Origin of the sequence: Streptomyces axinellae (genome assembly GCF_039532135.1) — a bacterium.
Lineage (GTDB): Bacteria > Actinomycetota > Actinomycetes > Streptomycetales > Streptomycetaceae > Streptomyces > Streptomyces axinellae.
Genome location: NZ_BAAARJ010000025.1, coordinates 1 through 55,720, shown reverse-complemented (window position 1 = coordinate 55,720; position 55,720 = coordinate 1). Strand labels below are relative to the sequence as shown.

General features: G+C 71.4%; 51 protein-coding genes and 4 pseudogenes. 25 read left to right on the top strand and 30 right to left on the bottom strand.

The window, feature by feature from the left end:
* Positions 1-55 precede the first annotated feature (55 nt).
* Positions 56-1,429 carry an MFS transporter gene (locus ABD339_RS29660; protein WP_344570230.1) on the top strand — a complete coding sequence of 458 codons (1,374 nt, stop codon included), beginning with the start codon at positions 56-58 and terminating at the stop codon, positions 1,427-1,429.
* 131 nt (positions 1,430-1,560) lie between these two features.
* The gene (locus tag ABD339_RS29655; protein ID WP_344570229.1) at positions 1,561-2,847 is read left to right on the top strand and encodes an acyl-CoA thioesterase/BAAT N-terminal domain-containing protein; all 1,287 of its coding nucleotides are present in this window, start codon (positions 1,561-1,563) and stop codon (positions 2,845-2,847) included.
* Positions 2,848-2,949: 102 nt separating this feature from the next.
* On the opposite strand, the gene ABD339_RS29650 is transcribed toward ABD339_RS29655, so the two are convergent.
* Positions 2,950-4,428, bottom strand: a complete 1,479-nt coding sequence (locus ABD339_RS29650) for a metallophosphoesterase (protein WP_344570228.1) — start codon at positions 4,426-4,428, stop codon at positions 2,950-2,952.
* A gap of 37 nt (positions 4,429-4,465) precedes the next feature.
* Positions 4,466-4,702: an SCO4848 family membrane protein gene (locus ABD339_RS29645; protein ID WP_425576138.1), complete on the bottom strand. Its 237-nt coding sequence runs from the start codon at positions 4,700-4,702 to the stop codon at positions 4,466-4,468.
* A 319-nt stretch (positions 4,703-5,021) separates the two neighbouring features.
* On the opposite strand from ABD339_RS29645, the gene ABD339_RS29640 reads away from it, so the two are divergent.
* Entirely contained in the window at positions 5,022-6,233 is a 1,212-nt protein-coding gene (locus tag ABD339_RS29640) for a D-alanyl-D-alanine carboxypeptidase family protein (RefSeq protein ID WP_344570226.1), read from the top strand.
* Here the strand turns inward: ABD339_RS29640 and ABD339_RS29635 are convergent.
* From ABD339_RS29635 to trpS, 3 genes and pseudogenes are all read right to left on the bottom strand, one after another.
* On the bottom strand, positions 6,142-7,116 hold the full coding sequence (locus ABD339_RS29635; RefSeq protein WP_344570225.1) for a YihY/virulence factor BrkB family protein: 975 nt from the start codon (positions 7,114-7,116) through the stop codon (positions 6,142-6,144). The two genes, ABD339_RS29640 and ABD339_RS29635, sit on opposite strands and share 92 nt — an antisense overlap.
* A gap of 441 nt (positions 7,117-7,557) precedes the next feature.
* Positions 7,558-8,109 (bottom strand): annotated as a pseudogene (locus ABD339_RS29630) (2'-5' RNA ligase family protein); the annotation flags it as partial.
* Positions 8,110-8,251: 142 nt separating this feature from the next.
* Entirely contained in the window at positions 8,252-9,265 is a 1,014-nt protein-coding gene (gene trpS / locus ABD339_RS29625; protein WP_344570224.1) for a tryptophan--tRNA ligase, read from the bottom strand.
* Positions 9,266-9,722: 457 nt separating this feature from the next.
* On the opposite strand from trpS, the gene rocD reads away from it, so the two are divergent.
* The gene (gene rocD, locus ABD339_RS29620; RefSeq protein WP_344570223.1) at positions 9,723-10,961 is read left to right on the top strand and encodes an ornithine--oxo-acid transaminase; all 1,239 of its coding nucleotides are present in this window, start codon (positions 9,723-9,725) and stop codon (positions 10,959-10,961) included.
* A gap of 323 nt (positions 10,962-11,284) precedes the next feature.
* The gene (locus ABD339_RS29615; RefSeq protein ID WP_344570222.1) at positions 11,285-11,983 is read left to right on the top strand and encodes a hypothetical protein; all 699 of its coding nucleotides are present in this window, start codon (positions 11,285-11,287) and stop codon (positions 11,981-11,983) included.
* A gap of 96 nt (positions 11,984-12,079) precedes the next feature.
* On the opposite strand, the gene ABD339_RS29610 is transcribed toward ABD339_RS29615, so the two are convergent.
* Positions 12,080-12,415 (bottom strand): hypothetical protein, encoded by a 336-nt coding sequence (locus ABD339_RS29610; protein WP_344570221.1) that lies wholly within the window; start codon positions 12,413-12,415, stop codon positions 12,080-12,082.
* Between the two features lie 139 nt (positions 12,416-12,554).
* On the opposite strand from ABD339_RS29610, the gene ABD339_RS29605 reads away from it, so the two are divergent.
* The 5 genes from ABD339_RS29605 to ABD339_RS29585 all read left to right on the top strand — a co-directional run bounded on the left by ABD339_RS29605 (position 12,555) and on the right by ABD339_RS29585 (position 16,046).
* A complete protein-coding gene (locus tag ABD339_RS29605; RefSeq protein WP_344570220.1) occupies positions 12,555-13,346 on the top strand; it encodes a helix-turn-helix domain-containing protein in 792 nt (263 codons plus the stop codon).
* 57 nt (positions 13,347-13,403) lie between these two features.
* Entirely contained in the window at positions 13,404-14,021 is a 618-nt protein-coding gene (locus tag ABD339_RS29600; protein WP_344570219.1) for a TetR/AcrR family transcriptional regulator, read from the top strand.
* A 60-nt stretch (positions 14,022-14,081) separates the two neighbouring features.
* On the top strand, positions 14,082-14,642 hold the full coding sequence (locus ABD339_RS29595) for an SRPBCC family protein (RefSeq protein WP_344570218.1): 561 nt from the start codon (positions 14,082-14,084) through the stop codon (positions 14,640-14,642).
* A gap of 131 nt (positions 14,643-14,773) precedes the next feature.
* Positions 14,774-15,280 (top strand): glycine-rich domain-containing protein, encoded by a 507-nt coding sequence (locus ABD339_RS29590; RefSeq protein WP_344570217.1) that lies wholly within the window; start codon positions 14,774-14,776, stop codon positions 15,278-15,280.
* 508 nt (positions 15,281-15,788) lie between these two features.
* Positions 15,789-16,046 (top strand): hypothetical protein, encoded by a 258-nt coding sequence (locus tag ABD339_RS29585; protein WP_344570216.1) that lies wholly within the window; start codon positions 15,789-15,791, stop codon positions 16,044-16,046.
* Positions 16,047-16,425: 379 nt separating this feature from the next.
* On the opposite strand, the gene ABD339_RS29580 is transcribed toward ABD339_RS29585, so the two are convergent.
* Together ABD339_RS29580 and ABD339_RS29575 are read right to left on the bottom strand one after the other, a co-directional pair.
* Positions 16,426-17,385, bottom strand: coding sequence for a D-2-hydroxyacid dehydrogenase family protein (locus ABD339_RS29580; protein ID WP_344570215.1), 960 nt, complete (start codon positions 17,383-17,385; stop codon positions 16,426-16,428).
* A gap of 107 nt (positions 17,386-17,492) precedes the next feature.
* Positions 17,493-19,106 (bottom strand): aminotransferase-like domain-containing protein, encoded by a 1,614-nt coding sequence (locus tag ABD339_RS29575; RefSeq protein ID WP_344570214.1) that lies wholly within the window; start codon positions 19,104-19,106, stop codon positions 17,493-17,495.
* A 46-nt stretch (positions 19,107-19,152) separates the two neighbouring features.
* On the opposite strand from ABD339_RS29575, the gene ABD339_RS29570 reads away from it, so the two are divergent.
* On the top strand, positions 19,153-19,623 hold the full coding sequence (locus ABD339_RS29570; RefSeq protein WP_425576137.1) for a carboxymuconolactone decarboxylase family protein: 471 nt from the start codon (positions 19,153-19,155) through the stop codon (positions 19,621-19,623).
* Positions 19,624-19,704: 81 nt separating this feature from the next.
* Here ABD339_RS29570 and ABD339_RS29565 read toward each other — a convergent pair whose 3' ends face one another.
* From ABD339_RS29565 to ABD339_RS29535, 7 genes are all read right to left on the bottom strand, one after another.
* Positions 19,705-20,826 (bottom strand): CopD family protein, encoded by a 1,122-nt coding sequence (locus ABD339_RS29565; protein WP_344570213.1) that lies wholly within the window; start codon positions 20,824-20,826, stop codon positions 19,705-19,707.
* Positions 20,827-20,859: 33 nt separating this feature from the next.
* Positions 20,860-21,813, bottom strand: coding sequence for a glycine betaine ABC transporter substrate-binding protein (locus ABD339_RS29560; protein ID WP_344570212.1), 954 nt, complete (start codon positions 21,811-21,813; stop codon positions 20,860-20,862).
* A 238-nt stretch (positions 21,814-22,051) separates the two neighbouring features.
* Entirely contained in the window at positions 22,052-23,014 is a 963-nt protein-coding gene (locus ABD339_RS29555) for a glycine betaine ABC transporter substrate-binding protein (protein WP_344570211.1), read from the bottom strand.
* Between the two features lie 144 nt (positions 23,015-23,158).
* On the bottom strand, positions 23,159-25,207 hold the full coding sequence (locus tag ABD339_RS29550; RefSeq protein ID WP_344570210.1) for an ABC transporter permease: 2,049 nt from the start codon (positions 25,205-25,207) through the stop codon (positions 23,159-23,161).
* An 88-nt stretch (positions 25,208-25,295) separates the two neighbouring features.
* On the bottom strand, positions 25,296-26,597 hold the full coding sequence (locus ABD339_RS29545) for a quaternary amine ABC transporter ATP-binding protein (RefSeq protein WP_344570209.1): 1,302 nt from the start codon (positions 26,595-26,597) through the stop codon (positions 25,296-25,298).
* A complete protein-coding gene (locus ABD339_RS29540; RefSeq protein WP_344570250.1) occupies positions 26,597-28,159 on the bottom strand; it encodes a GMC family oxidoreductase in 1,563 nt (520 codons plus the stop codon). The genes ABD339_RS29545 and ABD339_RS29540 overlap by 1 nt, the downstream gene beginning before the upstream one ends.
* A gap of 352 nt (positions 28,160-28,511) precedes the next feature.
* Positions 28,512-30,041, bottom strand: coding sequence for an aldehyde dehydrogenase family protein (locus ABD339_RS29535; RefSeq protein ID WP_425576136.1), 1,530 nt, complete (start codon positions 30,039-30,041; stop codon positions 28,512-28,514).
* A 260-nt stretch (positions 30,042-30,301) separates the two neighbouring features.
* On the opposite strand from ABD339_RS29535, the gene ABD339_RS29530 reads away from it, so the two are divergent.
* On the top strand, positions 30,302-31,111 hold the full coding sequence (locus ABD339_RS29530; protein WP_344570208.1) for a hypothetical protein: 810 nt from the start codon (positions 30,302-30,304) through the stop codon (positions 31,109-31,111).
* An 83-nt stretch (positions 31,112-31,194) separates the two neighbouring features.
* Here ABD339_RS29530 and ABD339_RS29525 read toward each other — a convergent pair whose 3' ends face one another.
* A complete protein-coding gene (locus ABD339_RS29525) occupies positions 31,195-31,581 on the bottom strand; it encodes a hypothetical protein (RefSeq protein WP_344570207.1) in 387 nt (128 codons plus the stop codon).
* 226 nt (positions 31,582-31,807) lie between these two features.
* On the opposite strand from ABD339_RS29525, the gene ABD339_RS29520 reads away from it, so the two are divergent.
* From ABD339_RS29520 to ABD339_RS29505, 4 genes are all read left to right on the top strand, one after another.
* Positions 31,808-32,602, top strand: coding sequence for a helix-turn-helix domain-containing protein (locus ABD339_RS29520; protein WP_344570206.1), 795 nt, complete (start codon positions 31,808-31,810; stop codon positions 32,600-32,602).
* Positions 32,595-32,813, top strand: coding sequence for a DUF397 domain-containing protein (locus ABD339_RS29515; RefSeq protein ID WP_344570205.1), 219 nt, complete (start codon positions 32,595-32,597; stop codon positions 32,811-32,813). Before ABD339_RS29520 ends, ABD339_RS29515 begins: the two co-directional genes overlap by 8 nt.
* Positions 32,814-32,866: 53 nt before the next feature.
* Positions 32,867-33,085 carry a DUF397 domain-containing protein gene (locus tag ABD339_RS29510; RefSeq protein ID WP_344570204.1) on the top strand — a complete coding sequence of 73 codons (219 nt, stop codon included), beginning with the start codon at positions 32,867-32,869 and terminating at the stop codon, positions 33,083-33,085.
* A 222-nt stretch (positions 33,086-33,307) separates the two neighbouring features.
* Entirely contained in the window at positions 33,308-33,553 is a 246-nt protein-coding gene (locus tag ABD339_RS29505) for a hypothetical protein (protein ID WP_344570203.1), read from the top strand.
* Positions 33,554-33,716: 163 nt separating this feature from the next.
* Here the strand turns inward: ABD339_RS29505 and ABD339_RS29500 are convergent, their stop codons facing one another.
* Positions 33,717-34,784 carry a transcriptional regulator gene (locus ABD339_RS29500; RefSeq protein ID WP_344570202.1) on the bottom strand — a complete coding sequence of 356 codons (1,068 nt, stop codon included), beginning with the start codon at positions 34,782-34,784 and terminating at the stop codon, positions 33,717-33,719.
* Positions 34,785-35,035: 251 nt separating this feature from the next.
* Between ABD339_RS29500 and ABD339_RS29495 the strand changes: the two genes are divergently transcribed.
* The gene (locus ABD339_RS29495) at positions 35,036-36,241 is read left to right on the top strand and encodes an MFS transporter (RefSeq protein ID WP_344570201.1); all 1,206 of its coding nucleotides are present in this window, start codon (positions 35,036-35,038) and stop codon (positions 36,239-36,241) included.
* 170 nt (positions 36,242-36,411) lie between these two features.
* On the opposite strand, the gene ABD339_RS29490 is transcribed toward ABD339_RS29495, so the two are convergent.
* From ABD339_RS29490 to ABD339_RS29475, 4 genes are all read right to left on the bottom strand, one after another.
* Positions 36,412-37,410 carry a malate dehydrogenase gene (locus tag ABD339_RS29490; protein WP_344570200.1) on the bottom strand — a complete coding sequence of 333 codons (999 nt, stop codon included), beginning with the start codon at positions 37,408-37,410 and terminating at the stop codon, positions 36,412-36,414.
* A gap of 203 nt (positions 37,411-37,613) precedes the next feature.
* Positions 37,614-39,197: a helix-turn-helix domain-containing protein gene (locus tag ABD339_RS29485; RefSeq protein ID WP_344570199.1), complete on the bottom strand. Its 1,584-nt coding sequence runs from the start codon at positions 39,195-39,197 to the stop codon at positions 37,614-37,616.
* 336 nt (positions 39,198-39,533) lie between these two features.
* Positions 39,534-39,947: a DUF3017 domain-containing protein gene (locus ABD339_RS29480; protein ID WP_425576135.1), complete on the bottom strand. Its 414-nt coding sequence runs from the start codon at positions 39,945-39,947 to the stop codon at positions 39,534-39,536.
* A gap of 180 nt (positions 39,948-40,127) precedes the next feature.
* Complete coding sequence (locus ABD339_RS29475; RefSeq protein ID WP_344570197.1) at positions 40,128-40,982, bottom strand: bifunctional methylenetetrahydrofolate dehydrogenase/methenyltetrahydrofolate cyclohydrolase; 855 nt, start codon at positions 40,980-40,982, stop codon at positions 40,128-40,130.
* 290 nt (positions 40,983-41,272) lie between these two features.
* Between ABD339_RS29475 and ABD339_RS29470 the strand changes: the two genes are divergently transcribed.
* Positions 41,273-42,163, top strand: a complete 891-nt coding sequence (locus ABD339_RS29470) for a hypothetical protein (RefSeq protein ID WP_425576134.1) — start codon at positions 41,273-41,275, stop codon at positions 42,161-42,163.
* Positions 42,164-42,444: 281 nt separating this feature from the next.
* Positions 42,445-43,089 (top strand): hypothetical protein, encoded by a 645-nt coding sequence (locus ABD339_RS29465; RefSeq protein ID WP_344570196.1) that lies wholly within the window; start codon positions 42,445-42,447, stop codon positions 43,087-43,089.
* 97 nt (positions 43,090-43,186) lie between these two features.
* Here the strand turns inward: ABD339_RS29465 and purH are convergent, their stop codons facing one another.
* The gene (gene purH / locus ABD339_RS29460; RefSeq protein WP_344570247.1) at positions 43,187-44,767 is read right to left on the bottom strand and encodes a bifunctional phosphoribosylaminoimidazolecarboxamide formyltransferase/IMP cyclohydrolase; all 1,581 of its coding nucleotides are present in this window, start codon (positions 44,765-44,767) and stop codon (positions 43,187-43,189) included.
* 10 nt (positions 44,768-44,777) lie between these two features.
* Positions 44,778-45,437 carry a phosphoribosylglycinamide formyltransferase gene (gene purN / locus ABD339_RS29455; protein ID WP_344570195.1) on the bottom strand — a complete coding sequence of 220 codons (660 nt, stop codon included), beginning with the start codon at positions 45,435-45,437 and terminating at the stop codon, positions 44,778-44,780.
* A 284-nt stretch (positions 45,438-45,721) separates the two neighbouring features.
* On the opposite strand from purN, the gene ABD339_RS29450 reads away from it, so the two are divergent.
* The 5 genes from ABD339_RS29450 to ABD339_RS29430 all read left to right on the top strand — a co-directional run bounded on the left by ABD339_RS29450 (position 45,722) and on the right by ABD339_RS29430 (position 49,756).
* Positions 45,722-46,762: a hypothetical protein gene (locus ABD339_RS29450; protein WP_344570194.1), complete on the top strand. Its 1,041-nt coding sequence runs from the start codon at positions 45,722-45,724 to the stop codon at positions 46,760-46,762.
* 51 nt (positions 46,763-46,813) lie between these two features.
* Positions 46,814-47,743 (top strand): TniB family NTP-binding protein, encoded by a 930-nt coding sequence (locus ABD339_RS29445; protein ID WP_344570193.1) that lies wholly within the window; start codon positions 46,814-46,816, stop codon positions 47,741-47,743.
* Positions 47,740-48,708: a hypothetical protein gene (locus tag ABD339_RS29440; RefSeq protein WP_344570192.1), complete on the top strand. Its 969-nt coding sequence runs from the start codon at positions 47,740-47,742 to the stop codon at positions 48,706-48,708. The genes ABD339_RS29445 and ABD339_RS29440 overlap by 4 nt, the downstream gene beginning before the upstream one ends.
* Positions 48,709-48,932: 224 nt before the next feature.
* Positions 48,933-49,232, top strand: coding sequence for a hypothetical protein (locus tag ABD339_RS29435; protein ID WP_344570191.1), 300 nt, complete (start codon positions 48,933-48,935; stop codon positions 49,230-49,232).
* A 335-nt stretch (positions 49,233-49,567) separates the two neighbouring features.
* Entirely contained in the window at positions 49,568-49,756 is a 189-nt protein-coding gene (locus ABD339_RS29430) for a hypothetical protein (RefSeq protein WP_344570190.1), read from the top strand.
* A gap of 102 nt (positions 49,757-49,858) precedes the next feature.
* Here ABD339_RS29430 and ABD339_RS29425 read toward each other — a convergent pair whose 3' ends face one another.
* The 4 genes from ABD339_RS29425 to ABD339_RS29410 all read right to left on the bottom strand — a co-directional run bounded on the left by ABD339_RS29425 (position 49,859) and on the right by ABD339_RS29410 (position 51,459).
* A complete protein-coding gene (locus ABD339_RS29425; protein WP_344570189.1) occupies positions 49,859-50,455 on the bottom strand; it encodes a hypothetical protein in 597 nt (198 codons plus the stop codon).
* Between the two features lie 69 nt (positions 50,456-50,524).
* Positions 50,525-50,908, bottom strand: coding sequence for a hypothetical protein (locus ABD339_RS29420; protein ID WP_344570188.1), 384 nt, complete (start codon positions 50,906-50,908; stop codon positions 50,525-50,527).
* A gap of 195 nt (positions 50,909-51,103) precedes the next feature.
* Positions 51,104-51,304, bottom strand: coding sequence for a DciA family protein (locus tag ABD339_RS29415; protein WP_344570187.1), 201 nt, complete (start codon positions 51,302-51,304; stop codon positions 51,104-51,106).
* Positions 51,301-51,459 carry a hypothetical protein gene (locus ABD339_RS29410; RefSeq protein WP_344570186.1) on the bottom strand — a complete coding sequence of 53 codons (159 nt, stop codon included), beginning with the start codon at positions 51,457-51,459 and terminating at the stop codon, positions 51,301-51,303. The genes ABD339_RS29415 and ABD339_RS29410 overlap by 4 nt, the downstream gene beginning before the upstream one ends.
* 222 nt (positions 51,460-51,681) lie before the next feature.
* On the opposite strand from ABD339_RS29410, the gene ABD339_RS33910 reads away from it, so the two are divergent.
* Positions 51,682-52,905, top strand: a complete 1,224-nt coding sequence (locus ABD339_RS33910; protein ID WP_425576133.1) for a scabin-related ADP-ribosyltransferase — start codon at positions 51,682-51,684, stop codon at positions 52,903-52,905.
* A 171-nt stretch (positions 52,906-53,076) separates the two neighbouring features.
* On the opposite strand, the pseudogene ABD339_RS29405 reads toward ABD339_RS33910, so the two are convergent.
* From ABD339_RS29405 to ABD339_RS29395, 3 pseudogenes are all read right to left on the bottom strand, one after another.
* Positions 53,077-53,353, bottom strand: a pseudogene (locus ABD339_RS29405) (transposase); the annotation flags it as partial.
* Between the two features lie 215 nt (positions 53,354-53,568).
* Positions 53,569-54,495: pseudogene (locus tag ABD339_RS29400) on the bottom strand (IS3 family transposase); the annotation flags it as partial.
* Between the two features lie 148 nt (positions 54,496-54,643).
* Positions 54,644-55,583: pseudogene (locus ABD339_RS29395) on the bottom strand (IS701 family transposase); the annotation flags it as partial.
* Between the last annotated feature and the right edge of the window lie 137 nt (positions 55,584-55,720).

The following is a 55,720-nucleotide window of genomic DNA, read 5'->3' as shown; positions in this document are numbered from 1 at the left end:
ACGCCCGCAGCGATATCCGCCGCCGGACCGGACGGGTGTACGTACGGTCACGTGCATGGCCCATCCCTCAGGGCAGCGGCTCTCCCGCCACCATCCGCTGCGCCGGCGTGACTTCCGGCTGCTGTTCGCGGGGCGCGCCTTCTCCCTCGTCGGCGACGCCGCCTTGCCCGCCGCGCTGGCGCTGGCCGTGCTGCGGGCGACGGGCTCCACTTCGGCGCTCGCGCTCGTCCTCGGCTGCGCGATGGTGCCCAAGCTGCTGCTCCTGCCGGTCGGCGGGGTGATCGCCGACCGGTTCCGGGCCCGTACGGTCGCGCTGAGCACCGATGTGGTGCGGTGCGCGGCCCAGTTGTCCGCCGGGCTCCAACTGCTGGGCGGCGCACCGTCGCTGACGCTGATCTGCCTCGCCGAAGTGGTGGGCGGCGCGGCGTCCGCGTTCGCCATGCCCTGCCTGTTCCCGCTGGTCGCCGGCACCGTCCCGGCCGCGGGGCGGCAGCGCGCCAACGCGCTGATGGCCACGGCGGAGAGCGCGAGCCGGCTCGCGGGGCCCGCGCTGGCCGGTGTCCTCGTCTACGCCGCCGGGCCGGGCTGGGCCTTCCTGCTGGACGCGGCCACCTTCGCGGCCAGCGCGGCGCTGCTGGCGCTGGTGCGGGTCGGCCATGTGCCGCTGCCCCGGCGCTCGTTCCGCGCCGACCTGGCCGAAGGCTGGTCGCAGGTGCGCAGCCGCGCCTGGTACTGGCCCAGCCTGCTCGCGCACGCCGTCAGCAACCTGTGCGTCAGTGTGCTGCTCGTGCTCGGACCCGGGGTCGCCGTGCGGGAGTTGGGCGGCGAGGGTGTGTGGGTGGCCGTCGCCCAGGCGGGCGCGGTCGGCCTCCTGGTCGGCAACCTGGCGGCCTCGCGGGTGCGTCCCCGGCGGCCGGTGCTGGTCGCGAACCTGCTGTGTGTGGGGTTCGCGCTGCCGCTGGCGGCGTTCGCGGCGGCGCCCGGCGCGGGGTACGCGATCGCCGCCCAGGGGGTGGCGATGGCGGGGCTCGGCTTCCTCAACCCCGTGTGGCAGACGACCGTGCAGGACGCGGTGCCCGCCACCGCGCTGGCCCGGGTCACCTCCTACGACTGGCTCCTGTCGCTGGGCGCCATGCCGCTGGGCTACGCCCTGGCCCCGCTCGCCGCCCAGGCATGGTCCCCCGCCGTGCCCCTGGGGGCCGCCGCGCTGCTGGTGGCCGCCGCCGGGCTGGCCGCGGCGCTGATCGGGCCCGTTCGCCGCTTCGAGCGACCGCCCGCGGCGGAACCGGCCCCCGGACCCGGGTCGGATTCCGAGCCCGAGTCCGAGCCCAGCCCCGGCCGGGGCCGCGAGCCTGAGCCCGGACCCGGGAAGGAGCCCGGCCTCGGGAAGGAGGCGGGGGCCGGCGAGGAGGCGGGGGCCGGGGCCTGAGCAGGCGCGGCGGTCGGCGCGCCAGGGCCGGGACCGCGCCCGTCCCGTGCCTGTCGCGTGCATGCCCCGTGCCTGGCGCACCATCGCCCCGGGCTTCGAGGTCACGGACGGGCGGGTCGTATCGTGCGGGGATGGGACGTTGGGGAATGGCGCGGGCCACGGCCGTGGGGATCGTGGCGGCGCTCGCGATGAGCGGCTGTGCCGACGGCGGCAAGGACGACGGCGGGTCGAAGCCCGTGGCGAAACACGGGGCGCGGCTGACGGCGGAACCCACCACCGCACCCGCGGACGAGCACGTCGGGGCCAGACTGTCCGGGCTGGGCTCCCGCACGCGCGTGGTCGTCGAGGCGCGGGCCACCGACCGGGGCGGGCACCCCTGGACGGCGGAGCTGACGCGTACGGCGGACCGCGGGGGCCGGGTCGATCTGACGAAGGACACGGCGGGACTGCTGTCCGGGCTGCGGCCGACCGGCGGGGCCGCGGCGAAGCTGCGCGGTTCGGGCACCACGTTCTCGTACCACCCGGGCCCGCCCGGCACCCAGCGCTCCTACAAGGTGCGGCTCACCGCCACCGCGCTCAGCGGAAAGTACAAGGGCAGGCGGCTGGCGGCCCGTACCCTCACCCGCGAGTGGCTCACCAAGGGCACCACGCACCGCGAGCTGACCGTCAAAAAGGACAAGGTGGCCGGCGACCTCTACCTCCCCGCGAAGGGTTCCGCTTCCGGCTCCGGTTCCGGTTCCGGTTCCGGCCGCGAGAAGGCACCCGTGCTGGTGTTCGGCGGCTCCGAGGGCGGCAACGCGGGCACCTACACGGCGGCGCTGCTCGCCTCGCACGGGCATCCGGCGATGTCGGTCTGCTACTTCCGCTGCGGGTCCGGTTCGGGCCGCCCGAACGCCATCGACATGATCGACCTGGACTACTTCACCCACGCGGGCCGCATCCTGCGCGCGCAGGACGGCGCCGATCCGTCCCGGCTGACGGTGCTGGGCAACTCGCGCGGCAGCGAGGCGGCCCAACTCCTGGGCCAGCGCCGCCCGTCGGTCTTCCGGAACGTGGTGGCGTACGCGCCGTCGTCCAAGGTCAACGGCCCCTACCGCGGCGGCACGGTCGCCTGGGCCGACCACGGCAAACCCATCCCGACCGGCCCGATCCCGCTGAACCACGTGCGCGGCACGGTCCTGGCGGTGGCGGGCGGCAACGACAAGATGTGGGGCTCGGCGGCCTCCGCGCGGGACATGGCGGCACGCGGCGCGAAGAAGCTGGTGTATCCGGACGCGGGCCACCACGTGAACTGGTTCCCCCTCGGCCAGCCCGGCGAGGAGGGTGGCCGCAACGGCGCGGTGTCCGCGACCGCCAAGGCCGACCAGGCGGCCCGCGCCGACTCCTGGCCCGAGGTCCGGAAGCTGCTCGAACGGTAGCCCTCCGGGAGCGGGCCGCCGGAAGGGGGAATGGGGGGCGCGGGGGCGGCGAGTGGGGGCGCGGGAGTGCCCACTGTGTCCGAGTCGGCCGCGCGCAGCGCCTCAGCTCTGCTTGCTGGCCAGGTGGACGAGGGTGACGTCGGATTCGGCGCCCACGCGTACCGGCGGGCCCCAGGCCCCCGCGCCGCGGGTGACGTAGAGCTGGGTGTCGCCGTAGCGCTCCAGACCGGCGACGGTCGGGTTGGCCAGCTCGGCGAGATAGGGGCCCGGCCACAGCTGGCCGCCGTGGGTGTGGCCGGAGAGCTGGAGGTCCACGTCGTGGTCGACGGCCTCGTGGATCATCACGGGCTGATGCGCCATCAGGACGGCGGCCCGGGAGGTGTCGCGGTCGCCGAGCGCCTTGCGGTAGTCGGGGCCCTCGCCCTGCTCCTCGCCCGCGATGTCGTTGACCCCGGCGAGGTCGAAGCCGGGCAGCTCGCGGCGCGCGTTCTCCAGCGGGTGCACGTTCAGCTCGCGCAGGTGCGCGACCCATTCGTCCGCGTTCCCGAAGTACTCGTGGTTGCCGGTGACGAAGTACGCGCCGTGCCGGGAGCGCAGCTGCCGTAGCGGTTCGGCGGCCGGGCCGAGGTCGGCGACGCTGCCGTCCACCAGGTCGCCGACGATGGTGACGAGGTCGGGCTGGGCGCGGTTGATGGTGTCCACGATGCGCTGGGTGTGGGCCTTGCCGAGGATCGGGCCGAGGTGGATGTCGCTGACGACCGCGATGCGGTATCCGTGCGCACGGCGGCCCAGCTTGGCCAGCGGCACGGTGATGTTCTTGAGGGTGGGCCCGTTCAGCACGCTGTAGGCCCCGGCGGCGGTGGTGCCCAGCCCGGCGGCTCCGGCGGCGGTGGCCAGCGTGCGCGCGAGGAAGACCCGGCGGCTGGGGGCGGGACGGCCGGGCGGGGTGGTGCGGGACGCCTCTCCGGCGGACGGGGCTGCTGATGCGGGCGCCGGGGGCGCCGGCGCGGTGACGGCTCCGCCGCCGGCCGGTGCGGGCTCCCCCGCCGGTACGGCGCTCCCGGCGGCTGTCGCGGGGGTCTCACCGGCCGGGGCGGCGGATGCGCCCACCGCTTCCGGCTCCGGTTCCGCTTCCGGCTCCGGCTTCGGCTTCGCCTCCGGCTTCGGTTCCGTACGCGCGGGCTTCGCCGGGCTCCCTGACCGCGCCGCCGAAAGGGCCGGGGCCGGGGCGGGGCCGCGCCGGGATGCCGCCCGCGGCCGGCCCCACGCCGTGCACCGCAGCACGAAGCGGATCAGCTCGGCGGCCAGCAGGGCCAGGGTCAGGTAGAGGACGCAGGCCAGCCACAGGTATCCGGGCCATGCCAGCGCCTGCTGGAGGGCGAAGGGCGCGCCGGAGCGGCTGGTCAGCAGTGTCGCGAAGGTGGTGGCGGGCAGCAGTACGGCGAGCGCCGTGCCCAGGCGGCGCCACCGGCTCCGGGGCCGGGACACGTCGCGCACGAAGCGGCGCCACATGTACAGGTGCGAGCCCGCCAGCACGCCGAGCGCGATCACCGCGACGGCTATGAACAGCACAACCCCCATGAAAGGGTTCCTCCCCCTCGCTCTTCGCGGCCGGCGGTCAGTTCCGCCGGGACGCCCGCAGCCCCCTGATGCCGATCAGACCGATCGCCGATCCCAGCAGGAACGAGGTGATGGCCAGCAGCAGATGGATCCAAAAATAACCCGTCGGATCTCCGGCATCGTCGAACGCCAGCCCGCTGCTGTCTTTCCAGAGATTTTTGACAAACGTGATCCAGACGAACCAGGACCAGACGCCGAAAGCCAGGAGGAACCAGGACACAGGCCGCGACAGCACGAGGCCCCTGGGACGGCCGGGCGCCGTATCGGGGGTGGTCTCGGCGGGGCCCTCTGTGGTGTCTTGCATGCCTTCAGTATGGTCCGGGCGCCCGCACAGACAGGAGGCGGGGCTTCCGGGCGACGTGCGGCGGACCCGGGGGGAGTCGGTGGCGGGCGGTGGTTCCCCAAGAGGAACCAACGGTTCCCCCGTCAGGCCCTTGTGAAGCCCCCAAGTGGAGGGCCTCAGGTGCCACATCCCGTGGATGGGCCTGTACGTTCGCAGGGTGCCCAATTCTTCGCATTATTCAGACCGGTTCCGGGCTCCGCGCCGGGCCCGCATGCTTGCCGGCCTCGCCTGCGCCTCCCTCGCACTCCCGCTGCTGGGTGCCCCCAGCGCGCAGGCCGACGACAAGAACCCCAGCGGCAAGGCCAATGAGCCCCGGCCGCCCGCCCAGATGTCCACGGTCGGCGGATCACAACTCGGCCGCCCCGGTACGCAGGTCAGCCTGAAGGCGGGGGCGCCCAAGCTGCCCCCGAAGCTGACGGCGCGCTCCTGGATCGTCTCCGACGCCGAGTCGGGGGACGTGCTGGCCTCGCACAACGCGCACTGGCGGCTGCCGCCCGCCAGCACACTGAAGATGCTCTTCGCCGACACAGTGCTGCCCAAGCTGCCCAAGACCCGCACCCACAAGGTCCTGGCCTCCGACATGGCGGGCATGGGCGAGGGCAGCAGCCTGGTCGGCGTCCAGGCGGGCGAGAAGTACACCGTGCGCGACCTGTGGCTCGGCGTCTTCCTGCGCTCGGGCAACGACGCGGTCCACGTGCTGGCGGCCATGAACGGCGGCAAGCCCAGGACCGTGACGGAGATGAACGAGCACGCGCGCGCCCTGCACGCCGACGACACCCAGGTGGTCAGCCCGGACGGCTACGACCACAAGGGCCAGGTCTCCTCCGCCTACGACCTGTCGCTGTTCGCCCGCTCCGGGATGCAGAAGGAGGACTTCCGCAAGTACGCCGCCACGGCCACCGCGGACTTCCCCGGCGCGACCGGCAAGAAGGGCAAGCGGGAGAGCTTCCAGATCCAGAACACCAACCGTCTGCTGACCGGCGACGTCGGCATCGACCCCTACCCGGGCATCGCCGGGGTCAAGAACGGTTCGACGACCAACGCGGGCAACACCTTCACGGGCGTCGCCCAGCGCGGCAACCGCGTCCTGCTCGTCACCGTCATGCACCCGGAGGCGACAGTCCCGCACGGCGTCTACAAGGAGACGGCCGAGCTGCTGGACTGGGGCTTCGCCGCGGACGGCAAGGTCGCCCCGGTGGGCAAGCTGGTCGCCCCGGGCAGCCCGGAGGGCGGCGCCGCACACGGCAAGGGCCAGGCGGGCGGCGCCTCCGACGCGAAGGCCGCCGGGCACGCCGACAAACCCTCCGGCGGGATCGGGGTCGCCCTCGGCATCACTGCCGGTGCCCTGGTGCTCCTGGCTCTGGTGGCGTACGCGGTGCATCGTCGCTGGCCGGTTCCGGTGGGGCGGCGTCGCCGTCGATGAGGTCCTTGACCGGCTGTGCGTCCGGGTCCTCGCCGGGGGGCGGGGCCGTGGCCGTCCAGGCGGCGCAGTAGAGCAGCAGCCGGGTCATGAAGCTGATCCACAGCAGCAGGGCGATGGGCACACCGAAGGCGCCGTAGATGTTCTTGGCGGCTACCCGCTGGAGGTAGCCGCCGAGCAGCAGCTTCAGCAGTTCGAAGCCGACGGCGCCCTGGAGGCAGGCGGCGAGCGTGGCCCGGTGCGGGGGCCGTACGCGCGGCAGGAGCGTGAGGACGTACCAGAGCAGGACGAAGTCGGCGCACAGTCCCGCCGCGTAGCCGGCGCCGCGCAGCAGCACCGTGCCCACGCCGCCCTCGGCGAGCCCGATCCGCTCCGCGACCCAGGTGACGGCGGTGATCGCGAAGGCCGAGCCGCCGAAGGAGATCATCCCGAGGAGGCCCAGGCCGAGCAGGATGGCCAGGTCGGTGCCGCGGCGGAGGAGGAAATTGCCCGGGTCCTCCTCCAGGTCCCACATCGAGCGCAGGCTCTCGCGCAGCGTCCCCACCCAGTTCGCCCCGGTGAGCAGCAGCGCGGCACCGGCGATGCCCCCGACCGCACCCGCGTGGTCCACCAGTGACCGGATGTCGAGCTGGTCGGCGATGCCCGGGACCTGCTGGGCCAGCGTGTGCTGGAGCTTTCTCATCTGATCGGGTGTCAGCAGCGTGGCGCCGATGGCGGCGCCCACGGCGAGCATCGGGAACAGCGCGAGGAAGCTGGAGTAGGTGATGGCGGCCATCGGCCGGGACCACTTGCGCTCGTCGAGGTGTGTGTAGACGCGCCACAGGCGCGTGGTGAAGAACCACGCGATCCACGGCCCGACAAGCGGCAGCCTGGCCAGTCTGTCCATGTGTGCCACCTGCCCCGACGCCGCCTTCCCAGCCCCCGCGACCCTACGGCGTGGCGGCGCCCCGGGCCGTGAGGGGCCCTACAGCGTGGCGGGCGGCCGGGAGACGGGGCGGCGCTGCGCCGGGGGGCGGCAGGCGGCGGGCAGGGCGAACGGGACGGGCGCCGAGGCGGCATCCGAGGACGTCGCGGCACCCGAGGCGGTGGCAGGGCCCGCGGGCGCGGCGTCCGGCGGGGCGGCGGCTCCGGGGACGGGAATGCCGGAGGCCGCGGGGGTGCCGGCGGCCGCGGGGGTGCCGGCGGCGGTGGGGAGGCCGGGGGCCACGGGGGCGCAGGGGGCCATGGCGCTGCTCGGGACCACAGCGGTCACCGGGGCGCCCGCACCGGCGGCCACGTCCGCACCCCCGTCCATCCGCACGTCAGCGTCCGCGGCCACGTCCACGCCAGTGCCAGTGCCACTGTCCACGTCCGCGAAGGAGAACTCCCGGCGCAGCCGCCACACCGCGTCCTCGCCCTGTTCGTAGAGCGCGAAGCCCGAGGCGGTCCACGCGCACTCGAAGTCCGCCAGTTCGGCGAAGGCCCGGTCCATCGCGGACTCGTCGATGCCGTGGGCGACCGTCACATGCGGGTGGTACGGGAACTGCAACTCGCGCACCAGCGGTCCCTCGGCGCCGCGCACCCGCTCCTGGAGCCAGGAGCAGGCCGAGCCGCCCTCCGCGACCCGTACGAACACCACGGGCGAGAGCGGCCGGAAGGTGCCGGTGCCCGACAGCCGTACCGGGAAGGAGCGCCCGCCGCGCGCGACCCGCGCCAGATGGGCCTCGATCGCGGGGCGCGCGTGGGCGGGGACCTCGGTGGGGGGCAGCAGCGTGATGTGGGTGGGGATGCCATGGGCGGCCGTGTCGCCGAAGGAGACCCGCCGGTCCTGGAGCAGTGTGCCGTACGGCTCCGGGACGGCGAGCGATACGCCGAGGGTGACGACCGCTCCGGTGCCCATGTGCTCTCCCTTCCCGCGCCTGCTGACCGCTGCTCTGCCGCTGCTTCGCTGCTCTGCTCTACTCTGCTGTGCTCTGCCGGTCCTGCTGCCTGTGTGCTGCGTGTGCGCCGTCTGCTGCTGCCCCGTCCGGTCCGGCCGGTGCTCAGCGCGGCCCGGGTACGAAGCCCACCTTGTCGTAGACCGTCTTCAGCGTCTCGGACGCGAGGGTCCTGGCCTTCTCCGCACCCTTGATCAGGATCGTGTCCAAGGCGGCGGGGTCGGCCAGATACTCCTGCGTACGGGAGCGGAAGGGCGTCACCCAGTCGGTGACGATCTCGGCGAGATCGGTCTTGAGCGCACCGTAGCCCTTGCCCGCGTACTTCTCTTCCAGTTCCGTGATTCCGGTGCCGGTGAGCGTGGCGTAGATCGTCAACAGGTTGCTGACGCCGGGCTTCTTGTCGGCGTCGAAGCGGATGACGGTGTCCGTGTCGGTGACCGCGCTCTTGATCTTCTTGGCGGTCGTCTTCGGCTCGTCCAGCAGCTCGATGATGCCCTTCGGCGTGGAGGCCGACTTGCTCATCTTGACCGTCGGGTCCTGGAGGTCGTAGATCTTCGCGGTCTCCTTGAGGATGTACGGATCGGGGACCGGGAAGGTGTCGCCGTAGCGGCTGTTGAAGCGCTCCGCGATGTTGCGCGTCAGCTCCAGGTGCTGGCGCTGATCCTCGCCGACGGGGACCTGGTGGGCCTGGTAGACGAGGATGTCGGCGACCATCAGCGCCGGGTAGGTGAACAGGCCGACCGTGGTCTGGTCGGTGCCCTGCTTGGCCGACTTGTCCTTGAACTGCGTCATGCGCGCGGCCTCGCCGAAGCCGGTGAGGCACTCCACGACCCAGCTCAGCTGGGTGTGCTCGGGCACATGGCTCTGGAGGAAGACCGTGCAGCGCTCGGGGTCGAGGCCCGCGGCGAGCAGCTGCGCCGCGGCCATCCGGGAGTTGTCCCGCAGCTCCGCCGGGTCCTTGGGGATCGTGATCGCGTGCAGGTCGACGACCATGTAGAAGGCGTCGTGCGTCTCCTGGAGCGCCACCCACTGGCGTACCGCGCCGAGGTAGTTGCCGAGGTGGAACGAACCGGCGGTGGGCTGGATCCCGGACAGCACGCGAAGACGATCGTTGGCCATGAACCTTATTGTCTCAGGTCCCCCCAGCCGCCTGAGACCCGATTCCGGGTGAGCTGCCGCACGGGCGCGCGGGCCGCGCGGGGAGGACGCGGGGGCCGCCGGGGCCCGTGCGGATCACGCGGGGCCCGCGCCGGGGCGCGGGGTACCGCACGACAGCCGTACGGCACGGCGTAGGCGGCTCGGCGAAGCGCCGTACGCGGCTCGGCGAAGCGGTGCCGACCGGGTGCCGACCGGGTGCGGGGCGGGGTCGGCGGGGCTCGGGCGGAGGGGCTTGCGCGGGTTCGACGGGGTCCGCCGGGAGGGCCCGTGCGAGGGCGAGTGGGGGGGGCGGGCACGGCGGGGCCGCACTGCCGCCTCCGGCGCTTATTTTCTGCATACATCGGACAGCGGACGATAGAAATGTGCCGCCCCAACAGGGCAGGCACGCCGGTATGCAAGAGGAAACGGAGACACCGTGATGTCCACCTCGACCGCCCCCGCGGCAGGCGCCGCGCGCGCTTCGGATGAGCTGATCGCCGCCGCGGACGCGCACAGCGCGCACAACTACCACCCGCTGCCCGTCGTCGTCGCCTCCGCCGAGGGCGCGTGGGTGACCGACGCCGAGGGACGCCGCTACCTCGACATGCTGGCCGGTTACTCGGCGCTGAACTTCGGACACCGCAACCCGCGCCTGATCGAGGCCGCCAAGGCGCAGCTCGACCGGGTCACGCTGACCTCTCGGGCCTTCCACCACGACCGCTTCGCCGAGTTCGCCACCCGGCTGGCGGCGCTGTGCGGCATGGAGATGGTCCTGCCGATGAACACCGGCGCCGAGGCGGTGGAGACCGCCGTCAAGACGGCCCGCAAGTGGGGCTACCAGGTCAAGGGCGTACCGGAAGGCCGCGCCAAGATCGTCGTCGCGGCCGGCAACTTCCACGGCCGTACGACCACGATCATCAGCTTCTCCACCGACGAGGAGGCCCGCGCCGACTTCGGCCCCTACACCCCCGGCTTCGAAATCGTGCCGTACGGCGATCTCGCGGCGCTGGCGGAGGCGGTGGACGAGACCACTGTCGCGGTGCTGCTGGAGCCGATCCAGGGCGAGGCCGGTGTCCTGGTGCCGCCGGACGGCTACCTGGCGGGCGTGCGGGAGCTGACCCGGGAGCGCGGGGTGCTGTTCATCGCCGACGAGATCCAGTCCGGCCTGGGCCGCACCGGTGAGACCTTCGCCTGCGAGCACGAGGGTGTCGTGCCCGACATGTACGTGCTGGGCAAGGCGCTGGGCGGCGGCGTGGTGCCGGTCTCCGCCGTCGTCTCCTCACGCGAGGTGCTCGGCGTCTACCGCCCCGGCGAGCACGGCTCCACCTTCGGCGGCAATCCGCTGGCCTGCGCCGTCGCGCTGGAGGTCATCGACATGCTGGAGAGCGGCGAATACCAGCGGCGGGCCCGCGAGCTGGGCACCCACCTCCACCACGAGCTGGGCCTGCTGCCGTCCGGCGCGGTGCGCGAGGTGCGCGGGCGGGGCCTGTGGGCCGGTGTGGACATCGACCCGGCACTGGGCACCGGCCGGGAGATCTCCGAGTCCCTGATGGCGCGCGGCGTCCTGGTCAAGGACACCCACGGCTCGACGATCCGGATCGCCCCGCCGCTGGTGATCACCAAGGAGGACCTCGACTGGGGTCTGACCCAGCTCCGGGATTCCCTGACCCGCGGCTGACCCGTCCCGGCCTCGGCCTCGGCCTCGGCCTTCCAGGGGGAACCTCTGGGAGGCCCGGCCGTCCCCGATGCCGCTGGGAACGCAACGAACGCGACCTTCCGCTTCCATCGACTTCGGCCCGCCGCCCGGTCGGGCTGTGACCGCACAGACCCGGCGGGCCGGTCCCCGCCCCCCGGCGGCGACTTGTGCGCGCGACCGGGGCGAGTGAACTCCCTCCGGTCCGGTTCCGTTGTCCCGCTCGACAGTTCCGGGCGGGGAGGCAGGACCCTCGCCCGGCTTCCGCCGTCGGGACTGTCTTCTGTTCCCGATCAGGAGGAGAGCACATGCCGGACCGAGACCCCATAAGTGAAGCAGCCGGTGAAGTGGCGTGGTTCCTCTCGGGGATCAAAAACCGGGGCGCCCGCAAGGTCGTGAACCACCAACTACGTAAGTCCAACGCCGGACTTGACACCGCGTGGAAGGAGTTGCGCGAGTGGCGGAAGGAGGGGGAAAGGATACGGGCGAACAAGAGCAACAACAGCCCGGAGGAGTGGGACCGCCTGTGGCAGAAGCATGAGGAAAGGGGACAGCAGGCATTCGAACGGGAGAATGGAGCGAGGCAGGCGTACCGGGATGAGTGGGCACAGGTATGGGAACGAATGGGAAAGCTGAGGGCCCCCAGCGTTCTGGCAGAGCAGATGAAAGCGGTGCGAAGGATCTCCGGGACGCGACGGGCGAATCTGCTGGAAGCGGTACGCGCCCGGTATCCGGATGAACCGTCCCTACTGGAGCGTGCGGGCGCGATCACACCGCAGAGCTCCCTCGGCGCGCAGTCCTCCGCTTACGCCCTTCCGGTGCCCGACGCCGTCAAGCACATCGCCGCCGCCATCCGTTCGACGTCTCCCACCGGCGCGGCCCGGGCATCAACGCAGACGGCGGCGGCCGGCCCCTCCAGCCGGCCCTCCCTTGAGTGGCAGGGGCCCTGGAACTCGACGAGCAGGAGCAGGAGCAGGAGCAGCGGCAGGAGCAGCGGCAGGAGCTGACGCCCCCCGAGGGAGGACACAGGCCGGTGGCCTCGGACGCGACGAGCGCGCGCCGAACCGGGGCCGCGGGCCGGGGGTCATCCGGGTGGTGACCGGCTACGCGCCATCGGGGTCGAGCAGCCCGAGCCGTTGCCCCCTGCTCTCGGCGACGCGGATGACGCTCCCGAACGCGCGCACGGCCGTGCCCAGCGTGAGCCGCAGCGCGAGCGGCCCGGCGGCCGGGTTCGCCAGAACGTCCTCGGCCTCCGCCAATACATCCCATCCGTCCGCCACTTGGCACGCCTCGACGGTGTCCGCGATCGCCGAGACGGGACCACCGCCGCCCTCCGCGCACAGCGGCACGTAGCAGGGTTTTCCCGTGTCGGACGTCCATGGCAGCAGCCGCATGTCGCTGCGCTGATACGTGTTCGTGCCGGTGGTCACATGGGTCACATCGTGCTCCTTCTCGCCGGAGCCACCATCGTGGAACCCAGTGCGGGCCGCGCGCGACGACACAGAAGGTGTCCGAGAGACACCACGCAGGACGTCAAACCGGTGTCATTGACGGGTGCTCACGTCTAGCGTGGGAGTCATGACGACAGCGCAACCCGTCCCCAACAACACGCTGCGCGCCGTGCGCATCGGACTGCGGCTCAGCCAGGACGACTTCGCCAAGGAGCTACGGAAGGCCGGCGACGAGGCCGGGGAGCCGAACGACGCCAGCAAGCGGCTGGTCCAGCGCTGGGAGGCCGGGGTCAGCCGCACACCGAGGCAGGTGTACGCGCGAGCCCTGGAGCGGGTCACCGGGCATCCGGTGGAGGCGCTCGGGTTCGCTCTGCCCATGCCCGGGGTGCACATACGGGATGACGGCCGGGGCGGACACGACCTGGAGCCCGGCCCCGACGGCGTCGGCGCCCCGCTGCCGGGCGTCGGTGCAGCGCATGCCGCTGCGGCGGGCCGGCCCCCGCAGCGGTACGGAGGCGTCTGGCTGAGCCGCTACGAGTACTTCAGCTCGGGGCGCGACAGCACGTTCACCGGGGCCCACCACCTGGTGCTCGTCCAGCACGGGAACCGGCTCACCGGCCAGTCCCTGCCCGGTGCCTCGGCCAATCCGGACTCGCCGCTCGCTCTCGACCTGAGCGTCGAGGGAAACGTGGTCACCGGCACCTGGACAGAACGGACGGCCCCGGACGGCTACTACGCCGGGGCCCGCTACCACGGCGCCGTACAGCTGCTGGTCGAACCCACGGGGCGCAGGATGACCGGCAAGTGGCTCGGGTTCGGCAAGGACTTCGACGTGAACACCGGGCCGTGGGAGCTGGTCTTCCTGGACGGCTCAACAGGCAAGGCGGCGCTGGAGCGCTACAGCAACCCGCCCCGGTGAGCGAAGCCCACCATCACGCGCACGGCGCACCGCCGTGCGCGTGGTAGCACTGTGGGCATGACGCGCAAGGCCACGGAACGGGCCGGGTATCACCATGGGGACCTCCCCGCCGCTCTGGTGGAGGCGGCGATCGAGCTGTTGGACGAGCGCGGGATGGAGCGGGTGACCGTACGGGAGGTCGCGCGCCGGGCCGGGGTGTCGCCGGGGGCGCCGTTCCGGCACTTCGCGGACCGGCAGGCGCTGATGACGGCGGTCGCCGACCGCGTACTCGCCGAGTTCGAGGAGTGGCAGACCGGGCAGCTCACGGACGTCGAGGGCTCGTTGATGTACGCGCTGGGGCTGGGCTTCGTACGGTTCGCGATCCGTCACCCGCACCGCTTCGAGCTGGTCAAGAGCCGGGTCTTCAGCCGCAGTCGGCCCACCGAACTGCACCAGCGGCTCTCGGACATCGAGCAGGGGCTGACGGATGTCATCGTCGCCGACCAGGAGTCCGGTGTGCTGCGGCCGGGTGATCCGGCGGCGGTGGGGCTGGCGGGGCAGGTCGTGGTCTACGGGCTCTCCCAGATGATCCTCGACGGGTATCTGCCGCCGGAGAAGGCGGAGGAGCTGGCCGCGCAGGTCCTGGAGACCTTCGGCGCCGGTATCGCCAACGCGCGTGATTCCTCGGGGCGTTGACCTCTTGACCCTCTTTCCTCGGCTGATGTAATCATTGATTACATCAGCCGAGGAGGCCCGATGCCCGTACCGCGTGCGCCGCGTACGTTCCGCGCACCCGGGGCACCCCGTGTGCCCCGCGCACCCCGTGTGCCCCGGTTTCCGGATCCGGCGGCCACCGGAACCGTGGCCGTCGAGGCGACTCCCGCCGACGCGTACCGCGTCGTGAGCGATCCGGCCGTCATGGCGCGCCTGGCCGAAGAGGTCCAGCGTGCCCGCTGGCTGGGCGGGGCCACCGCCGCCACCGTGGGCGCCCGCTTCCGCGGCCACAACCGCAACGGCCCGCGCCGCTGGTCCACCACCTGCCGCGTCACCGACGCCGAACCGGGCCGCCGCTTCGCCTTCGAGGTGACGGCGCCGCTGGGCATCCCCATCTCCCGCTGGCAGTACGACATCGAGCCGGCCGCCCACGGCTGCACCGTGACCGAGACCAACTGGCTGCGCGTACCGCTGTGGTTCATCCCGGCGGCCGTCACCCTCACCGGGGTCCACGACCGCGTCGGCGCCAACAGCGCGCACATCGCCGCCACGCTGGGCCGGCTGAAGGGGTATCTGGAGGCGTCGGCGGGCGCCGGGCGCTGACCGGGGCCGCGCGGGCAGTGGCCCCGGGCGCCGGGCCCCGAGAAGACTCCCGCCACGGCCGGATCAATCCTGGCAGGTCGAACGGCCGAGGCGGGCGCCAGTAACAGCACACCAGGAAGGAAGACCCGCACATGGAAGATGTACGCGGCTTGCTCACTCCTGACGCGGCCAGGGGAGTCGTCGCAACGGTCATGGACAACAACCCCGGCATGGACGAGCCTACGGCCCGGCGGGTCGTGGACGAAGCCCTGAGGTTCGTCGTGACCGCCGCGACGTTCCCCACAGCGACCGTCAGGCCCTCACCCCTGGTGGACGAGGGCTGGCACGCGCTGATCCTGCACACGGCGGTCTACGCCCGACTGTGCGCGCGGCTCGGTCAGTTCGTACACCACTACCCCGATGCGCCCGACGCCGACGACGCCGCTCACGCCGACCCGGACGCGCACCTGGGGACCGTGGCCCTGATCGAAGAGGCCGGCCTCAGCGCCGACAAGGAACTGTGGGCTCCCCCGAAGGGGGACCTGGTACCGGCGGGCGGCAAGTGCCGCCGCCGTAGTTCCTGTTCGGGCGGTGGCTGCACCACGTCGTCCTGTAGCTCCTCGTGCGGGTCCTCCTGCGGAGGGGGCGGCGGCGACTGACCCCTCCGGGGTCGCCGGGGGCGGCGGGGCGGCGGCGTGCAGGGGGGCCGCCGCCCCGTCCCGTTTGTGCGGTGGTGCGGTGGCGCGCTCGCGCGCCCGCGGTGGTGCGGATGCGGGCGGCATTACCTCCCGTAACCGCGCAGCGCGATCAACTCTTCTGGATAATTACGTGGAATCAGGCATCCCCCCACAAGTCAGCATTCCCCGGCGCCCAACTCCCGCCACTTGTCAGCGCCCTGTAACAAATCCCCGGAGTAATTTGGCCGGGCCGCCGCCCGCGTGCTTGGCTGCGAAGACGCGTTCGAGCCGATCCTCGACGCAGACCACGGCTTTTTCCGCGGTGACATATTCGGTCGCGGAAGAAGCGGTGCGGGTATTGTCCCCTGGTCTTTCCGCTTGTCAGCCGGCCGCGACCACCGGTGCGGCGGAACGGGCCCACATTCCCGCCCGCGGAATACGGCGGACACTTTCGGGTATTCGCCACGCACGAAAGCAAGGGAGCAGCAGAATGCGCAAGTTCAAGCGCGCCGCGATTGTCGGTGCCGGTCTCCTCGCCTTCTCCGGCCTGGGCGTCGGAGCCGCCCAGGCTCTGCCCGACCCCGGCCAGTACATGGTGGGTGACACGTACAAGGAGCCCACCAAGGCCGCGTGCGAGGCGGACGGCAACTCGTGGGAGGGCGTCGGCGACTTCTCGTGCCTCGGCCCCAACGATGACGGCTCCTACACGCTCCGCATCGACTCGATCGACCCGCCGCCGCACGGCTGATGAGGGCCTGACCGCCCCGGCCCGACGGAAGCGAGCCCGCCCCGCCGGCCCGGCGGCACCGGACCACACAACGGCGCCCCCGACTCCTCTCCCGGAGCCGGGGGCGCCGTTGTCGGCGCCGGGGCCAAGGGACGACGCGGCGTACACCGCCGCTGCCGCGGCCGAGCGCGTGACCACACCCGTGACATCGACCCCGGCGTCCGCCAGGTCACGCGAAGTTGGCTTCTTCCCCGGCGGCCCGCTGAAGCCGGGCCGGCTCCCCGGCCAGGGCCGGCGCCGTCTCCGTAATCGTCCGTGGCCTCGGCCTGCCGGGCGAGGTCCTCCATCCGGCGCGCGATGCCCAGCCGCTCGGCGGCGCTCGGCCGGTTCGCGGGGAGGGTCAGGGGAGGCGGCGGGTGGGGGTGGTGTGGAGCCAGGCTTGGATGTTTTCCACCGCCTGGGTGTAGTAGGTGCGGTAGTTGTCCTCGGTGACGTAGCCGAGGTGCGGGGTGGCCAGGAGGCGGGGGGCCGTGCGGAAGGGGTGGGCGGGGGGCAGGGGTTCCTGGTCGAAGACATCGACCGCGGCGCCCGCGATCGTGCCCGCGTGCAGGGCCGCCAGGAGGGCGTCCTGATCGACGATGGCGGCGCGGGAGGTGTTGACCAGGTATGCGCTCGGCTTCATCGCGGCCAGCTCGTCCGCGCCGAGCAGGCCGCGGGTGCGGTCGCTGAGGGCGAGGTGGACGGAGACGAAATCGGCGGTCTCCAGCAGTTCGCGCAGGGAGGCGGCGCGCTCGGCGCCGGCCTCCTCGGCGCGCTCCTGGGTGAGGTTCTGGCTCCAGGCCAGCACCTGCATGCCGAAGGCGGGGGCGATACGGGCCATCCGGCCGCCGAGCTTGCCGAGTCCGAGCAGGCCGAGGCGGCGCCCGTTGAGGTCGGTGCCGACGGTGCTCTGCCAAGGGCCGCCCGCGCGCAGCGCCCGGTTCTCCGTCACGAGGCCCCGGGCCAGTCCCAGGATCAGGGCCCAGGCCAGCTCGACCGGCGGCGTCTGTGTGCTGGCTGTGCCGCACACGGTCACGCCGTGCGCCTCGGCGGCGGCGTAGTCGATCACCGTGTTGCGCATGCCGGAGGCGATCAGCAGCTTGAGCCTGGGCAGGCGGGCGAAGAGCGAGGCGGGGAAGGCCAGGCGCTCTCTGAGCGTGACGGCGATGTCGAAGTCGGCGAGCAGCGCGGCGAGTTCGTCCTCGGAGGCGGGGTGTTCGGCGAAGCTGACGACTTCCACCTCGCCCGCGAGCGGGGACCAGTCGGCCAGCGTGGTCGCCACGGACTGGAAGTCGTCGAGGACGGCGCAGCGCAGGGTCATCTCGGTGTCTCCGTTCGTCTTCCGATCGCCGGTCGGTCGCCGGTCGGTCGCCGGTCGGTCGCCGGTCGGTCGCCGGTCGGTCCGTCGCCGCCCCGTACCGTAGCCGTTCACGCCCCGCCGTCCGCGAGTGCGTCGCACAGGGCGTTCAGGGCCGCTGGATACGCGTGTTCGGGCGGGGCGCCGTAGCCGACGACCAGTGCGGGGCGCGGGGTGGTCAGGGGTGGTGCCTGGGGGTGGCGGAAGCTGTTGAGGGGGTCGAGGGCCACGCCGTGCCGGTGTGCGGCGCGGAGTACGGCTGCCTCCTGGGCATCGGGCGGGAGTTCGAGTACGGCGTGGAGTCCGGCGGCGATGCCGGTGGCCCGTACGCGCGGGACGCGTGCGGCCAGCGTCGAGACCAGCCGGTCGCGGCGGTTCCGGTAGCGGGTCCGCATCGCGCGGACGTGCCGGTCGTAGGCGCCGCGTTCCAGGAAGTCGGCGAGGGTGAGCTGGTCGAGGGCGCCGGTCGTCCACTCGGCGGGCGTCTTGGCCGCGAGCACCGGGTCCACGAGGTGGTCGGGCAGCACCATCCAGGCCAGCCGCAGCGCGGGGGCGAGGGCCTTGCTGGAGGTGCCGAGGTAGGCGACCCGGTCCGGGTCGAGCCCCTGGAGGGCTCCGACGGGCTGGCGGTCGTAGCGGAATTCGCCGTCGTAGTCGTCCTCCAGGACGAGCCCGCCGGTGCGTGATGCCCAGGTGACGATGGCCGCCCTGCGGTCGGGGTGCAGCGGGACGCCGGTGGGGTACTGGTGGCCGGGGGTCAGCAGGACGGCGCGGATGTCCGCGTCCGCGGGACGGCACGGGGAGCCTGCGCCGGACGCGTCCGCCCCGGCCGCCCGCCCCCCGGTGGCCTCCGAGAATTCGTCACCGGTCGAACCGGTGACGCTCGCAGCACTGTCCCCCGGGCCGCGCGCGTCCAGACAGATGGTGCGGGCGCCGTGGCTGTCGAGCGGGAGGGGGCGGGTGCGGGCGCCGGGGGCCTCCAGCAGGTCGCGGTGGAAGGAGAGGCCGTACTCCTCGACTGCCACGTCGCCGTCCAGTACCCGCGCCAGCAGGGCGAGCCCCTGCGCGAACCCCGCGCAGATCACGATGCGCTCCGGGTCGGCCCGCACTCCGCGCGCCCGCGCGAGGTAGTCCGCCAGGGCGCGGCGCAGCTGGGGGGTGCCCCGGTGGTCGCCGTGTGCGAACGCGTCGGCCGGTGCCGCCGTCAGCGCGCGGCGTGCCGAGGCGAGCCACGCGGAGCGCGGGAAGGCCGACACGTCGGGCGTGCCGGTGCGCAGGTCGTGCACGGGACGCCGCCGCCAGCGCTCCTGGCCGGGCAGTTGGGGGCGTGTACGGGGCCCGGCGCGCGGACCGCGCGGCGGCGGTGCGGGCTGCGCGCGGTGTGCGACCCGGGTCCCCGAGCCCTGGCGCGCGGCCAGCCACCCCTCGGCGACGAGTGCGGCGTAGGCCCCGGCGACGGTGTTGCGGGCCAGCTGGAGGTCGGCGGCGAGGGAGCGGGAGGAGGGCAGGCGCGTGCCGGGTGTGAGCCTGCCCGTGCGGATGGCGTCCCGTACGGCGTCGATGAGCGCGGTGCGCGTCCCGTACGCCGCGCGCCCGCCCGCGCCCGCCCGCCCCGTACCGAGGTCGAGGTGGAGGTCGGCGCCGAAAGCGGCCCAAGGCTCCGAGCTGGCCCAAGAAGGTGACACGGAAATGGACCATATCCGTGCGCCAGTGCGCTCTAGAGTCGAGGGCATGACGACAACACCGCGCATGGAGATGTGGAAGGTCGCGCCCGCCGTGGCCAAGGGCATGTACGCCTTCCAGAAGGCGGCCACCGAGCAAGGACTGGACCCTGTCGTCCAGGAGCTGGTGAAGATCCGCGCCTCGCAGCTCAACAAGTGTGCCTACTGCCTGGACATGCACCTGGCCGACGCCCGCAAGAACGGCGAGGACCAGCTCAGGCTGGACCTGATCGTCGCGTGGGAGGAGGCCGGTGACCTGTTCACCGAGCGGGAGCAGGCCGCCTTGGCGCTGACCGAGGCGGTCACCGTACTGACGGACGGCCATGTGCCCGACGAGGTCTACCAGCGGGCCGCCACGCACTTCGACGAGAACGAACTGGCCGCGCTCATCGCGCAGATCACCGCCATCAACGCCTGGAACCGCTTCGCGGTCACCACCCGCGCCGTCCCCCAGACCCTCGCCGACCGGCGGAACGGCTGACACCGGTCCCGGCCCCGGGCCGGGGAAAGAGGGAAGGGGAAAGGGGGGAAGGGGGGAAGGGGGGGAAGGCGGCGGGCGGGTTCAGGTGCGCGGGGGCAGCGGGGCCACCGTCAAGAGCGCCGAGAGGACCAGGACGGCGCTGAGCGCGGCCAGCTCCCAGGCCGTGGGCCGCAGCACCTGCGTATAGCTCGTGCGCGCGCCGTCGCGCAACAGCACACGGCGGGCGAACACGGCGCAGAGCGCGACGAGGGCGACCGCCGCCAGCTTCACCAGCAGGGTGCGTCCGTACGCCGAGGTCAGGGTCTCGGCCAGGGGCAGCCGCCGCAGCGTGCTGAGGATGCCGGTGACGCAGATGGCGGCGAACAGCCAGAACGCGCGCTTCGCGTAGGCGGCGAGCAGCGCGCGGGCCGCGCCCCGTTCGCCGTGCCAGGCCCGCATGGTGCGCAGCACCTGGATGAGTCCGCCGGTCCACACGACGGTGGAGGTGAGGTGGACGAGGGTGAGGGCGACGCCGAGGGCGGGGGTGTCGGCCTCGGGGTGCGCGCGCAGCGCCTCCCCGAGGATGACCCCGGCGAGCGGCGCCGCCGCCCATACGGGGCGGCCGAGGAAGACGCAGAGCCCGGCGAGCAGAAAACCGTTGGCCTCCAGGAAGGCCAGCAGTCCGGCGCGGGTCGCGTAGATCTCGGAGAGTTCGGGCAGCCCGGCGGTGAGCCGGCCGTCCCCGGCCGCCGCCATGGAGGCGAGCCCGAGTGCGGCGGTCATCCCGGCGAACGCCGCCACCGCCGCCCACTCGCGCGGCTGCCGGGGCCCGTTCGCGGGAGCGGAACCGGCGCCCGCACCCGGCTCGGCTCCGGCTCCAGCTCCGTCAACGGGCAGCGTGCGGGCCACGCCGCGGGCCAGGCGTCTGCCCGCGATCTCGCCGAGCTGGACGCACAGCGCGACGAAGAGGACGGAGCGCAGCAGCGCCGTGGCGCCGCCGCCGGGTATGTGGATGTCGCGGGTGCTGTCGGTGGCCAGGTCGGTGCCGGTCAGCGCGAGCGCCACCAGCGGGACGGCGCAGCCGCACACCAGCAGCACGGGCAGCAGCCGCCTGCCGGATCGCCGCGCCCGGTGCCGCCCCGCTGGTGGCGGGACAGGGACGACGCGGGCAGGGGCAGAGACTGGGACAGGCGGGGCGTGCGGCGACGAATCGGACTGGCTCACAGCGCAATTCTGCCCCAGGCCCCGCGACCGGGATCAGCCGTCCTTCAGCCCCCAGAGCCACACCTTCCAGACACCCGGATTCCCCTTGACCCACTTCTGCGCGGCGGCCTGCGGCGAGAGCCCGTCCTCCTCGATCATCTTGGCGACCGCGCCCTGGTCGTTCTCGCTCCACTGGAAGTTCTTGAGGAACTTGGCGGCCTTGCCGCCGTTCTTGGAGAAGTCGACGGACAGGAATTTCTTGAGGGGATTCTCGGGGTAACCGCAGTTCACCGTCTTGAGGTTGTCGTCACAGCCGCCGTAGTGCGCGGGCAGCTGGACCTCCTTCAGCCGGGCTTCGGTGCTGAGCCAGTGCGGGCGCCACCAGTAGGTGAGGAAGGGTTTCCGCTGACGGGTCAGCTCCTGGATCCGCGCGATCTGCGCCTTTTCCGAACCGGTGTACACCGTCTTGTAGTTGAGTTTAAGGTTCCGGATGATCGCCTCGTCATGCGTGAGGAATTCCGGTGAGCCTTCGAGGAGCTGGCCGCGGGTGCCGGTCTTGGCGGTGCGGAACAGCGGGGCGAAATCGTTGAGTTTCTTCCAGTTGGTGATCTGCGGGTGCTTGTCCACCAGATATTGGGGGACATACCAGCCGATCTGCCCCGTGACGCCGACATCTCCGGCGCGCATCACGCTCTTCTTCTTGAAGACGTACTTCTTCTCCAGGAGCGGGTGGCCCCAGTCCTCCAGGATCGCGTCGGCCTTGCCGTTCCCCACCGCGTGCCAGGCGTCTTTCTCGTCCAGCTTCTTGGTGGCGACGTCGTAGTCGAGTTCGGTTTCGAGCAGGTATTTCGCGACGGCGACGTTCGCCTGTCCGCCTACCCAGGTGGGGTTGGCGAGAACGACGGAACCGGCTGTGTCGGACGATTCGCCGGAGCACGCCGCGAGCCCGAGGGGTGCGAGCAGGGCGAAGACGGCGGCGATCGCATGGCGACGGGATATCAGGGACATTTGCGCGCAGATCCTGGGGGTGAGGATGCCGGTACTTGACCGCCAAGATCTTAACTGCCCCCGGAACATCCAGGGTTCCGGGGGCAGTTGTGTGTTCACAAGTCGGACGCGGGCTCACCCGCGCGCCCGGCACGCGGCACGCGGCACGCGGCACGCGACACGTCACCTTGCCGCGACACGTCACCTCGCCGCCGCGGCCGTCATCTCGACCACGGAGGGCCGGGCAACGCGCCGTGCGTCACTTCTTCTTCGGGATCCACTTCTCCCACGTGGACTTGTTGTCCTTGATCCACGCCGCAGCCGCATCCTCCGGGTCCATCTTCTTCCCGGCGATCATTCCGGCGACCTTGTTCTGGTCCTTGGTGGTCCACTTGAAGTTCTTGATGAACTTCGCCGCGTCGCTGTCGCCGTCGGCGAAGTCCTTGTTCATGAACTTTTCGAGCTGGTTGGTCTCGTAGCCGCACTTGGCCTTGGAGGCGGGCAGCTCACAGCCCTGGGTGTACTTGGGCAGCGGCACCTCGACCATGTCGATCTGCTCGTTCATCCACTGCGGCTGCCACCAGTAGGTGAGGAACGGCTTTTTGGCGTCGTACAGCCGCTTCAGTTCCTTGAGCTGGGCGGCCTCGGCGCCGGAGGGGATGTGCTTGAACTTCAGTCCCAGGTTCTTGATGAGTTCCTTGTCGTGCTGCGAGTACGAGGGGGCGGCGCCGATGAACTGTCCCAGGTCGCCGCTCTCGGAGGTCTTGAAGTCCTTGTAATGCTTGTTGAGGTTCTTGTAGTCCTTGATGATGTCGGGGTGCTTGTCGGCGTAGTACTTCGGCACGAACCAGCCGATGTGGCCGACGACGCCGAGGTCGCCGCCGGAGACGACGGTCTTCTTCTCCTCGACGTACTTCTTCTGCTTCTTCGGAACGCCGTGCCAGTCCTCCAGAATGGCGTCGGCCTTGCCGCTGTTGAGCGCGTCGAAGGCGACGGGCTCGTCCATCTGCTTGGCCTCGACCTTCACGTCCAGCTCGTCCTCAAGAAGCTTCTTGACGACGGCGGCGTTGGCGGTGGCGCCCACCCAGGAGGGCTCGGCCAGGACGACCTTCTTGTCGTCGCCGCCCGCGTTGGTGTCGGCGGCGCAGCCGGTACCGGCGGCCAGGACGCCGAGGATGCCGACTCCGGCGAGGGCGGTGGTGCGTATGCGCTTGGTATTCATCTGTGCGGTTCTCTTTTCGTGAGGGACGGACCGGGGCGAGGAGATCCGTCGGAACATTCCATTCCGGAAGACGATCCGGGGGTCGGGGGCCGGGGGCCGGGGGCCGGGGGCCGGGGGCCCGGGGACCCCGGCCCTCCCGGGGGCTCACGCCCCCTCGCGCCCCTTGGTGGGCTGGGAGAGGCGGTCGAGCATGATGCCGAGGCAGACGATGGCCACACCGGCCGGGAAACCCTGGGACAGGTCGCCCTTGGACAGGCCCTGCACGACCATGTAGCCGGTGGCGCCGCCGCCGATGAGACCGGCGATGACGACCATGGACAGCACCAGCACCACGCCCTGGTTGAGCGCCACCAGCATCGACTTGCGTGCCAGCGGGAGCTGCACGCCGAGCAGTTGCTGCCTGCCGGTGGCGCCCAGCGAGGTGGACGCCTCCATCGCGGCCGGGTCCACGTGGCGCAGCCCCTGGGTGGTGATGCGGATGACGGCGGGTGCCGCGTAGATGACGGCGGCGAGGATGCCGCCGGTACGGTTCTGGCCGACCAGCGCGATCACCGGGATCAGGTACACGAACTGCGGCATCGTCTGCATGGTGTCCAGCACCGGCCGCAGGATCCGCTCGGCGCGCTCCACCCGGGCGCACAGGATGCCGGCCAGCACGCCGACGACGACGGTGAGGACGAGGCCGGCGAGCACCTGGGAGAGGGTGTCCATCGCGACGTCCCACAGCCGCATCCAGCCGATCAGCGCCAGGCAGATCACGCCGGTCAGCGCCGCGCGCCAGGTCCCGACGATCCAGCCGACGACGGCGACGAGCAGCGCCAGCGCCCACCAGGGAGTGGCCAGCAGGCCGTCGCGCAGCGGATTGAGGACGTAGTCGGTGAAGCCCTCGGCCCAGGTGATGGTGCCGCCCAGGACGGGGATGCCGGAGCCGAGGTGGTCGGTGATCCAGTTGATGCCGGTGTCCAGGGAGTTGGCGATGTCGATGGTCCAGCCGTCGGGCCACTCCTCGTCGCCCAGCGACGAGCCGATCGCGGCGAAGACCGCGACCAGCACGACGATCAGACCCCACACGGCCAGCCGCAGCCGGGCCATGGTGCGGGAGATCCCGGCCTTGACCACGTCGTCGAGACGCTCGCCGGCCGCCGCCGTCGTACGGTCCAGCAGGACGGCGATCAGGACGACGGCGATGCCCGCGATCAGCGCCTTGCCGATCTTCAGCCCGCCGAGCGCCTGGTAGATCTCGTCACCGAGGCCGCCGCCGCCGATGAGGGAGGCGAGGACGACCATGGACAGACACATCATGATCGTCTGGTTGAGGCCGAGCATCATCTGCCGCCGGGCCAGCGGCAGCCGCGCGGTGACCAGCCGCTGCCAGGCGCTGGCGCCCAGCGAGGTGGACGCCTCCAGCGCGGCCGGGTCGGCGGTGCGCAGCCCGAGCGCGGTGAGCCGGGCGATGGGCGGCGCGGCGTAGATGACGGTGGCGATCAGCGCGGAGGGCACGCCGATGCCGAACATCAGCAGCAGCGGCAGCAGGAACGCGAAGGCCGGCATGACCTGCATGGTGTCGAACACCGGGCGCAGGAGCCGCTCGCAGCGGTCGGACAGGCCCGAGGCCAGGCCGAGGAGGAAGCCGAGCACGGCGGCGCTGAGGACGGCGACCACCATCAGCGACAGCGTCTCCATGGTGGGCTCCCACAGGCCCAGCACGCCGCAGATCGCGAAGACGGCCAGCGCGGTCGCGCCCGTGCGCAGGGCGCGCGCGGAGAGGTTGGCGCCGCCGGCCGCCCAGGCGATCAGGGTGCCGATGACGGTGACGCCGACATAGCCCATGGAGTCGAAGAGGCTGGTGATGCCATCGACCGAGAACTCCGCCGCGTTGGAGAAGTGCAGCAGGAAGTACAGGAAGATCCAGTGCGTCTCGCGGTTGTCGACGAGCCAGTTGTCCAGGTCGTTGAGCGGGCTCTTCACATCCGCGGTGAGCGCGTGCGGCCAGGTGCCGGAGCCGGTGACCAGTGCGCTGATGACGACGACGAGGACGGCGACGGCCAGCGCGACGGCCTTCGGGTTGCCCATCAGGCGGGCGAGCGCCGAGGGCGGGCCGTCCGGGGTCCCGGGCGCGGGCGCGTGGCCGGGTTCGGCGGCGGGCCCGGCGGGCCGGGCCGCCTCGTCCTTGGTCAGGGTCGGGGAACTCATATCCGTCCCCCTCCGGTGCGGGCCGCCGTCGCGGCGGTGTACGAGGCCGCGTGCGCGTCCGGCTGCGGGACCGTATACGGGAGTGTGCTCATACGGCCGCCACCTCCCGAGCCTTGCCGCCGTCACCGTCGCGCGGGGTCTCGCCCGGGCCGCCGTCGGCGCCGTCCGCGCGCTCCGCGTCGAGACCGGCGACGACGCTCAGGAGGCTCACGTGATCGACGACGCCGAGGGTGCGGCCGTCCTCCACGACGCGGCACAGGGCGCCGCTGCGCGCGACGGTCTCGATGGCGTCGGCCACCAGGGTGTCGGGCGAGATCTCGGTGCCGGCCTCCGCCTCGTCGGCGCCGGCCGGGCGCATGGCGCGGCGGACGGAGATGACCTGATCGCGCGGCACGTCGCGGACGAAGTCGCGCACGTAGTCGTCGGCCGGGTTGGCGACGATCTCCTCGGGGGTGCCCAGCTGCACGATGGCGCCGTCCCGCATCAGCGCGATGCGGTCGCCCAGGCGCAGGGCCTCGGACAGGTCGTGGGTGATGAAGATCATCGTGCGGCCCTCCTCGCGGTGGAGCCGGATGACCTCCTCCTGCATGTCGCGGCGGATCAGCGGGTCCAGCGCGCTGAACGGCTCGTCGAACAGCAGGACCTGCGGGTCCACCGCGAGCGCGCGGGCAAGGCCGACGCGCTGCTGCTGGCCGCCGGAGAGCTGGCCGGGGCGGCGCTCGCCCAGGCCCTCCAGGCCGACCTTGGCGACCATCTCGGCTGCGCGGGCGCGGCGTTCGGCCTTGCCCATGCCCTGGATCTCCAGGCCGTAGGCGACGTTGTCGGTGACCGAACGGTGCGGCAGCAGGCCGAAGTTCTGGAACACCATGGCGGCGCGGTGCCTGCGCACCTCGCGCAGCTGTTCCTTGTCCATGCCCAGGACGTCCTCGCCGTCGAGGAGGACCTCACCGGCGGTGGGCTCGATCAGCCGGGTCAGGCAGCGCACGAGCGTGGACTTGCCCGAGCCCGACAGGCCCATGACCACGAAGACCTCGCCCTTGCGCACGTCGAAGGAGACATCGCGCACGGCGGCCGTGCAGCCGGTCCTCTCCCGCAGTTCGGCCTGGGACAGGCCGGTCAGCGAGGCGTCGTCCGGAATCCTGGCCGCCTTGGGGCCGAAGACCTTCCACAGGCTGCGGACGGAGAAGACGGGGGACGCGGAGTCTCCCCCGCCGCCCCGCGCGCTCCCGGCGCTCTCGGCGGCGGTGTCCTCCGCCGCGGCGTCCTCGGCAGCGCTGTCCTCAGCTGCGGCAGCTGCGGCTTCTTCCGCCGCGGTGCCTTCCGCCGCGGTGCCTTCCGCTGCGGCTGCGGCCGTGGCCTCAGTGGCCGTGGCCTCGGGGGACTCGGACATCACGCAACACCTCCCGGTGCCGTTGTCTCTCGTTGGTCGGTCGCGGTGGTCCGAAGAAGACCGGCCGCCTTCTCGCCGAGCATCAGCACGCCGATCATCGGGTTGACGGCGGGCATGGCCGGGAAGACGGAGGCGTCCGCGATGCGGATGCCCTCCAGACCCCGGATGCGCAACTGCGGGTCCACGACGGCGAGTTCGTCGTCCGCCGCACCCATCCGGCAGGTCCCGGCCGGGTGGTAGACGGTGTGCGCGACCTTGCGGGCGTACTCGCTCAGGGCCTCGTCCGAGGTCACCTCGGGGCCGGGGCAGACCTCGCGCTTGAGCCACTTGGCGAACGGCTCGGCCTGCGCCACCCGGCGGGCCAGCTTGATGCCGTCCACCAGGGTGCGGCCGTCGTAATCGTCTTCGTCCTCGAAGTACTTGAAGTCCAGCGCCGGTTTGACCTGGGGGTCTGCCGAGGTGAGGTAGACCCGGCCACGGCTGCGGGACTTGGGGATGTTCGGCGTCATCGACACCCCGTGCTCGGGCCGCTCGTAGCCCAGCCGCTCGGGGTTGTCGGTGAAGGGGATCTGGTAGAAGTGGAACATCAGGTCCGGCCCCTCGTGCGCCGGGTCCCGGCGGACGAAGAGGCCCGCGTCGGAGTCCATCGCGGAGTTGCCGGGCAGTGGGCCGTGCGTCTCCCACACGATCACCGACTCGGGGTGGTCCATCAGGTTCTCGCCCACGCCCTGAAGGTCGTGGACGACGGGGATGCCGAGGGCTTCCAGGTCCTGCGCGCGGCCGATACCGGAGTGGTTGAGCAGCCGGGGCGTGTCGATGGCGCCCGCGCTGACGATGACCTCGCGCCCGGCGCCGATCAGCTTCTCCTCGCCGTCCTTGGTGCGCACCCGCACCCCGGTCGCGCGGCGGCCCTCCAACTCCAGCTTGCAGGCCCAGGTCTCCAGCAGGATGTGCAGGTTGGGGCGGTCACCGGCCTCGATGTGGGGGTGGAGGTAGGCGACGGAGGCGGAGGAGCGCTTGTTGTCCTCGGGGTGGTAGGAGAGGTCGAAGAAGCCGACGCCCTCGGAGAAGGGCTGGTCGTTGAAGCCGACGACCTCGGGGATGTCCAGCGCGTCCTTGGCCGCGTCGATCCAGTCCTGCGCGATGGGGTTCTGGTCCTTCTTGGCCACGCGCACCACGTTGTTGCGCAGCTTGGCGAAGTAGGGGTCCATCGCCTTGGCGCCCCAGCCCTCGGCCCCGGCCCGCTCCCACTCGTCCCAGTCGGAGGGCAGGGGCTTGAAGGAGATGAGGGTGTTGTGCGAGGAGCAGCCGCCGAGCACCTTGGCGCGGCTGTGCAGGATGTGGGAGTTGCCGCGCGGCTGTTCCGTCGTCGTGTACTCGTAGTCGAGTTCGCCGCCGAGCAGGCCCAGCCACTTGCGCAGGGTGAGGACCTCGGGCCGGTCGATGTCGGTGGGGCCGCCCTCGATGAGGGCGACGGTGGTGTCCGGGTCTTCGGCGAGCCGCGAGGCGATCACCGATCCGGCCGTGCCGCCGCCGACGATCACGTAGTCGTAGCTGGACATGGACATAGGGGACTTGCTCCTTGGGGTTCCACACGCTCACGGGGTGCTGCGGTCGTGCAGGGTGGTGCTGTTCCTCAGGGTTTTTCTGTTGTGCGGAGGTACGGCTGTTACTCAGGGGGTGACACCAGGGGTGATGCCAGGGGTACTGCGAACTGCTCGTGGTACTCGTGTGCCCGGGGTGCCGGGCTGCGGGGGGGGGTGGTACTTACGGAAGTACGAGGTGCTGAGTGCGGGATGCGGGAGATACGAGGCGTGCGGGGTGTACGGGGTACGGTGCGTCACGACCGGTGCACGGGAGGGGGGTCTCGCACCGTGCGGGCCGGCCGCGACAGCGACACATCGGGTCAGCGCGTCAGCCGGCGAACCAGCGGACCGGGCCCGGACGCAGGTTCTCGTACACGTGCTTGGTCTCGCGGTATTCGGCCAGACCATGCGGGCCCAGTTCGCGGCCGACGCCCGACTTGCCGAATCCTCCCCACTCGGCCTGCGGCAGGTACGGGTGGAAGTCGTTGATCCACACCGTGCCGTGCCGGAGCCGGGCCGCGACCCTGCGCGCCCGTGCCGTGTCACTGGAGAAGACCGCGCCCGCGAGGCCGTACTCGGTGTCATTCGCCAGCGTTACAGCTTCGTCCTCCGTGCTGAAGCTCTCTACAGTCACGATTGGGCCAAAGGTCTCCTCCCTGATGACCCGCATCCCGCGGTGGCAGTCGTCCAGCACGGTCGGGGAGTAGAAGTACCCCTCGGCGGGCCGGAGTTCGGAGGGCTCGGGCCGCTCGCCGCCGCAGCGGAGCACGGCGCCCTCGGCCAGCGCGGAGGCCACGTAGTCCTCCGTCTTGGCGCGCTGCTGCTCGGAGACCAGCGGCCCGCACTCCACGCCGTCCTCGGTGCCCCGGCCCAGGCGGATGCGCTGGGCGCGGGCGGCGAGTTCGGCCACGAAGCGTTCCTTGACGGACTCCTCGACGATCAGCCGGGCACCGGCCGAGCAGACCTGGCCGCTGTGGATGAACGCCGCGTTCAGCGCCTGATCGACGGCGGTGTCGAAACCCTCTTCGGTGGCGCAGGCGTCCGCGAAGACGACGTTGGGGTTCTTGCCGCCGAGTTCGAGCGCGACCTTCTTGACGGTGGGCGCGGCGGCCTGGGCGACCTTGGTGCCGCTGGCCAGTCCGCCCGTGAAGGAGACCAGGTCCACCTCGGGGTGCTCGGAGAGCCGGGCGCCCACGGGGTCGCCCGCGCCGGTGACCAGGTTGGCCACCCCGGCCGGCAACCCGGCCTCCACCAGCAGCCTCACCAGGTGGATCGTGGACATCGGGGTGATCTCGCTGGGCTTGATGACGAAGGTGTTCCCGGCCGCCAGCGCCGGGGCGACCTTCCAGCTCGCCTGGAGGAGGGGGTAGTTCCAGGGCGTGATCATGGCGCAGACGCCCACGGGTTCGTGGACGACGACGCTGTGCACATCGGCGCTGCCCGCATCGACGACACGGCCGCCGGACTCGTTCATGACGAGGTCGGCGAAGTAGCGGAAGGCGTTGGTCACATCGTCCACATCGACGCGGCCCTCTTCGAGGGTCTTGCCGGTGTCGCGGGACTCGACCAGCGCGATCTCCTCGCGGTCCCGCTGGAGCAGGTCCGCCACCCGCCGCAGCAGCGCGGCCCGTCCAGCGGTCGGGGTGTGCGGCCACTCCCCCTGGTCGAAGGCGCGACGGGCCGCGGCGATGGCGGCGTCGGTGTCCGCTGCACCGCCCTCGGCGACGACGGCGAGCGTGGTGGCGTCGGCGGGGTCGAGGACCTCGCGCGTCCCACCGGCCGTGGCCGGCCGCCACTCGCCGTCAATGTGCATGCTCTCCACTACGGACACCTTGGGTACTGCCTTCCGTACTTCCATAACCGCTGCTTTCTTCCGGGTGGTGGCCCGGTGCCCCGTTGGGGGGCTTTTGCCACGCCCTAGGGCAGATGGCAAGTCGGAACCCTGCCCCGTCCTTCCGATCTCATGTCCTGAATTCGCTAACAAGTGGGCTTCATCACCAGCCGACATGCGCCGGGCCGACAGTCCTCGTACGGTAAACGGGTCTATGTCCGCATAAGCCAGGTCAGCAACGGACTCCGTACGGGCCTGCACACCCACGGCGGATCGGAGCCAGACACATGCGAAAGCAGCACCGCACAGCACTGGTCGTGGCCGTATGCGCTGCGACGACGGCGGGAGGCGGGCTACTGACGCCGGCGAACGCGACCCCGCAGAGCAGCAACGCCACAGAGCGTGACCGACCGGATCTCTCCGACCTTTCCGGGGAAGAAATCGCCGAAAAGGCATCGAAGCAGCTGAATTCTTCGAGATCGCTGCGCCTGAAAATGGAGGCCCCCGACCTCCGGCTGAATCTCTCCCTCGACGACAAAGCGAATTGCTCGGGAAAGGTGGAGGTACCCGGAAGGGGCTCGATCCGGCTGATCAAGCACGGCGACACGATCTGGCTCCGGCCCAGCACCGCCTTCTGGACCGCGCAGCTCGGCCCCGAGCACGGCCCGGCGGCGGCCCGCGAGTTCAAGGACCGCTACATCAAGGGCACCTCGCGCGACGACGCACTCGGCGGCAAGGGCCTGGCCAAGGCGTGCGACCTCGACGCCTTCCGCGCCGCCTCGGGCGCGCTGTCCGCGCCGGGCCCGCACTGGAAGCGGGGCCACACCTCGGCGGTGGGCGGCCACCGCTCCGTACCGGTGACCCGCACCCAGGGTGACATCCGCGTCCGGATGCACGTCTCGGCCCACGGCAAGCCCTATCCGCTGCGACTGGAGCGCAAGGCGGGCCGCGACCACGACAAGATCACCCTCAGCCGCTTCAACGACCGCGTGCCCTCGGGCACGCCCCCCGATGAGCGCACCGTCTCCGTACGGGAGCTGAAACGGCACTTCGGCAAGGACCGGCAGGAGAAGGAGCCGCCGTCGGAGTCGGCGTGAGGCGCCGCTCGATGCGAGGCGGTCTCCGATGTGGGGCGGTCTCCGTGTGAGGCGCCGGGGCCTCCGCGGGGGACGACCCCGCCTCATAGATAGAGCTGTCGCTCACAGGCGCGGCAGTACGTCTTCCCGTCGCGCTTCTCGATCTGCCAGTGTTCGCACGCTCCGGGCCCGGCCGTGAGCAAGGGGGGCACGGTGAAGGCGGCGGAGTGCGCGCGCTCGCCGTTCCCCCTGTCCCTGCCGTGTGCCTGGACGCGCACTATGTGGTCCAGCTCCGCGAGACACGGCCCGCAGGCGTACACGTCCCCCGTCGCACCCGGCGTGCTCACCGAGCCGACCCACAGCACGCGCACGCCCTCGCGTCGGCAATACAGCCAGCACGAGCCCGTCACCCACCGGTTGCTGTCGTCCGTCTGCGCGACCAGCGGCCACGCCTGCCGCCACGGGCGCTCGACCGCGAGCGAGTACGTCACGCCGCGCCACCGCCCGCCCGCGTCCTCCCCTGCTCCATCACAGCTACCGCAGCCACCCCAGCCAGCACCGCTGGCACAGCCAGCACAGCCGCCGACTGATCCCGAGTCGCGCACATGGTCCGGTCCTTCCGCCGTTCCTGGTCCTCTCCCAGACAACGGCGGGACGCGACGGTTCCGGTAGTGCCACCATTGCCACAACAGCGTTGTGGCGAGGGGGTGTTGTGCTTTGGCCAAGACTTACGGCCAGTGGCTGAAGGAAGCCAGAGAGGCCAAAGGGTGGAGCCAGCAGGAGCTGGCCAACAAGGCGTTCATGTCCCGCTCGATGATCGCCGCCATCGAGGGCGGGCAACGGCACCCCTCCGAGAACGACGCCAAGGCGCTGGACGCTGCGCTGGGCACGGGGGACGTACTGGTCACGTTTCGGCCGGGAGCGCTGAAGGGACAAGTTGCCGACTGGTTCGGCAAGGCCCTCGAACTTGAGCAGCAGGCCACGGTGATCCGCGAGTTCGGCCTCTCGTTCATGCCCGGCATCTTGCAGACGGAGGCGTACGCCGATGTGCTGATGCGGCGCTCGTACCCTCCGCAGAATGAAGAGCAGCGGCACAAGGACGTTGTGACAAGGCTCCAGCGGGCGAAGATGCTGGAGGACCCCGTGACCCCCGTAGTGTGGGCTCTGCTCGATGAGGGCGTACTACGACGCTCGTTCGGCGGCCCAGCCATCATGGCGGAGCAGCTTCGTCACGTAGCGGGGCTCGTCGAGCGGGAGCGCATTCGCGTGCACGTGCTGCCGTTCGGCGCGGGGGTTCCGCTCCTGACGGGCATGGTGTCGCTGATGTGGTTCGAGGATCAGCCGCCCGTTGCCTACACGGAGGGGCTGCGCATGGGCACAGTCCATGACTCCCCGTCCGTGGTCGAACGCATCAGGGGCGCATACGATCAAGCCCTGAGCGACGCGCGGTCGCTTGAAGAGTCTCTAGCGATCGTCAGGGCGACAGCGGAGGAATACGAGAGACATGACTGAGCACATCACCCAGGCTTCCGCGCTAAGTGGCTGGCGTAAGTCGTCCTACAGCAGCTCCCAGAACGACAGCTGCGTAGAGGTCATCGACGGCCACGCGACGGGCGTCCCGGTCCGCGACAGCAAGGCACCGAACGGCCCCGCGCTCGTGATCCCGGCCACCGGATGGTCGTCGTTCGTCGCGGCCCTCAAGGGCGGCGAGTTCTCCGTCTGAGCCCACGCGGCGGCTCAGGAGTTCCTAGCCCACAGCGAAGGAGCACGGAAATCATGACCGAGCACATCAAGGACGCGTCCACGCTGAGCGGTTGGCGCAAGTCCTCGCGTAGCAACTCGAACAGCGGCAGCTGCGTAGAGGTCATCGACAGCCACGCGACGGGCGTCCCGGTCCGCGACAGCAAGGCACCGAACGGCCCCGCGCTCGTGATCCCGGCCACCGGATGGTCGTTGTTCGTCACAGCCCTCAAGGTCGGCGAGTTCTCCGTCTGAGCCGCAGCATCCCGACCGACCGGCCCTCGCCACACGGCGGGGGCCTTTGCCGTGGCGGTGAACGCACCGAAAACTTCCGCCACTTCGTGAACTTACGCCGACGTGCCCGCATCGAACCTCAGACAAGGCGCGCACGGTGCCGACCGCCTCACCGGCCGACACGCCTCTCTGGAGGAGCCCCGTGCGCGAAGTTCCGAAATCGGCCCACCCTATGGAGGAAACATGAAGTCGTGGCGTTCCCGTACCGCTGCCGGGCTGGCCGTGGCCGCCGCCGTCGTCGCCATCCCGCTGACCGCCGGTACCGCGTCCGCGGAGGGCTGGGAGCAGGTCGGCGGCGGCCCCGCCGTCTACGGCTCGAAGGCCGAGTGCGACGCCGAGGCGGCGCAGCTCAAGGCCGACGGCACCTACAAGGACGCCAGGTGCTACGTGGACGAGAAGGGCTGGGTCTTCCTGGAGGTGCTGCGCTGACCCGCGGCAGACCTTCCGGGCGAGAGCGAGTCGCCCGGCGGTGGACACCGTTGGTGGACCTCCCATAAGAGCTGTGCGCCCGGTCCTCGTCGGTCCGGGCGCACCCCCTGCCTCGGGATCCGGCCCCGGTCCCGGGGCAGCGGCATGTCCGGCGGGCCCGTGATCAGCCCTCTCCGTGGCGCCCTTCGGGCTCGGCCCGTACCTGGGCGCCGACCAGGGCGTCCCCCGCCGGCGTGCGGTAGTAGAGCACCGAGCGGCCCGCCCGGCGCCGCCGCAGCAGGCGGGCGTCCAGCAGCACCCGGAGGTGGCGGCCCACCGAGCCGAGGCCCTGGCCGGTGAGGGCGACCAGCTGACTGGTGCTCTTGGGGGTGTCGAGGAGCACCAGCACCCCGGCGCGCGCACCCCCGAGCAGCGCCCCCAGCGCCTCCGGCACCGGTATCCGTTCCTCGGCCGCGTCCGCCAGCGCACCCGAGCACGGGTACGTCACGGCGTAGCGCGCCCGCTGCGTCCGAACAGCCGCCGGGCGCACGGACGTTGGCCGTATATCAGCGTCCGCACCAGGGGTCTCCGACCAGGAGACCCAGCCGTGCCGTGGGGTCACGGGCACGAACATCAGCCGTGCTCCGGACAGATCGCGCGGCGGGTAGTCCCGCGCGTTGATCTGGAGCCGGCTCTCCCCCAGCCAGCGCATCCCGGGCCGCATGTCATCGAGCGCCGCCGCCCAGCCGCCCCGGCTCAACTGCGCGGTGCGCGCCACCACATCGGCCTCGATGACCTGCCGTCGCCGCGGCCAGTCGGGCAGCACCGTCTCGCGCCACACCCACTCCAGGATGTCCGCCGTCCGCCGGGGCAGGTCGTCGCGGTGGAGCGGCGGCGGCAGCGGGCCGCCGAGCGAGACGGTCAGGTCCTCGCGCGCCGCCTCGGGCGCGGACTCCCGTACGCGGGCCACCTCGTCCTCGAACGTGGCGGCCTCGTCGGGCTCGGGGGCCGGCGTGAGGAAGTCCGCGTTCCAGGTGGGGCCCAGCGCCGCCCGGATCAGCAGGGCGCCGACCGGGTCCGCCGCCTGCCGGGCCCGGTAGGCGGGCAGGTGGGCGGCCAGCCACGCGCGCTCTCCCGGGTACCCGGCGGTCCGGCGCTCCAGCGCCTTGAGGCAGGCGAGGGCCTCGGACAGCGGTGAGACCACGAACCGGCTGCCCGCGAGCGTGTCCGCACTGACCTGCCACCACCCCACGGCGTCCGCCGCCCTTCTCCTACGCCCCCGCCGGTTCCGTCAACCGTCCCGCGGCCGGTTCCGTCATCCGTCCCGCCGCCGGTTCCGCACGTCGGGGGCCGCCGCCGGTTCCGCACGTCCGGGGCCGCCGCCGGTTGCACGCGTCCAGGGTGTCCCGCGCCCACCTTTCGCCGCAGCACGTTCGCCGGGGCATGTTTCGCCGCCGCGCGAAACAGTAACGCCGTCCCGGCCCGCTCCCGAGACTCCCCACCATGCGCACCTACACCGAGCTGTTCAAAACCCCCGAGTTCGCCCCGCTGTTCGGGACCAGCGCCCTGCATGTGGCCGGTCAGACGGTGAGCGGGCTGGCGCTGGGCACTCTCATCTACGGCGCGACCGGCTCCCCGCTGCTGTCCTCCCTGGCGATGTTCGGGCCCTCTCTGGCCCAGCTCATCGGGGCGACGACGCTGCTGTCGGCCGCCGACCGGCTGCCGCCGCGCGCCGCGATGAGCGCACTGCCGCTGGTCTTCGGTCTGGGCACCGCGCTCCAGGCCGTACCGGGGCTGCCCGTATGGGCCTCGTTCTGTGTGCTGCTGGCGCTGGGGGTGCTGGCCTCGCTCGGCGGCGGGGTGCGCTACGGCCTCCTCAACGAGGTGCTGTCCAGGGAGGGTTACCTCCTGGGCCGCTCCGTGTTCAACATGGCCACCGGCATCACGCAGATCTGCGGCTTCGCCCTCGGCGGGGTGCTGGTGGCGCTCCTGTCCCCGCGCGGCACGCTGCTGGCGGGCGCCGGGCTCTACCTGGCGGGGGCGGCCGTCGCCCGGTTCGGGCTGGGACACCGGCCGCCGCGCCAGGCGGGCCGCGCCTCGGTGGCCGACACCCGGCGCGACAACTCCCTTCTGTGGTCCGTCCGCTCCCGCCGCTACGTCTACCTGGCGCTGTGGGTGCCCAACGGGCTGGTCGTCGGCTGCGAGTCCCTCTATGTGCCCTACGCTCCCCGGGATGCCGGACTGCTGTTCGCCTGCGGCGCGGTGGGCATGCTCGCGGGGGACACCGTCGTCGGCCGCTTCGTGCCCCGGTGGTGGCGGCAGCGGCTGGCCGCGCCCTTGCTCCTGCTGCTCGCGCTCCCTTTCCTGCTGTTCGCGCTGCGGCCCGCGCTGCCGCTCGCCTGCGCGCTGGTGACGCTGGCCACGGTCGGTTTCGCGGCCGGTCTCGTGCTCCAGGAGCGGCTGATGGAGCTGACGCCGGAGGAGCTGAGCGGGCACGCGCTGGGGCTGCACTCCTCCGGCATGCTGGCGATGCAGGGGGTGGGCGCCGCGCTGGCGGGCGCGCTGGCGGAGCGCACCTCCGCCGCGACGGCGATGACGGTCATGGCCGCGTTCTCCCTCGCCGTCACGCTCTCCCTCGCCCCCGGCCTGCGCCCCGGCCCCGCCCCGGAGCCCGGACGGACGGGGGATACCGGCCGAGTCCCGCCGTAACCGGCCCGACGGCCAACAGCCGCCAGGAGCACGGCGGATACGCCGAGGGGCCCGTACGGATCGATCGTGTGATCCGTACGGGCCCCTCGGCGGCAGCCCCGGACTCCGGCGGCTGCGAACGCGGCTACGGCACGGCTACGGCTACGGCCGCAACCGCGGTGCCGGCGGCCTCAGATCAGGCCCAGGCCCCGCACCGCGTCGCGCTCTTCGGTCAGCTCCTTGACGGAGGCGTCGATGCGCGTGCGCGAGAACTCGTTGATCTCCAGGCCCTGGACGATCTCGTACCGGCCGTCCTTCGTGGTGACCGGGAAGGAGGAGATGATGCCCTCGGGCACGCCGTAGGAGCCGTCCGAGGGGATGCCCATGGAGGCCCAGTCGCCGTCGGCGGTTCCGTTGACCCAGGTGTGGACGTGGTCGATCGCGGCGTTGGCGGCGGAGGCGGCGGAGGAGGCGCCGCGCGCCTCGATGATCGCGGCACCGCGCTTGGCGACGGTCGGGATGAACTCGTCGGCCAGCCACTTCTCGTCGTCGACGGCCTGCGCGGCGTTCTTGCCCGCGATCTCCGCGTGGAAGATGTCGGGGTACTGCGTCGCGGAGTGGTTGCCCCAGATCGTCAGCTTCTTGATGTCGGAGACCGAGGAGCCGGTCTTCTTCGCGAGCTGGGTGAGCGCGCGGTTGTGGTCGAGGCGGGTCATGGCGGTGAACCGCTCGGCCGGTACGTCAGGGGCCGACGCCTGCGCGATCAGCGCGTTGGTGTTGGCCGGGTTGCCGACGACGAGGACCTTGATGTCGTCGGCGGCGTGGTCGTTGATGGCCTTGCCCTGCGGCTTGAAGATGCCGCCGTTGGCCTCCAGCAGGTCGCCGCGCTCCATGCCCTTGGTGCGGGGGCGGGCGCCGACCAGCAGGGCGACGTTCGTGCCGTCGAAGGCGACGTTCGGGTCGTCGCTGATGTCGATGCCCTGGAGCAGCGGGAAGGCGCAGTCGTCCAGCTCCATCGCGGTGCCCTCGGCGGCCTTCAGCGCCGGGGTGATCTCCAGCAGGCGCAGCCGGACCGGCACATCGGCGCCCAGCAGCTGGCCGGAGGCGATCCGGAAGAGCAGTGCGTAGCCGATCTGACCGGCGGCGCCGGTGACAGTTACGTTGACGGGGCTGACGGGAGTGCGGGTCATGGCGTTCTCCGTAGTACCTGACGTGGCTGGCGGGTGGCCGGAAGTCTCTCTACGTCAAGAGACCCATCCGCCAGGCTATCCGACCCCCGCCCCGCCTCACCCCCGGGTCCGCCCGGAGCGAGGCCCCGCAAGGCCGCGCGGGATGACGCGGGACCACGGGGGACTGCGCGGGACCACGCGGGACCACGCGGGACCACGCGGGACTACCGGGCGCTCTTGCCGGGGACGGTGCAGCCCGCGCCGCCGCCCGCGAGCGTGGCGCACGCGCGGGCGTCCTCCGCGCTCCCCACGGAGACCATCTCGGTGTAGGCGTCGTTCGTCGTGCCGACCTTGTCGCTCTCCTTCTGGCCGCCGGGCCCCTCCACGCGCAGCGCGTCGTCCGTGGTCGCGCTGGTGATACGGGCCCAGGCGGCCTTGCACACCTTGCTGTAGCGCACCTCGACGAAGCTGGCGCCGACCCACGCCGAGCTGCTGGTCTTGGCGTACCGCCCGCCGCAGCCCATGGCCTCCGGGTCCTGGCCCGAACAGTCCTTCCCCGAGCACTTCACCCCGGAGGGGAGGTTCGCGCTCTTCTCGGTGGCCGACGGCTGCGGCCCGGCCGCGTCCTCGCTCCCGCCGCCCAGATCGAGGAAGAGCACGGCAGCCGCCGTCACCACGAGCACCCCTACGAGGCCCACCAGGAGCATCGTCGTCCGGCGCCGGCCGCCACCGGCCTTGCCCTTGCCGCCCGCCTTGCCGTCCCCCCCGGCGTCGCCGGACCCGTGACCGCCGGAACCGGAACCGGAGCCGGAACCGGAGCCGGAACCGGAGCCGGAATCGGAACCGGAATCGGAACCGGTGGCCGGGGCATCCGGCCGGTCGCGGGCGCCGCCGCCCGGCGCGACCGGAGGCTGCACCCTGGTCGCGGGACCGCCGTCGCCACCGGCAGCCGACGGCGTGGGGCGCGTGGGAGCCCCCGGGGACGAGGGAGACGCGGTGGAGGCGGGGCGCGTGCCCGCTGCCGCGCCCCACGAGGTCACGTCCACCCGTGGCTGCGGCGTGGCATACCCGGCGGGCCGTCCCGCTGTTCCGGGTGCCCCGCGCCCGCGCGCACCGGCCGCGCTCCCGGCCCCCTTGACCGTGTCCTTGCGCAGGACGGCCGTGCCCTCATCCGGTTCCCCGGACACCGGCCCATCGGATGCCGGGCCACCGGATGCCGCGCCGTCATCGACGGGCAGCGCGCGGGTGCGGTCCTCCGCACCGCGCGTCCCCTTCCCGGAGGCGGGCGCGGGCGGCGCCACGGGATCCTCGGGAGCCACCGGCCCCGCCGGCGAGGCGGAAGCGGAAGCGGAATCCGCCGGGGAGGCCGGGGCCGCGCCGGAGGAGGACGAGGCGGCCCGCGCGCCCCCCGCGGCGGATCTCCCGTCCTTGCCCTTGCGCCGACGGCGCCCCTTCTCCGGCTCGTCGCCGAACTCGCCGAGCGCGGCGCGCGCCTGGGCGACCTGTATGGCCTCCAGGGTGACGTCGTGCCGCATCTCACTGCGGCTCCACGCCCGTTCGGCCAGCTCCCACATGATGCCGAGGTGCCGCACGTCCGTGCCCGTCACCTCGGCGAGCGCCTGGGTGGCGCCGCGCGGCGGCAGCAGTCGGCCGTTCAGATAGCGCTCCCACGACGACTTGCTGTAGCCCGTGCGGTCAGCGATGGTGGCGACGCTCAAATCACTGCGGTCCACGAGCCGCCGCAGCTGGCTCGCGAATTCCCGGATCTGCGGATCCAGTTCCTCCGGTAGCGCCCTCCAACGAGGCATGTGCCTCCCCCTTGTCCCCCCGACTGTGCGGCCTTCCCCCCGTGCTCGCGCTCACCCCGGGCTCGTACTGGCTGCCCAGGGGGATGCAGGCGGCCAGGATCTCAGTTCCGGGAACAGGGGCACGTGGGGGCAGTACGGCCCAACGCCCGCTGCCGCGCACCCCGGTTCGGTATCGCGCGCGCTCCAGTGTGCCAGCCCGTCAGCCGGCAAGTTCCGGCCGGGCACCTGCAATATGGCGAGAAACCCCCCTGAAACGGCCCCGGTTCGGGCGCTCAGGCAGGCCCCGCACCGCGCCCGGACTCACCCTCGCGGACTCCCCCTCGCGGGCTCGCCCGCTCAGCGGATGGTGAACCGCACCACCGGCTCCAGGAACGGCAGCGAGAGCGGCGGGTCGGGCTGGGCCATCAGCGCGAGCAGCACGATCGCCAGGCCCAGCACGCCGTAGGTGATCAGGTCGGTGAAGCGCGAGCGCACCGCGAGCATGCCGACCGAGGGCCGCCACCAGCGCAGCGCGGCCCCGCCCAGCATCGAGAGGCCCACCAGCAGAGTGCCGGTGCGGAACTCCAGGACGGTGACCAGGAGTCCGAACAGAACCCCCGCGCACACGGCGAGGAGGGGCCACTGCCGGTAGGGCGCCGGATGATCGGCTCCTATGGCGCGTCCGCCGCCCTCCGGCCGCGCGGTATCCCGCGTCAGCGCCGGAAAGCGCCGCGACTTCTTGCGCGGCTCAGCCGCCTTCTCCGCACCCATCGCACGGCCCCTTTCCCGTCGTTCCCCGTCGTTCCCCGTCGTTCCCCGTCGTTCCCCGTCGTTCCCCGTCATCCCCGGTCGTTCTCCGCCATCCCCGGTCGCTGCCCATCGTTCCCCGTCATCTCCGACCGTTTCCCGTCGTCGGTCATGAGCCGGCCACGACACGAACTCCGAGCGCCCCTAGCTCAGGGAACGCTCGGCCGCCTCGACCACGTTCACCAGCAGCTGGGCGCGCGTCATCGGGCCGACGCCGCCCGGGTTCGGGGAGATCCAGCCCGCGACGTCGTACACGCCCGGGTGCACATCGCCGACGATCTTGCCGTTCTCGTCCCGGCTGACGCCCACGTCCAGGACGGCCGCGCCGGGCCGCACATCCTCCGGCTTGACCAGGTGCGGCACACCCGCCGCCGCGACGACGATGTCGGCCTGCCGCAGCAGCGCGGGCAGGTCCCGGGTGCCGGTGTGACACTGGGTGACGGTCGCGTTCTCGCTGCGCCGGGTCAGCAGCAGCGGCAGCGGGCGCCCGGCGGTGACGCCCCGGCCGACCACGACCACGTGCGCGCCGTTCAGCTCGACGCCGTGGCGCCGCAGCAGCGTGATGATGCCCTCGGGGGTGCAGGGCAGCGGGCCGGGCTGGTTCAGGACGAGGCGGCCGAGATTCGTCGGGTGCAGTCCGTCGGCGTCCTTGTCCGGGTCCATCAGCTCCAGCACCCGGTTGGTGTCGATCCCCTTGGGGAGCGGCAGCTGGACGATGTAGCCGGTGCAGACCGGATCCTCGTTCAGCTCGCGGACGACCGCCTCGATCTCCTCCTGGGTGGCGGTCGCCGGCAGTTCGCGCTGAAGGGAGTTGATGCCGATCTGCCCGCTGTCGCGGTGCTTGCCGGCGACGTACTTCTGGGAGCCGACGTCCTCGCCGACGAGCAGCGTGCCCAGCCCGGGCGTGACGCCCCGGGCCTTGAGCGCCTCGACGCGCACGGAGAGATCGGACTTGATCGCGGCTGCGGTGGCCTTGCCATCGAGAATCTGGGCGGTCATGTGCCCATCCTCGCGGATACGGGGCCGAGGTCTCCAATCAGGTGCCCCCGGGGCCGGCGGACGGCCCGCTCCGCCGGGCCCGCCACCGGCCCGCCGCCAAAGGGGCATTCCGGAAGGTTCTCAGTGCCCCGTTGGCGGCGGGCCCCGGATTCAAGGAGGCATCCGGGAGGGCCGGTGTCACTCTCCCGGAGCCGTTCCGGCAACGGGAAGGCAAAGGGCGGTTCATATGCATCTCTGCTCCCCCTACGCTCCGTTGTGGATCGCCACCGAGAGTCAGTAGCCTGCGGCACGTGTTCAGCGTGATCATCGTCCCGGACGGGTGCCGGGGCCAAGAGGAGCAGCACCGGCTGGAGCCCGGCCAGACGCTGCGCTTCGGCCGGACGGCACCAGCAGGCAGCGGTCTGACGCTCTCCCACCCCGCGGTCCCCTGCGCGGCGGGAGAGATCACGGCGACAGGCGCCTTTTGGACACTCACCAATTTCAGCCGCGATCAGACCTACGTCGTGGCGAATCCCGAGGGCGCGGGAGAGCACATCAGGGTCGCACCGGGCAGGGCGGACGCGCCGGTCCCCTTCGAGTTCGCGCGCGTGACCCTGTGCGGCACCGAGCCGCGCCCCGGCTGCGGCTTCGACGTCATGGCGCCGCGCCACGACTACCTGACGGGCGGCGACGGAGCGCCCGGTCCCGGGGGCGCGGTGTTCGGCGGCGCCGGTGCGACCGGCCTGGAGAGCCTGGACGGTTCAGGTGGCCCGAACGGCACGGGTGACGTGAACGGCGTGCACGGCCTGCACGCCGTGGACGCTGCGGGCGGCGCTGACGGCGCGGGCGCGGCGGGCGACGCCGAGGACTGGCGCTTCGACCCGTTCCCCCTCCCCTACCCCCTGGACCACACGTGCCGTTACTTCCTCGTCCTGGCCGCGCTGTGCGAGGCGGGCCTGCGCACCGGGGACGCGGCGGCGCCGGTCCCGACGGTGGAAGAGCTGACGGAGCGTCTGCGGCCGGTGTGGCCGGAGGTCTCGCCGTCCGCCGTCTCGTGGAACATCGACTATCTGCGGCTGAAGCTGCGGCTGCGCGCTCCGGAGGACGACACCGCCACCCGCGAAGCCCTCTCGAAGTTCGCCCTCCGGTTCGACCTGGTGCACGAGGGACATCTGGGCGTACTGGCCGGACAGTTGGTGTGAGTCACCCGGCGCGAGCGGGCCGCTGAGCGGGGCGGAGCGCCCTGCCGCACGGCCCCGGCAGCGGGGCGCGCCAAGGATTGCGGATTCGCCACAGTCGCGAAACCCGGCTGGACAGCGCGGCATTGCCCCCTCACCATGGGCCGAGGCGTCGGGCAGTTCCAGGGAGGGCCGGCGGTGCGGCGCCGACACCGGGGGAGGCGGCGAGGTCGCCATGGGCATGCCGTGATTCTCCGGAGTCACTCGGCCCATCCGCTCCCTCCATCCCGTCGAAGGAATCCGCCGTGAGCTACCCTCCGCCCCCCGGCCAGGACCCGAACAACCCCTACGCCGCACCCCAGCAGGGCGCTCCCTACGGCTATCCGCAGCAAGCTCCCCCGCCGCAGTACCAGACTCCCGCGCCCCCGTACGGCTACCCGCAACAGCCCGGCGGCTACCCGCAGCAGCCCGGCATGCCCGCCCACCCGGGCATCCCCATGGCCCCCTCCGTCAGCATGCCCGGCCTGGTCGTCACGGCGCGCGTACTGCTCTTCGTCGCGGGCGCGCTGTGGGGGCTCTCGGCCGTCTTCGTGCTCATCGGCGGCCTGATGGCCAACGGCATGGTGAACGACATACCCGGCGTGCGTTCGGTGGGCGGCGCCGCGCTCGGCATCGGCCTCGGCCTCTTCCTCCTCTTCGGCGGACTGGCCGCGCTGCACATCGTGCCCGCCTCGATGTTCGGCAAGGGCTCCGTCGGCACGCGCGTCACCGCGATCATCGGCGCCTCCCTCAACGGTCTGATCGCGCTGCTGGGCATGCTGAGCGCGATCGGCAACTCGGGGGGCGGCTCGATCTTCGTGAGCCTGCTGTGGCTGGCGACCGCCGTCGTGACGATCGTCTTCTGCTCGATGGGCGCCGCGGGCCAGTGGTTCAACAGGCCGCGCTACTGAGCCTCCGGGCCGCCGTCACACCTGGCGCGCGAGCGGACATGACGGGAGCGGGTCACTCGCCGTGGCGAGGGACCCGCTCCCGTCATGTGAGGCCCGCTCAGTGGAAGAAGTGCCGGGTGCCGGTGAAGTACATCGTCACCCCGGCGGCGTTCGCCGCCTCGACGACCTGCTCGTCGCGTACCGAGCCGCCCGGCTGGACGACCGCGCGGACGCCGGCCTCGGCCAGCACCTCGAAGCCGTCGGGGAAGGGGAAGAACGCGTCCGACGCCGCGTAGGCGCCCCGCGCCCGCTCCTCACCGGCACGCTGCACGGCCAGCCGTGCCGAATCGACGCGGTTGACCTGGCCCATGCCCACGCCCACGGTCGCCCGGTCCTTGGCCAGCAGGATGGCGTTGGACTTCACCGCGCGACTCGCCCGCCAGGCGAAGGCCAGCTCGGCCAGCTCGTCCGCCGACAGCGCCTCGCCCGCCGCCAGCCGCCAGTTGGCCGGGTCGTCGCCCTCGGCCTGGAAGGCGTCCTTGACCTGGGCGAGGCCGCCGCCGTCGATGGGCCGGAACTCGGCGGGGGTCCGCGGCGCCTCCGGGCAGCGCAGCACGCGGATGTTCTTCTTGCGGGAGAGGATCTCCACCGCGCCGTCCTCGTAGCCGGGCGCGACGATGACCTCGGTGAAGATCTCCGCGACCTGCTCCGCCATCTGCGCCGAGACCGGCCGGTTGACGGCGATCACCCCGCCGAAGGCCGACAGCGGGTCGCAGGCGTGCGCCTTGCGGTGCGCCTCGGCGACATCCGCGCCCACAGCGACACCGCACGGGTTGGTGTGCTTGACGACCGCGACGCAGGGACCGTCGTGGTCATAGGCCGCACGCCGCGCCGCCTCGGTATCGACGTAGTTGTTGTACGACATCTCCTTGCCGTGCAGCTGCTCGGCCTCCGCCAGGCCGCCGCAGCCGCCGGTGTAGAGGGCCGCGGCCTGGTGCGGGTTCTCGCCGTAGCGCAGCACGCTCTTGCGCTCGTAGGTCACGCCGAGGAAGCCGGGGAACACCGGGGCGCCCGCGCCCTCCTGCGCGCCCTCGTCGGCCCCTTCGGTGTACTCCCCCGCGAACCAGCCCGCCACCGCCACGTCGTAGGCCGCGGTGTGCCGGAACGCCTCGCCCGCCAGCCGCTTGCGGGCCGCCAGGTCGAAGCCGCCGTCCTCGACGGCCTTGAGGACCTCGCCGTAGCGGCCGGGGTTGACGACGACCGCGACCGAGGGATGGTTCTTGGCGGCGGCCCGCACCATCGAGGGGCCGCCGATGTCGATCTGCTCCACGCACTCGTCGGAGGAGGCGCCGGAGGCCACCGTCTCCTCGAACGGGTAGAGGTTGACGACGACCAGCTCGAACGGTTCGACACCCAGCTCCGTCAGCTGCTCGCGGTGTGCCGCCAGCCGCTGGTCGGCGAGGATCCCCGCATGCACCCGCGGGTGCAGGGTCTTGACCCGCCCGTCCAGGCACTCCGGGAAGCCGGTCAGCTCCTCGACCGGCGTGACGGGGACCCCCGCCGCGGCGATCTTCTTCGCCGTCGAGCCGGTGGACACGAGCTGGACCCCGGCGGCATGCAGTCCGCGCGCCAGCTCCTCCAGGCCGCTCTTGTCGTACACGCTGATCAGCGCGCGGCGGATCGGTCGCTTGGCGCCCATCGCAGCACTCTCACTCATGACCCAGTCGTACCCTTCTCATATCCGGCCCCTCGAAGGTGCAGCCGTCGCGGGCGAGACGCTCCACGACCTCGACGAGCAGCCGTCGTTCGACTTCCTTGATCCGCTCGTGCAGAGCGGCACCGCCGTCGGTGTAGTCCGCATCCAGGACCTCGACGGCGCGCTGCGCGATCACGGGCCCGGTATCGACGCCGTCGTCGACGAAGTGGACAGTGCACCCGGTCACCTTCGCGCCGTACGCGAGCGCGTCGCGTACGCCGTGGGCGCCGGGAAAGCTGGGGAGCAGCGCGGGGTGGGTGTTGATCAGCCGCCCGCCGAACAGCTCCAGGAACCGCGGCCCGACGATCTTCATGAACCCGGCGGACACCACCAGGTCCGGAGCGTGCGCCGCCGTCTCCCCGGCCAGCGCGGCATCCCACTCCTCGCGGGTGGCGAAATCCCTGACGCGGCACACATAGGTGGGAATCCCGGCCCGCTCGGCCCGCTCCAGACCGGCGATTCCGCCACGGTCGGCGCCCACGGCCACGATCTCGTAGTCCGGCGCGGGCTGCCCGGCCCTGGCATCCAGCAGCGCCTGGAGATTCGTGCCCGAGCCGGACACCAGGACCACCAGACGCGCCGGGCGGGCGGGACGGAAGGACTGCGCGGCCACGACGGGGCTCTCTCTCACCGGGGAGACGGGTTTGTGTGGTCGTACAAGGATGAGGACCGGAGGATTCCGGGGAACTCTACGAAGCGTCCGACCGTCGGCAACGATACCGGCACTCCGGACGGCCCCCACGGGACGGGGGCGCATGCGGAAGGTAGCGTCAGGGACACGGCCCTGGCACGGGCCCCGCGCGCGCCCGGTACGGCCGGTACGGGCTCCGCAGCGGGGTTTGCGGGCCGCAGTGCCGTGGCAGCGACGCGGAAGCGATGAGGGAAGACACACACCAGATGACCGACCGACGCCGCCGTGCGGCAGCATCCGACAGCACCTCCCGCGAGGACAACCCCTTCGCGCCACCGCCGGAGGGGCAGCCGGACCAGCCGTGGGAGCCGCGCCGGGCCTCGTCCGATTCCGGCTCGGGTTCCGATTCCGGTTCCGGTTCCGGTTCCGGTTCCGGGCAAGGAAAGGGTGACGGGGCGTCTGGTTCTGGTTCCGAAGGCGGGTCCGATGCGGGCTCCGAGGGCGGCGACGACCACGCGGCGTGGGGCAGCCAGTGGAGCAGCCGCCAGCCGGGGCGGCAGAGCGGCGGCTTCGGCGGCGGCCCGGGAAGCGCCGGCAGCGGCGACCACGACAACAGCAGGGGCAACGGCGGAAGCGGCGGCGACGGGGACAAGGGGCCGGGCGGCCCCGGCACCCAGAAGGGCATGCGCTGGGACCCGACCGACCCCCTCCAGCGGCGCGCCCGCTACTCGCTGCACGCCGGAATCTGGGGGCTGTTCTTCTCACTTCTGAGCCTGCCGGAGGTCGCCCTGCTGCTCGGGGCGCTCTCGGTCTACTGGGGCATCAGCGCGCTGCGCGGCAAGCAGCCCAAGTCCGCCGGAGAGGGCGGCAGGGCCGGCAGAAGCGCCAAGGACGCGAAGGGCGCCAAGGACGGGTCCAAGCGGCACCGCGGCGTGACCGCGACAGCCGAGGACGTCGCGGGCACCGCCCGCGGGCCCGAGAGCGACGGCGCCCGGAGCGCGGGCGGCCGGGACGGCGCGGGCGGCGGTGGCAGGAACGGCGCGGGCGGCGGCAGGGAGGGCGGCAAACCGCCGATCCCCCTGGCCGTCACCCCCGCGCAGGCGGCGAAGGCCAAGCGGACAGCCGCCATCAGCGGCCTGGTCACCGCGACCCTGACGCTGGCGATCGTGGCGGCGACGTTCACGTTCCAGTCCGTCTACCAGGACTACTTCACCTGCCAGCAGGATGCCCTCACCCAGTCCTCCCGCGCCGACTGCAAGCAGCACCTTCCGGAACGGCTGCGCCCCCTGCTGGAAGGCAGCCGCTGAGCGCTTCGCGTTTCCGGCGTGAGGGTCCGCAGTCTCCATGAGGGTCCGCTTGTGGAGTTGTGGAGTTGCGGAGCTGCCGAGCGGCTAAGGCTTAGCCGCGTCGAGCGGAGCGTCTACGACCAGGCCCGCACCGCCTATCACGATGAACTGCTAGTCAGCACTCCGGCGATCCGGCAGATCACCACGACCGGGATGAAACTCATCGCCCGCAACACGCGGCGCCAGACCGGCCGCAAGGGGCTGATCGTCTCCGGCCCGTCCGGCACCGGCAAGACCACCTCGGTCTCCCAGCTCGGCAAGCGGCACCAGCTCAAGATCGAACGCACGGCCCCGGTCGACACCTCAGGCGAACGCATCCCGGTCGTCTACATCGTCACCCCGCCCGCGGTGAAACCCCGCGACCTGGTGGTCGAACTGGCCGCGTTCCTCGGCCTGCCCTACGCCTCCCGCGAGAGCCCTCAGGTGATCACCCACAACGTGATCTCCGTCCTGCACAAGGTCCGCTGCCGGCTGGTCGTCGTGGACGAGATCCACAATCTCGACCTCACCACCCGCAATGGTCAGGACGCTTCCGACCAGCTGAAATACCTCTTTGAGCAGATTCAGGCGACGTTCGTCTACGCGGGCGTCAACGTCACCGAGAACGGCCTGTTCTCCGGCCTGCGCGGCCGCCAGCTCGCTGGACGCTTCATCACCCTCAACACCGGGCCCTTTGACCACGACACCCCGCAGCAACGCGAGGACTGGGAACGCGTCGTCCTGACCATGGAGGCCACCCTCCGCCTGCACCGGCACACACCAGGCACCCTCCGCAGGCACGAGTCCTACCTGCACAAACGCACCGGCGGCATGATCGGCAGCCTCGACCAGCTCATCTATGAGGCGGCCAACGATGCCATCGCCGACGGCGCCGAGAGGATCACCAAACGGCACCTCGAAGCCGTGGTCCTCGACACCGCCGCAGAGGAGGTCCGCTCATGAACCGCTGGCAACGCCCGGTCCGTCCGCTGCCACTGCGGGCCCGGCCCATGCAGGACGAATCGGTGGTCTCGTTCGTCATGCGGCTCGCCGCCGCGAACGACTTCCCGCCCACGCTCCTGTTCCGCACCATCGGGAACTGCGTTCCGGGCAAGCACGTCCTGCACCGCGATGCCATCCTCAAAGCCCCCGCCGTTGATCGGCTCGGCATCCTTTCCCGCACCCCGGCCGACCACCTCGGACGAGCACTGCCGGGCTTGCGCCACACACCCACATACGTCCCGCTCCCGGTCACGACCCCAACCATCCGGTTCTTTCGCCTCCCCTATCCGATGCTGGCATGCCGCACCTGCACGCTGCGGCACGGCCCCGCCACCGCCGTCGCCTGGGAACACCGAGGCCGCGACCACGCACGCTACGTCTGCACCACACACCGCCGCTGGATCAACAGCACTCCCCAGTTCCACCTCACCGCGGCTCCCGAGGTCGTTTCCGCGCAGCACGAGTACGACCAACTCGCCGACCGCTACGACCAGAGCCGAGCGTTCTTCGGCCTCTTCCAGGCATGGAACGTCACCACCCGCTGGCTGCAAGAGCGACGGCACCCAGCCCTGCTCCAGCGCTGGACAACCCGAGCCAAGAGCATCGGCGCGGCCGGCCCTGCCTCCGCCGTTTCCCGATTCCTGGAGATGACGCGGCTCGCCGAGCTGCTGGTGCATCCCGGCTGGCGGGAGCTCGTCGGTCTCGCCCCGCCATGGCGCGTCCGTGACTTCTACCGTCACGCCGCCCACGTCACCGGAGCCGACTACGAGGAGTTCTTCGTCGCCGCAGGACGTGACGACCCACTCTCCAAAATGGGTTCTGTCCCTGTGATCCCACTACTCAAGCCGAGCGCAGGCACCCACCCGGCGAGCCTGCTCGCTGAGAGGCATCCCAACACCTCCACTACCCGAAAGTCGCCACCTTGAATGAGAAAGACAACCGATGGAGATCTCACCGCAAATGGCGAACCCCAGCTCACCAGAGCCACCCGCTCGCCAGGTCAGAAGAGAACCAACACCCTGGCTCACAGCTGACAGGCTCCGCGTGCGACGCCCTTACCTGGGGAAACGCGGTGTGAGGCTCATAGATGGCGGGCCGAGTTGCTGAGAGATCACCCCGTCGCCCGGGCGGGCTCGCTACGGTGGCGACCATGGCGGATCAAAGCGAAGCGCAGACGTGGTCGGAGCGAACGCGGCTGGGTGCTGTGGAGCCGCCGCCGGGCGCACCGGCCGGGACGGTGCGGATGGTCACCGGCAGCCGGGCCCGGCAGGTGAGCGAGCAGGAGGCCCGCGACTTCGGGATCTCCACCGACCGGGTGTGCCCGGAGATCGAGCACGTCTTCTACGACGCCGACGACGTGCTGCGGCACACGATCACCGTCGACTTCAGCGGCCAGCCGTACGTCACCCGGCACGTGCCCACCCCCGAGGAGCTCGCACGCCGCGAATAGCCGGCCACCCCGCCCGCCCGGCCGCTGCTGATCGGCGGGTCCGGCTGGGCGGGGGCCGGTACCGTGCCCACGACGACGTCGACAGCAGCAGTGGGAGAGCGTGACGAAGGTCCGAGACCGCGGCGAGGTGCTGGGCTACGGGTGCCGGCCGCGTTCTTCCTGCCCGGGGTCGCATACCTCGGGATCACCAACGGCCACCGATTCATCACCAGCGACTTCTTCGCCTTCATGTACTGCCTGGCCAGTGTCGGCTTCGCATCGGTCCCGCTGATGGCGTGGCGCCGAGGCGGAGGCCGCTACGCCGACCCGGGCTTCGTGCGCTCCGCCTGGTTCCCGTGGCTGTTCACCACCGGGCAGGGCGTGCCTACAGCTCCGCGCGCGGCGACGCGAACATTTTCGTGCTGATCGTGGGCTGGGGCGCCTTCATCTACGCCGGGATGGTTGCCCTGTACTTCCTCGCCCGCGCGCTCTGGGCCGCCGACGACGACCAAGCCGCCCAGAGCAGCCAGACGCCCACGGTCTGAACGGCGAAGCGTCTACCGGCGTCGGCGGCCGCGGCCCTCGATGTGACGTTGAGGATGTCCCGCCGCGCCTGGTGGGATCCGGCGGGCAGAGCGCATTCGGCATCAGGCTTGGCGTGGCAGACCGGGCAGGAGATGTTCATCATCCGGCAGCAGGGGACCATGCTTGCGCTCCCCCGCTCGGTGCGCCGTTCTTCTGGTCGGTTCGATCCGCTCGTCGTGGCCGTGCTCGCGCCGAATCGCCTTGCCGCCACCCTCGCCCGGATCGGTGCAGTCCTGGCCAGCCTTCGCGTCGCAGACGGGACAGCGGCGGCGGATCCAGAACCGGCGGGCGACCTTCTCGTGCAGAGGGACCTTCCGGCCCGTCGGACGGTGCTGGACCGGCTGCACCGCCGCCGGGGCGCACTCGCCGGGCATGTGCCGCCACGCGTCATACCGGCGCTGCTTGCGCTGCCCCTCCTTAAACTCCCCGTCGCAGCTGGCGCACTGCTTCGCCGACTTCCCCGACTCCTGGGACTCGGGGCGGGCAAGGTCGTACGAGCCCCGGGACAGCTTCGGGGCCAGGGCCGGCCGGGTCTCCTGGATGCCGTCGCGACACACGATGGTGACGTCCGAGGCCGGTGGCCGGTCGTACGACGGGAGCTCTGGCGCGGCAACGTACGACTGCCCCTTCAGGTCTGGCCACTGATGATGCTTCGACATACCCGGCAGCGTAGCCACCGGCCCGGACGAACGGCAGGGGCGAACTGCCCGTGCTTCCAACGTGTTTGATCAGGATTCTACGCTCTGGCCGCGATGGCTGATCTCCTGGCCGACCAAGTGGTCAGCCCAGGCGAACCACGGCTCCATGTCCCCGAACGGACCACCGGTCTTCGCTTCGCTCAAGAGGAAGTCCAGGCCGCCTTCCGCGACGTTTCGTCCTCCGAGGGATTCCGCGTGAGCAAGGATCTTATTCCGGTCCTGCTCGAAGTAGTCGAGTGGACCGCCGCTGCGCCCGGGCAGGAGCCGGTCTCCGGGCGGCGAGAGCGCAGCGCACAGGGTGCTCATCCACGGCTCGGCAGCCAGCTGCTCCAGGTCCTCCGCCGACAGGCCGGGTGCATTGGCGGCGAGCCTGTCCAACAGCGGCGAGCACCACACGCGCTGACGTGCTGCCATGCCAGGTTCTCGACAGCGATCTGGTAGTCGACGGTGACCTGCTCAAGCGTCAGGAGCGCCCCGAAGTGACGGGTGAACCGCTGTACCTCGGTGTTGTTCAGCGACTGGTAGATACGGTACCCGAGGGCGTCTGCGCTTCGGAGCTCGTGTCTCAGGTCCGCGCACGCGCAGAACAGATCACGCAGGGCCTCCACCTCATTGGAAGTCGGTCGCCAGCGCGCCGATCGCGGCGCCGAACCCCATCGGCTCGCGCCCGCCACGCCGGACCACCGAGGTCGTGCGCGGCTTGGGCTGCACCGCACGGCCGCCGCCGTTCTTTTGCGCCGCCACCTTGGCGGCGCGCAGCGCGACGCGGGCCAGGTCGACGCCACTGAGCTGTGGGGTTTCGGTCATCACGCGACCTCCCCGGCCAGCTCCTGGACGCGGTGGACACCGCAGACGCTGCGCGACGGCAGAGACTTCCGCCCGCACAGCCCGTCTCCGTCCCGGCCCAAGCAGGTCTCCTGCCCGGCCGGGCCGGTCTGCGCGGGCACGACGGCGGCGCCCAGCACGGAGGCCTCCTCCCGGCAGAGCTTGCACAGGCCGTCCTCGAGGGCGCGGCCGATCACGACGATCCCGGCGCCGCAGTCCCCGCAGGAACCGCGCGGCGACCCCTCCACCTCGCGCTGCGCTCGCGATAGAGCGGTCGCGGTTCTGCGGCCACCTGTGAAACGGTGGTCGAGACAGGCGGAACGTCTGGCACCACAAGTACCCGCAAAGGAAACACAGAGGGCATGCCACCCATTGAACGCAGCAGTAGCTATCCACCAAATCCGGAGGGATTCCCGGAGCTGATTGAGGACTACGGTATATGGCGGCTGCTCACAGATTACTCCGGCGATTTATACGCGGCCCAGTTCAAAGATGGAAGCCTCGTCGGCTACTTTGACGTGAATGGGCCCCGCGCGGGCAACGTCACAAACTACAAGGGAGAGCAGTTCTCCTGGGGGCAGGCTCCGGCGTGGAACTGGTACGACAGCAGCGGGGAGTTGATTGGGTCGTCGCTCGGCCTGTTTGACTCCCTCCCTGAGGCCGAGTGGACCAATAATTCCACAACAGCTCCGGATTACTGGACGAGTGTCAATCGTGATCTCCCGCAAATTCATCCCGCACCAGTATGGGCACCAACCGGCCGTGTTCGGCTCTGGCGCAACAGTGAATATCCCCCGGACAAGATCTTCGGCGAAGGCTTCCTACCCGAGGGCGAGGAGACGCCAAATCTACTGGATTACGTATACAATTCGCGTAAGAATACGACGTACATCAGCCTAACCACCACCGAAAATTACGTACAGCAGACGGCAGAGCAAAGCCAAATTCCGGTCGCCCGTATGAAGTACCGGTGGGCGTACAGACTCGACATCCCACACAACGCCATCAACGTCAACGCCACCCTCGACATCGCCTCACCGTTCCCGGTCCAGCAGGAGTACATCGTCCCAGGATCAATCCCGCTCGAGTGGATCAAGTATGCGCGGGAGATCGATCTCAATACAGGGGCGCTCAAAAGGAAGCAGCACCACAACCCATACCACCGCGACGGATCCACATCCAGCCAGAGTTTGAGGGCAGGCGCATACCCACCCCCCACCCGCAGGCCGGGAACCACAGTGCCCCAGCCCTCGTCTTTCCGGCCTCCCCCGGCAAACTTCAGGCCGGGACCTGAAAACCCACCCCTCCGCCCACCCAGCCGCGGTTTCGGGGCAACCCCATACCCACCCCTCCGCCCACCCAGCCAAGACTTCAGCGCAGACGAATACGCACCCCCCACCCGCAGACCGGGAACCACAGTGCCCCAGCCCTCGCCTTTCCGGCCTCCCCCGGCAAACTTCAGGCCGGGACCTGAAAACCCACCCCTCCGCCCGCCCAGCCAAGGCTTCAGCGCAGACGAATACGCACCCCCCACCCGCAGACCGGGAACCGCTTCCGGGCACAGGCATAGATCCACGAGGCGTTAACCTCGATCTTGCGTGAGGGTCCCGTCAGCTTGCTGACGGGACCTTTCTGCTTGTTCAGGGCGGAGATTGGTGCTTGTGGGCAGGTTGATGGCCCGGCTGTCGCGTCGGGTGTGCGCCGGGTTCCACGGCTCCGGTGGGCTGGTGCTGCTCGCAGGGATGGGAAGGTGCTGGTCAGCCGGGGTTCGGGAAGGCGTGGACGGTCCAGGGCATCGGTGATCACGTCGATCCAGGGCCAGCGTCCGGCGAGGCGGAGGTAGCGGCGGCGGCCGGTAGTGATGAGCTGGGCGGCGGTGGAGAACAGCCGAAGCCGCAGGCGGCGGGGCTCCCAGAGCCGGGCGGTGCCGATCAGGGCGAGCAGGGGCATCCAGGCGAGCAGGTCGGGGGCGATTGGGATGATCTTCAGCCAGATCTGGTTCTGCGCGGTGTCGTGGAGGGGGAGGTTTGTCAACGGCCACTCAGTTCTCCCCGGATGTGAGGTCCGGGGAGATGCTTGACGGGTCGGTCCCGGGACTTACTTGACGGCGTCTCGCATGATCCTTGACGGTTCCAGGTGATGGTTGACGGGTCAGCGCGCGTCTGCGCGGTAGCGGGTCACGGGGTCGCTTTTGCGGGGGTGGGTGGAGATGGGCCTTCCCCCGCGAAAGTGGACGCCTGTTCGTATCGTTATGCGGCAAGTGTGATGGTAGTTGATGCGTGTTCGTAGTCGATGGGGTGCATCTGTGCGGCCGCCGAGTGCCGCCGTGTGGTTGTTGTACCTGGTGACCCAGCGGAAGACCGCCAGTCGGCACGCCCGGGCGCTGTCGTAGCGGCGGACGTCTTGCAGGGTCTCCCGTTTCAGGGCGGCGTTGAACGACTCGGCGGCGGCGTTGTCCGCGCTCGTGCCGACCGCTCCCATGGATTGCGTCACGCGCAACTCGCTGCATAGGGTGGCGAATTCACGGCTGGTGTATCGCGCGCCGTGGTCGGCGTGGAAGATGGCGCCGGACAGGCTGCCACGGGTGGCCGCGGCGGTCTTGAGCGCGTCGGCGACGAGTTCGGTGCGCATGTGGTCAGCGATGGACCACCCGGCCAGGCGGCGCGAGAAGCAGTCCACGACCGTCGCCGAGTACAGGAATTCGCCGTCGCCGACGGGCAGATAGGTGATGTCGCCCACGTATGTGGTGTTCGGTACCGACGCGGTGAATTCGCGCCCCAGCAGGTCCGGCGCCGGGGTCTCGGAGGCTCGCTGACCGTCGTGGTCACCCGCTTGCGCAGCCGCAGTCCCACGATCTCGTTCTCGCGCATGATCCGCTCCACCCGCTTGTGGTTGACCAACAGCCCGTCGCCCACGCGTAGTTCGGCGGTGATCCGTGGACAGCCGTAGGTGCCGGCGTGCTCGGCATGGATCGCCTCGACACGGTCGGCGAGCGCGGCATCGGCCGCCGCGCGTTCGGTGCGGGTCGGAGCCGATGCCCGCCATTTGTAGAAGCTGGAGCGGTTGACCTCCAGCACGTGACACAGCCGCTTGACCGGGTAGGTCTCGCAGTGGTCCTCAATGAACTGGAAGCGGCTTACCAGTGCATCTCCGAGGCGAAAAATGACGGCGGCCTTCGTAGGCTCCCCGCTGGCGGCTACTTACTGATCGTTTCAGAATGAGGTTCGTAGTAGGACTCCGTTAGGTCTGTTCTCGATCTTGATGTCGTGCGTGGCCTGCTGGATAGGGGCTGGTGGCAGGTGGTGCAGATACGGGTCCAGCACCTCAGGATGTCCTGGAGGGCGTCGAGGGTCTGGTAGAGGGTGAGTCCGGTGTGGGTGCTTTTGGGGCCAGTCGCTGTTCGGTTGAGAAACGCGTGGGCGGCGGTGACAAGGGTGATGTGGTGGTGCCAGCCGGGCCAGGACCGGCCTTCGAAGTGGTCCAGGCCCAGGCCGTGCTTGAGTTCGCGGTAGTCGTGCTCGATGCGCCGGCGGACCTTGGCCAGACGGATCAGGGCGGTGATCGGTGTGTCGGCCGGCAGGCTGGACCGCCAGTAGTCGGTGGGCGCCTCGGCGCCTTCGGGCCACTCGACCAGCAGCCAGCAGTCAGGCAGCACCCCGTCCCACCAGCCCTGTTCGGCCGAGGCGGCGGCCCGGATCGGGCGCTCGACGGCATTGCCGGCCGGGCGGACACGCACGGCGGCGAAGCGGGACCGTAACTGGCCGCGCGAGCCCTGCCGCCAGGCAACGGTGGTGAATGCCTGCTGCCCGAGATCGGCGGCCAGGGCTGCCACCGAGGGAGCGGACAGGCGGTAGCGGGGCTGAGGCCAGCAGCCGACGGGACCCTTGCGCTCCGGAGCCACGGGCCGGGCGTCGAACGGGTGGGCACTCACGTCTGCGCGGACGGCCAGCACGTAGTCGATTCCGCGGTCTGTCAGACCGGCCCGCAGGTGGGCATTGGTGCCGTAGGCGGCATCGGCCACCACGACCGGCGGTCTCATGCCCCAGTCGGCCGACTCGTCGACCATGTCCAGAGCCAGCCGCCACTTCTCACGGTGTGTGACCTCGGACGGCACACGGGCAAGGGCCCGGCGATCTGTGTCCGCCGCCCACTCCTTGGGCAGGAACAGGCGCCACTGCGGCGGGCAGGAGGCGGTGTCACTGGCGGCGTGGACGCTGACCGCGACCTGGCAGTTGGCGCGTTTGCCCAGGGCCCCGCAGTACCTTCCGTTCTAGCTTGATCTTTAAGGTCGGGGGTCGAATGCGTCCTCGAACTTGATCACTCGCGGTGGTAACTCCCTTACAAGCAGGCGGCCTTCGGCTGATCATGTGCTCCGACCAAGGACACACAAGTTCAGCACGA

Excerpts from the sequence above, each read along its gene's own strand:
- ABD339_RS29660 (WP_344570230.1), top strand. The coding sequence starts at position 56 with ATGGCCCATCCCTCAGGGCAGCGGCTCTCCCGCCACCATCCGCTGCGC.
- ABD339_RS29655 (WP_344570229.1), top strand. The coding sequence starts at position 1,561 with ATGGGACGTTGGGGAATGGCGCGGGCCACGGCCGTGGGGATCGTGGCG.
- ABD339_RS29650 (WP_344570228.1), bottom strand. The coding sequence starts at position 4,428 with ATGGGGGTTGTGCTGTTCATAGCCGTCGCGGTGATCGCGCTCGGCGTG.
- ABD339_RS29640 (WP_344570226.1), top strand. The coding sequence starts at position 5,022 with ATGCTTGCCGGCCTCGCCTGCGCCTCCCTCGCACTCCCGCTGCTGGGT.
- ABD339_RS29635 (WP_344570225.1), bottom strand. The coding sequence starts at position 7,116 with ATGGACAGACTGGCCAGGCTGCCGCTTGTCGGGCCGTGGATCGCGTGG.
- trpS (WP_344570224.1), bottom strand. The coding sequence starts at position 9,265 with ATGGCCAACGATCGTCTTCGCGTGCTGTCCGGGATCCAGCCCACCGCC.
- rocD (WP_344570223.1), top strand. The coding sequence starts at position 9,723 with ATGTCCACCTCGACCGCCCCCGCGGCAGGCGCCGCGCGCGCTTCGGAT.
- ABD339_RS29615 (WP_344570222.1), top strand. The coding sequence starts at position 11,285 with ATGCCGGACCGAGACCCCATAAGTGAAGCAGCCGGTGAAGTGGCGTGG.
- ABD339_RS29605 (WP_344570220.1), top strand. The coding sequence starts at position 12,555 with ATGACGACAGCGCAACCCGTCCCCAACAACACGCTGCGCGCCGTGCGC.
- ABD339_RS29600 (WP_344570219.1), top strand. The coding sequence starts at position 13,404 with ATGACGCGCAAGGCCACGGAACGGGCCGGGTATCACCATGGGGACCTC.
- ABD339_RS29595 (WP_344570218.1), top strand. The coding sequence starts at position 14,082 with ATGCCCGTACCGCGTGCGCCGCGTACGTTCCGCGCACCCGGGGCACCC.
- ABD339_RS29590 (WP_344570217.1), top strand. The coding sequence starts at position 14,774 with ATGGAAGATGTACGCGGCTTGCTCACTCCTGACGCGGCCAGGGGAGTC.
- ABD339_RS29585 (WP_344570216.1), top strand. The coding sequence starts at position 15,789 with ATGCGCAAGTTCAAGCGCGCCGCGATTGTCGGTGCCGGTCTCCTCGCC.
- ABD339_RS29580 (WP_344570215.1), bottom strand. The coding sequence starts at position 17,385 with ATGACCCTGCGCTGCGCCGTCCTCGACGACTTCCAGTCCGTGGCGACC.
- ABD339_RS29570 (WP_425576137.1), top strand. The coding sequence starts at position 19,153 with ATGACGACAACACCGCGCATGGAGATGTGGAAGGTCGCGCCCGCCGTG.
- ABD339_RS29560 (WP_344570212.1), bottom strand. The coding sequence starts at position 21,813 with ATGTCCCTGATATCCCGTCGCCATGCGATCGCCGCCGTCTTCGCCCTG.
- ABD339_RS29555 (WP_344570211.1), bottom strand. The coding sequence starts at position 23,014 with ATGAATACCAAGCGCATACGCACCACCGCCCTCGCCGGAGTCGGCATC.
- ABD339_RS29550 (WP_344570210.1), bottom strand. The coding sequence starts at position 25,207 with ATGAGTTCCCCGACCCTGACCAAGGACGAGGCGGCCCGGCCCGCCGGG.
- ABD339_RS29545 (WP_344570209.1), bottom strand. The coding sequence starts at position 26,597 with ATGTCCGAGTCCCCCGAGGCCACGGCCACTGAGGCCACGGCCGCAGCC.
- ABD339_RS29540 (WP_344570250.1), bottom strand. The coding sequence starts at position 28,159 with ATGTCCAGCTACGACTACGTGATCGTCGGCGGCGGCACGGCCGGATCG.
- ABD339_RS29535 (WP_425576136.1), bottom strand. The coding sequence starts at position 30,041 with ATGGAAGTACGGAAGGCAGTACCCAAGGTGTCCGTAGTGGAGAGCATG.
- ABD339_RS29530 (WP_344570208.1), top strand. The coding sequence starts at position 30,302 with ATGCGAAAGCAGCACCGCACAGCACTGGTCGTGGCCGTATGCGCTGCG.
- ABD339_RS29515 (WP_344570205.1), top strand. The coding sequence starts at position 32,595 with ATGACTGAGCACATCACCCAGGCTTCCGCGCTAAGTGGCTGGCGTAAG.
- ABD339_RS29510 (WP_344570204.1), top strand. The coding sequence starts at position 32,867 with ATGACCGAGCACATCAAGGACGCGTCCACGCTGAGCGGTTGGCGCAAG.
- ABD339_RS29505 (WP_344570203.1), top strand. The coding sequence starts at position 33,308 with ATGAAGTCGTGGCGTTCCCGTACCGCTGCCGGGCTGGCCGTGGCCGCC.
- ABD339_RS29495 (WP_344570201.1), top strand. The coding sequence starts at position 35,036 with ATGCGCACCTACACCGAGCTGTTCAAAACCCCCGAGTTCGCCCCGCTG.
- ABD339_RS29490 (WP_344570200.1), bottom strand. The coding sequence starts at position 37,410 with ATGACCCGCACTCCCGTCAGCCCCGTCAACGTAACTGTCACCGGCGCC.
- ABD339_RS29485 (WP_344570199.1), bottom strand. The coding sequence starts at position 39,197 with ATGCCTCGTTGGAGGGCGCTACCGGAGGAACTGGATCCGCAGATCCGG.
- ABD339_RS29480 (WP_425576135.1), bottom strand. The coding sequence starts at position 39,947 with ATGGGTGCGGAGAAGGCGGCTGAGCCGCGCAAGAAGTCGCGGCGCTTT.
- ABD339_RS29475 (WP_344570197.1), bottom strand. The coding sequence starts at position 40,982 with ATGACCGCCCAGATTCTCGATGGCAAGGCCACCGCAGCCGCGATCAAG.
- purH (WP_344570247.1), bottom strand. The coding sequence starts at position 44,767 with ATGGGCGCCAAGCGACCGATCCGCCGCGCGCTGATCAGCGTGTACGAC.
- ABD339_RS29450 (WP_344570194.1), top strand. The coding sequence starts at position 45,722 with ATGACCGACCGACGCCGCCGTGCGGCAGCATCCGACAGCACCTCCCGC.
- ABD339_RS29440 (WP_344570192.1), top strand. The coding sequence starts at position 47,740 with ATGAACCGCTGGCAACGCCCGGTCCGTCCGCTGCCACTGCGGGCCCGG.
- ABD339_RS29435 (WP_344570191.1), top strand. The coding sequence starts at position 48,933 with ATGGCGGATCAAAGCGAAGCGCAGACGTGGTCGGAGCGAACGCGGCTG.
- ABD339_RS29425 (WP_344570189.1), bottom strand. The coding sequence starts at position 50,455 with ATGTCGAAGCATCATCAGTGGCCAGACCTGAAGGGGCAGTCGTACGTT.
- ABD339_RS29420 (WP_344570188.1), bottom strand. The coding sequence starts at position 50,908 with ATGGCAGCACGTCAGCGCGTGTGGTGCTCGCCGCTGTTGGACAGGCTC.
- ABD339_RS33910 (WP_425576133.1), top strand. The coding sequence starts at position 51,682 with ATGCCACCCATTGAACGCAGCAGTAGCTATCCACCAAATCCGGAGGGA.